The 54,842-nt window shown below is 66.3% G+C and carries 58 protein-coding genes, 1 tRNA gene and 1 pseudogene (1 of these 60 running past the window's edge); 32 read left to right on the top strand and 28 right to left on the bottom strand.

Annotated elements, in window-relative coordinates; translation table 11 throughout:
• From N0B15_RS05585 to N0B15_RS05575, 3 genes are all read right to left on the bottom strand, one after another.
• A protein-coding gene (locus N0B15_RS05585) for a cation:proton antiporter domain-containing protein (RefSeq protein WP_263018538.1) crosses the window boundary here: on the bottom strand, positions 1–268 show its beginning. Its footprint begins 1,586 nt before the window's first position; the window shows 268 of its 1,854 coding nt (coding positions 1–268); it begins with the start codon at positions 266–268; its stop codon lies beyond the left edge, outside the window.
• Between the two features lie 70 nt (positions 269–338).
• A complete protein-coding gene (locus tag N0B15_RS05580) occupies positions 339–1,364 on the bottom strand; it encodes a sulfite exporter TauE/SafE family protein (protein ID WP_263018536.1) in 1,026 nt (341 codons plus the stop codon).
• 3 nt (positions 1,365–1,367) lie between these two features.
• On the bottom strand, positions 1,368–1,514 hold the full coding sequence (locus N0B15_RS05575) for a DUF7512 family protein (protein ID WP_263018535.1): 147 nt from the start codon (positions 1,512–1,514) through the stop codon (positions 1,368–1,370).
• A 344-nt stretch (positions 1,515–1,858) separates the two neighbouring features.
• Here N0B15_RS05575 and N0B15_RS05570 point away from each other — a divergent pair, with 344 nt between their 5' ends.
• Entirely contained in the window at positions 1,859–2,692 is an 834-nt protein-coding gene (locus N0B15_RS05570; protein ID WP_263018534.1) for a universal stress protein, read from the top strand.
• Between the two features lie 17 nt (positions 2,693–2,709).
• On the opposite strand, the gene N0B15_RS05565 is transcribed toward N0B15_RS05570, so the two are convergent.
• Together N0B15_RS05565 and N0B15_RS05560 are read right to left on the bottom strand one after the other, a co-directional pair.
• Positions 2,710–3,237 (bottom strand): hypothetical protein, encoded by a 528-nt coding sequence (locus N0B15_RS05565; RefSeq protein WP_263018533.1) that lies wholly within the window; start codon positions 3,235–3,237, stop codon positions 2,710–2,712.
• 51 nt (positions 3,238–3,288) lie between these two features.
• Entirely contained in the window at positions 3,289–4,083 is a 795-nt protein-coding gene (locus tag N0B15_RS05560; protein ID WP_263018532.1) for a sugar phosphate isomerase/epimerase family protein, read from the bottom strand.
• 187 nt (positions 4,084–4,270) lie between these two features.
• On the opposite strand from N0B15_RS05560, the gene N0B15_RS05555 reads away from it, so the two are divergent.
• Entirely contained in the window at positions 4,271–4,861 is a 591-nt protein-coding gene (locus N0B15_RS05555) for a GNAT family N-acetyltransferase (RefSeq protein WP_263018531.1), read from the top strand.
• A gap of 1 nt (position 4,862) precedes the next feature.
• On the opposite strand, the gene N0B15_RS05550 is transcribed toward N0B15_RS05555, so the two are convergent.
• Entirely contained in the window at positions 4,863–5,300 is a 438-nt protein-coding gene (locus tag N0B15_RS05550) for a dCTP deaminase/dUTPase family protein (RefSeq protein WP_263018530.1), read from the bottom strand.
• Positions 5,301–5,407: 107 nt separating this feature from the next.
• Here N0B15_RS05550 and N0B15_RS05545 point away from each other — a divergent pair, with 107 nt between their 5' ends.
• The gene (locus N0B15_RS05545; RefSeq protein WP_263018528.1) at positions 5,408–6,097 is read left to right on the top strand and encodes an O-methyltransferase; all 690 of its coding nucleotides are present in this window, start codon (positions 5,408–5,410) and stop codon (positions 6,095–6,097) included.
• Between the two features lie 32 nt (positions 6,098–6,129).
• On the opposite strand, the gene N0B15_RS05540 is transcribed toward N0B15_RS05545, so the two are convergent.
• The gene (locus N0B15_RS05540) at positions 6,130–6,567 is read right to left on the bottom strand and encodes a hypothetical protein (protein WP_263018527.1); all 438 of its coding nucleotides are present in this window, start codon (positions 6,565–6,567) and stop codon (positions 6,130–6,132) included.
• A gap of 154 nt (positions 6,568–6,721) precedes the next feature.
• Positions 6,722–7,504, bottom strand: coding sequence for a creatininase family protein (locus N0B15_RS05535; RefSeq protein WP_263018526.1), 783 nt, complete (start codon positions 7,502–7,504; stop codon positions 6,722–6,724).
• 130 nt (positions 7,505–7,634) lie between these two features.
• Here N0B15_RS05535 and N0B15_RS05530 point away from each other — a divergent pair, with 130 nt between their 5' ends.
• The 4 genes from N0B15_RS05530 to N0B15_RS05515 all read left to right on the top strand — a co-directional run bounded on the left by N0B15_RS05530 (position 7,635) and on the right by N0B15_RS05515 (position 11,972).
• A complete protein-coding gene (locus N0B15_RS05530) occupies positions 7,635–8,063 on the top strand; it encodes a CopG family ribbon-helix-helix protein (RefSeq protein ID WP_263018525.1) in 429 nt (142 codons plus the stop codon).
• 75 nt (positions 8,064–8,138) lie between these two features.
• A complete protein-coding gene (locus tag N0B15_RS05525; RefSeq protein WP_263018523.1) occupies positions 8,139–8,522 on the top strand; it encodes a cupin domain-containing protein in 384 nt (127 codons plus the stop codon).
• Positions 8,523–8,656: 134 nt separating this feature from the next.
• The gene (locus N0B15_RS05520) at positions 8,657–9,808 is read left to right on the top strand and encodes an acyl-CoA dehydrogenase family protein (protein ID WP_263018522.1); all 1,152 of its coding nucleotides are present in this window, start codon (positions 8,657–8,659) and stop codon (positions 9,806–9,808) included.
• Between the two features lie 193 nt (positions 9,809–10,001).
• Positions 10,002–11,972 carry a PAS domain S-box protein gene (locus N0B15_RS05515; protein WP_263018521.1) on the top strand — a complete coding sequence of 657 codons (1,971 nt, stop codon included), beginning with the start codon at positions 10,002–10,004 and terminating at the stop codon, positions 11,970–11,972.
• A gap of 26 nt (positions 11,973–11,998) precedes the next feature.
• On the opposite strand, the gene N0B15_RS05510 is transcribed toward N0B15_RS05515, so the two are convergent.
• Both N0B15_RS05510 and N0B15_RS05505 read right to left on the bottom strand, forming a co-directional pair.
• Positions 11,999–12,571 carry a response regulator transcription factor gene (locus N0B15_RS05510; protein ID WP_263018520.1) on the bottom strand — a complete coding sequence of 191 codons (573 nt, stop codon included), beginning with the start codon at positions 12,569–12,571 and terminating at the stop codon, positions 11,999–12,001.
• A gap of 196 nt (positions 12,572–12,767) precedes the next feature.
• The gene (locus N0B15_RS05505) at positions 12,768–14,738 is read right to left on the bottom strand and encodes a 3-hydroxyacyl-CoA dehydrogenase/enoyl-CoA hydratase family protein (protein WP_263018518.1); all 1,971 of its coding nucleotides are present in this window, start codon (positions 14,736–14,738) and stop codon (positions 12,768–12,770) included.
• 113 nt (positions 14,739–14,851) lie between these two features.
• Here N0B15_RS05505 and N0B15_RS05500 point away from each other — a divergent pair, with 113 nt between their 5' ends.
• A complete protein-coding gene (locus tag N0B15_RS05500) occupies positions 14,852–16,003 on the top strand; it encodes an acyl-CoA dehydrogenase family protein (RefSeq protein ID WP_263018517.1) in 1,152 nt (383 codons plus the stop codon).
• Positions 16,004–16,032: 29 nt separating this feature from the next.
• Here N0B15_RS05500 and N0B15_RS05495 read toward each other — a convergent pair whose 3' ends face one another.
• From N0B15_RS05495 to N0B15_RS05475, 5 genes and pseudogenes are all read right to left on the bottom strand, one after another.
• Positions 16,033–16,959 carry an LLM class oxidoreductase gene (locus N0B15_RS05495; protein WP_263018516.1) on the bottom strand — a complete coding sequence of 309 codons (927 nt, stop codon included), beginning with the start codon at positions 16,957–16,959 and terminating at the stop codon, positions 16,033–16,035.
• 73 nt (positions 16,960–17,032) lie between these two features.
• The gene (locus tag N0B15_RS05490; RefSeq protein ID WP_263018515.1) at positions 17,033–19,723 is read right to left on the bottom strand and encodes a PAS domain S-box protein; all 2,691 of its coding nucleotides are present in this window, start codon (positions 19,721–19,723) and stop codon (positions 17,033–17,035) included.
• Positions 19,724–19,817: 94 nt separating this feature from the next.
• Positions 19,818–20,357 (bottom strand): hypothetical protein, encoded by a 540-nt coding sequence (locus N0B15_RS05485; RefSeq protein ID WP_263018514.1) that lies wholly within the window; start codon positions 20,355–20,357, stop codon positions 19,818–19,820.
• Positions 20,332–21,630, bottom strand: a pseudogene (locus N0B15_RS05480) (RNA-guided endonuclease InsQ/TnpB family protein). Before N0B15_RS05480 ends, N0B15_RS05485 begins: the two are co-directional and overlap by 26 nt.
• Before the next feature lie 42 nt (positions 21,631–21,672).
• Entirely contained in the window at positions 21,673–21,828 is a 156-nt protein-coding gene (locus tag N0B15_RS05475; protein ID WP_084777756.1) for a DUF2080 family transposase-associated protein, read from the bottom strand.
• A 53-nt stretch (positions 21,829–21,881) separates the two neighbouring features.
• Here N0B15_RS05475 and tnpA point away from each other — a divergent pair, with 53 nt between their 5' ends.
• The 3 genes from tnpA (at position 21,882) to N0B15_RS05460 (ending at position 25,937) form a co-directional block, all read left to right on the top strand.
• Entirely contained in the window at positions 21,882–22,388 is a 507-nt protein-coding gene (tnpA, locus tag N0B15_RS05470; RefSeq protein ID WP_263018510.1) for an IS200/IS605 family transposase, read from the top strand.
• 193 nt (positions 22,389–22,581) lie between these two features.
• Positions 22,582–23,322 carry a helix-turn-helix domain-containing protein gene (locus N0B15_RS05465; protein WP_263018509.1) on the top strand — a complete coding sequence of 247 codons (741 nt, stop codon included), beginning with the start codon at positions 22,582–22,584 and terminating at the stop codon, positions 23,320–23,322.
• Between the two features lie 113 nt (positions 23,323–23,435).
• Positions 23,436–25,937, top strand: a complete 2,502-nt coding sequence (locus N0B15_RS05460) for a heavy metal translocating P-type ATPase (protein ID WP_263018508.1) — start codon at positions 23,436–23,438, stop codon at positions 25,935–25,937.
• Here the strand turns inward: N0B15_RS05460 and N0B15_RS05455 are convergent.
• On the bottom strand, positions 25,934–26,449 hold the full coding sequence (locus N0B15_RS05455) for a metal-dependent hydrolase (RefSeq protein ID WP_263018507.1): 516 nt from the start codon (positions 26,447–26,449) through the stop codon (positions 25,934–25,936). The two genes, N0B15_RS05460 and N0B15_RS05455, sit on opposite strands and share 4 nt — an antisense overlap.
• A gap of 344 nt (positions 26,450–26,793) precedes the next feature.
• Between N0B15_RS05455 and N0B15_RS05450 the strand changes: the two genes are divergently transcribed.
• Together N0B15_RS05450 and N0B15_RS05445 are read left to right on the top strand one after the other, a co-directional pair.
• The gene (locus N0B15_RS05450) at positions 26,794–27,861 is read left to right on the top strand and encodes a M42 family metallopeptidase (protein WP_263018506.1); all 1,068 of its coding nucleotides are present in this window, start codon (positions 26,794–26,796) and stop codon (positions 27,859–27,861) included.
• A gap of 146 nt (positions 27,862–28,007) precedes the next feature.
• The gene (locus tag N0B15_RS05445; protein WP_263018505.1) at positions 28,008–28,589 is read left to right on the top strand and encodes a cupredoxin domain-containing protein; all 582 of its coding nucleotides are present in this window, start codon (positions 28,008–28,010) and stop codon (positions 28,587–28,589) included.
• Between the two features lie 55 nt (positions 28,590–28,644).
• On the opposite strand, the gene trkA is transcribed toward N0B15_RS05445, so the two are convergent.
• A complete protein-coding gene (trkA, locus tag N0B15_RS05440; protein WP_263018504.1) occupies positions 28,645–29,982 on the bottom strand; it encodes a Trk system potassium transporter TrkA in 1,338 nt (445 codons plus the stop codon).
• 86 nt (positions 29,983–30,068) lie between these two features.
• Positions 30,069–30,590: an SRPBCC family protein gene (locus N0B15_RS05435; RefSeq protein WP_263018503.1), complete on the bottom strand. Its 522-nt coding sequence runs from the start codon at positions 30,588–30,590 to the stop codon at positions 30,069–30,071.
• Between the two features lie 144 nt (positions 30,591–30,734).
• Between N0B15_RS05435 and N0B15_RS05430 the strand changes: the two genes are divergently transcribed.
• The 6 genes from N0B15_RS05430 (at position 30,735) to hpt (ending at position 36,305) form a co-directional block, all read left to right on the top strand.
• Entirely contained in the window at positions 30,735–32,297 is a 1,563-nt protein-coding gene (locus tag N0B15_RS05430; protein WP_263018501.1) for a serpin family protein, read from the top strand.
• A gap of 106 nt (positions 32,298–32,403) precedes the next feature.
• Positions 32,404–33,135 (top strand): NAD(P)/FAD-dependent oxidoreductase, encoded by a 732-nt coding sequence (locus N0B15_RS05425; protein WP_263018499.1) that lies wholly within the window; start codon positions 32,404–32,406, stop codon positions 33,133–33,135.
• A gap of 118 nt (positions 33,136–33,253) precedes the next feature.
• Entirely contained in the window at positions 33,254–33,625 is a 372-nt protein-coding gene (locus tag N0B15_RS05420) for a hypothetical protein (protein ID WP_263018498.1), read from the top strand.
• A 47-nt stretch (positions 33,626–33,672) separates the two neighbouring features.
• Complete coding sequence (gene coaBC, locus N0B15_RS05415) at positions 33,673–34,827, top strand: bifunctional phosphopantothenoylcysteine decarboxylase/phosphopantothenate--cysteine ligase CoaBC (RefSeq protein ID WP_263018496.1); 1,155 nt, start codon at positions 33,673–33,675, stop codon at positions 34,825–34,827.
• 246 nt (positions 34,828–35,073) lie between these two features.
• On the top strand, positions 35,074–35,643 hold the full coding sequence (locus N0B15_RS05410) for a DUF7344 domain-containing protein (protein WP_263018494.1): 570 nt from the start codon (positions 35,074–35,076) through the stop codon (positions 35,641–35,643).
• A gap of 92 nt (positions 35,644–35,735) precedes the next feature.
• The gene (hpt, locus tag N0B15_RS05405) at positions 35,736–36,305 is read left to right on the top strand and encodes a hypoxanthine/guanine phosphoribosyltransferase (protein ID WP_263018493.1); all 570 of its coding nucleotides are present in this window, start codon (positions 35,736–35,738) and stop codon (positions 36,303–36,305) included.
• A 119-nt stretch (positions 36,306–36,424) separates the two neighbouring features.
• On the opposite strand, the gene N0B15_RS05400 is transcribed toward hpt, so the two are convergent.
• The 7 genes from N0B15_RS05400 to N0B15_RS05370 all read right to left on the bottom strand — a co-directional run bounded on the left by N0B15_RS05400 (position 36,425) and on the right by N0B15_RS05370 (position 44,076).
• Positions 36,425–37,771: an ABC transporter ATP-binding protein gene (locus N0B15_RS05400; RefSeq protein ID WP_263018492.1), complete on the bottom strand. Its 1,347-nt coding sequence runs from the start codon at positions 37,769–37,771 to the stop codon at positions 36,425–36,427.
• Positions 37,768–38,838 (bottom strand): ABC transporter ATP-binding protein, encoded by a 1,071-nt coding sequence (locus N0B15_RS05395; protein WP_263018491.1) that lies wholly within the window; start codon positions 38,836–38,838, stop codon positions 37,768–37,770. Before N0B15_RS05395 ends, N0B15_RS05400 begins: the two co-directional genes overlap by 4 nt.
• Positions 38,835–40,028 carry an ABC transporter permease gene (locus N0B15_RS05390; RefSeq protein ID WP_263018490.1) on the bottom strand — a complete coding sequence of 398 codons (1,194 nt, stop codon included), beginning with the start codon at positions 40,026–40,028 and terminating at the stop codon, positions 38,835–38,837. The genes N0B15_RS05395 and N0B15_RS05390 overlap by 4 nt, the downstream gene beginning before the upstream one ends.
• Complete coding sequence (locus N0B15_RS05385; protein WP_263018489.1) at positions 40,025–40,999, bottom strand: ABC transporter permease; 975 nt, start codon at positions 40,997–40,999, stop codon at positions 40,025–40,027. Before N0B15_RS05385 ends, N0B15_RS05390 begins: the two co-directional genes overlap by 4 nt.
• A gap of 112 nt (positions 41,000–41,111) precedes the next feature.
• Positions 41,112–42,947, bottom strand: coding sequence for an ABC transporter substrate-binding protein (locus N0B15_RS05380; protein WP_263018487.1), 1,836 nt, complete (start codon positions 42,945–42,947; stop codon positions 41,112–41,114).
• Positions 42,948–43,514: 567 nt separating this feature from the next.
• Positions 43,515–43,589, bottom strand: a tRNA-Met gene (locus N0B15_RS05375).
• A 220-nt stretch (positions 43,590–43,809) separates the two neighbouring features.
• Positions 43,810–44,076, bottom strand: a complete 267-nt coding sequence (locus N0B15_RS05370; protein WP_263018486.1) for an HAH_0734 family protein — start codon at positions 44,074–44,076, stop codon at positions 43,810–43,812.
• A 146-nt stretch (positions 44,077–44,222) separates the two neighbouring features.
• Between N0B15_RS05370 and N0B15_RS05365 the strand changes: the two genes are divergently transcribed.
• From N0B15_RS05365 to N0B15_RS05340, 6 genes are all read left to right on the top strand, one after another.
• Positions 44,223–44,507 carry a 50S ribosomal protein L44e gene (locus N0B15_RS05365; RefSeq protein WP_263018484.1) on the top strand — a complete coding sequence of 95 codons (285 nt, stop codon included), beginning with the start codon at positions 44,223–44,225 and terminating at the stop codon, positions 44,505–44,507.
• A 4-nt stretch (positions 44,508–44,511) separates the two neighbouring features.
• Positions 44,512–44,685, top strand: a complete 174-nt coding sequence (locus tag N0B15_RS05360) for a 30S ribosomal protein S27e (protein ID WP_263018482.1) — start codon at positions 44,512–44,514, stop codon at positions 44,683–44,685.
• Positions 44,682–45,479: a translation initiation factor IF-2 subunit alpha gene (locus N0B15_RS05355; protein ID WP_263018481.1), complete on the top strand. Its 798-nt coding sequence runs from the start codon at positions 44,682–44,684 to the stop codon at positions 45,477–45,479. The genes N0B15_RS05360 and N0B15_RS05355 overlap by 4 nt, the downstream gene beginning before the upstream one ends.
• Positions 45,480–45,662: an RNA-protein complex protein Nop10 gene (locus N0B15_RS05350; protein WP_263018480.1), complete on the top strand. Its 183-nt coding sequence runs from the start codon at positions 45,480–45,482 to the stop codon at positions 45,660–45,662.
• Between the two features lie 3 nt (positions 45,663–45,665).
• Positions 45,666–46,439 (top strand): proteasome assembly chaperone family protein, encoded by a 774-nt coding sequence (locus N0B15_RS05345; RefSeq protein ID WP_263018479.1) that lies wholly within the window; start codon positions 45,666–45,668, stop codon positions 46,437–46,439.
• A 97-nt stretch (positions 46,440–46,536) separates the two neighbouring features.
• Entirely contained in the window at positions 46,537–47,133 is a 597-nt protein-coding gene (locus N0B15_RS05340; protein WP_263018478.1) for a J domain-containing protein, read from the top strand.
• A gap of 40 nt (positions 47,134–47,173) precedes the next feature.
• Here N0B15_RS05340 and N0B15_RS05335 read toward each other — a convergent pair whose 3' ends face one another.
• Positions 47,174–47,449, bottom strand: coding sequence for a HalOD1 output domain-containing protein (locus tag N0B15_RS05335; RefSeq protein ID WP_263018477.1), 276 nt, complete (start codon positions 47,447–47,449; stop codon positions 47,174–47,176).
• 80 nt (positions 47,450–47,529) lie between these two features.
• Complete coding sequence (locus N0B15_RS05330; RefSeq protein WP_263018476.1) at positions 47,530–48,309, bottom strand: DUF7839 domain-containing protein; 780 nt, start codon at positions 48,307–48,309, stop codon at positions 47,530–47,532.
• A 138-nt stretch (positions 48,310–48,447) separates the two neighbouring features.
• Here N0B15_RS05330 and artA point away from each other — a divergent pair, with 138 nt between their 5' ends.
• The 6 genes from artA (at position 48,448) to N0B15_RS05300 (ending at position 53,607) form a co-directional block, all read left to right on the top strand.
• Positions 48,448–49,500, top strand: a complete 1,053-nt coding sequence (gene artA, locus N0B15_RS05325) for an archaeosortase A (RefSeq protein WP_263018551.1) — start codon at positions 48,448–48,450, stop codon at positions 49,498–49,500.
• A complete protein-coding gene (locus N0B15_RS05320) occupies positions 49,497–50,213 on the top strand; it encodes a metallophosphoesterase (protein WP_263018475.1) in 717 nt (238 codons plus the stop codon). Before artA ends, N0B15_RS05320 begins: the two co-directional genes overlap by 4 nt.
• A gap of 95 nt (positions 50,214–50,308) precedes the next feature.
• Positions 50,309–51,160 carry a phosphatase PAP2 family protein gene (locus N0B15_RS05315; protein WP_263018474.1) on the top strand — a complete coding sequence of 284 codons (852 nt, stop codon included), beginning with the start codon at positions 50,309–50,311 and terminating at the stop codon, positions 51,158–51,160.
• 54 nt (positions 51,161–51,214) lie between these two features.
• On the top strand, positions 51,215–52,405 hold the full coding sequence (locus N0B15_RS05310; protein WP_263018473.1) for a threonine synthase: 1,191 nt from the start codon (positions 51,215–51,217) through the stop codon (positions 52,403–52,405).
• Between the two features lie 72 nt (positions 52,406–52,477).
• Positions 52,478–52,912 (top strand): hypothetical protein, encoded by a 435-nt coding sequence (locus N0B15_RS05305; protein WP_263018472.1) that lies wholly within the window; start codon positions 52,478–52,480, stop codon positions 52,910–52,912.
• A 260-nt stretch (positions 52,913–53,172) separates the two neighbouring features.
• Positions 53,173–53,607 carry a hypothetical protein gene (locus N0B15_RS05300; protein WP_263018471.1) on the top strand — a complete coding sequence of 145 codons (435 nt, stop codon included), beginning with the start codon at positions 53,173–53,175 and terminating at the stop codon, positions 53,605–53,607.
• Positions 53,608–53,836: 229 nt separating this feature from the next.
• Here the strand turns inward: N0B15_RS05300 and N0B15_RS05295 are convergent, their stop codons facing one another.
• A complete protein-coding gene (locus N0B15_RS05295) occupies positions 53,837–53,980 on the bottom strand; it encodes a hypothetical protein (protein WP_263018470.1) in 144 nt (47 codons plus the stop codon).
• 53 nt (positions 53,981–54,033) lie between these two features.
• On the opposite strand from N0B15_RS05295, the gene N0B15_RS05290 reads away from it, so the two are divergent.
• On the top strand, positions 54,034–54,842 hold an 809-nt coding region (locus N0B15_RS05290), incomplete at its 3' end, for a transposase (RefSeq protein WP_263018468.1).

The following is a 54,842-nucleotide window of genomic DNA, read 5'->3' as shown; positions in this document are numbered from 1 at the left end:
GGCGGGTCAGCGCGGTCGGACTCTCTCGGAGTTTCTCGAGGCGAAGGTGGTAGCCACCCTCGAAGAGGATGATCGCAACGCTGACGCCGACCATCACCGAGAGACCGTCTCCGAACGCCTCTCGAGGGACGATTCCGAGGACTTCGGGACCGATCGCGGTTCCGGCGACGATCAGAAAGAGGACGCTCGGGATCCGCACCCGGTCCGCGAGGACACGGGAGGCGACACCGAGGGCGAGTACGAGCGCGACGATTGCGAGGAGGTTCACGGTCGTGTACGGTTGGTCTGTGCCGTCTGGGTACCGGTCAGTTCGGCCGGGAACGGATATCCGGTGGAGTTCATCGGTCGCCCCCGTCGGTAGTCGGCCGCATTCTCGCGTCGTCGCGGCCGACCGCCGCGAGGGCCTGGTAGAGGATGAGCAACGCGACGGCGAACGACGAGCCGACGAGTAAGAAGACGCTCACCAGATCGAGCGCGCCCGTACCCAGCCAGTTCGCGAGTTCGGAGATCGCGATGCCGATACTCGCGAACACCATCATCAGCCCGAAGTAGACGATCACGTCGTCCTCGTCGACGATCGTGGTCGACGCCGAGCCGATCCGCGCACCGAGTGCACTGCCGACCAGTAGCAGGGAGACCACCGTCAGGTCGACGCTACCGGACATCCCGTAGGTGAACGTCCCGAACGCGCCCGAGAAGAGTCCGGCGAACAGGCTGGTCCCGACTGCAGCAGTCAACGGCGTTCCGATGAGGTAGTAGATCGCGGGCATACGGATGAAACCGCCGCCGACGCCGATCAGCCCCGAGACGAGACCGACGCTCCCACCGGCACCCGAAATCGTCCAGAGTGAGGCCCGGCCACCGGAGGTCAGCGAGATCATCGGCGGGATGGTGTACGACTGGATCTGCTGGCCGATCGCCGGAATGTCGTCGTCGACGTCCTCGGCGGTTCCCTCGGCGTCGTCGAGCGTGTACGCACGGTGCAAGAACAGTGCGCCGATCCCCGCCAGCAGGACGACGTAGGCGACACCCGTGACGAGGTTGGCGATGCCGAGTGCCTCGAGACCGAAGACGAGTCGGCTCCCGAGCTCGATCCCGACCGAGAGGACGACGAACAGAATCGCCCCGAGTTTGTAGTCTACCTGCCCGACGTCGTAGTGTTTCAGGACGGCGATCACCGAGGTTCCGAAGTAAAACGCCAGCCCGCTTCCGATCGCGACGGAGGCAGGGTAGTCGAGGATCAACAGGGTTGGCGTGATCAAAAAGGAGCCACCCATTCCGAAGAACCCGAACAGCACCCCCACCATGAAGCCAAAGCTCACGAACAGCACCAGCAGGGCCGGGGTGAGTCCCAGTATCTCCATCGATCAGGCGTCCGTGATCATCTCGATCAGTGGCGTTGCGACTCGTTCGACGACACCATACCCCGCGTAGAGGACGACCGCCTGCACGAGGATGACGGCCACGAGGAGCACCGCCTGTATCGGCGCGGGGAGCGCCACGGGTTCGATCATTCTTCCGACCCCCCGTCGGCAGCCGAGTGTGTACGGATCATAGATTGCTACTCACTCTCCTCTACCCGGAGAGGGCGTATAACGCTTTTGGGACTATTGTACAATATTACCGTAGCGTATGATATAGCTATCCAACGGAGATATTCAGATACGTTACGAGAATAGAGCCACGACACCAGTCGGTGAACAAGTCGGCCAGGCACGCGTTGACGAGCGTACCGACGAGTCAGTGACGGCCGACTGTCCGAACGGGTGGAGGGCTGCCACCTCAGCCAGTCGATCTCACCCCACCACCGGTATTGGGCCACCCAAACAATATTATGCTGTCGGAGCCTACGACAGGTATGAAAGCGGTACTCGCCACTGACCTCTCGGCTGCCAGCGAGGCAACCATCCAGAACGAGACCTGTCTCGAGTGTCTCGGCCGGATCGGCGTCGACGAGATGCACCTCGTGACGGTCGTCCCGTCGAACGTCCACGCGGGTATGCCCGGTATCGACTTCGAGCGACGACGGAAGAACTCGATCAGGAGCTACGAGCGCGTCATCGAGGACGCCGGCTTCGACGTCGAGGTACACGTCGTCCGCGGGACACCCCACCGACGGATCCGCGGCATCGCCGAGACAGTCGGGGCAGGTCTGACGGTCGTTGGCTCACGCGGGAAGAGCCCGCTCGAGAATCGCGTCATCGGGTCGACAGCGCGGAACCTCGCGCGGACGACCGAGACACCGCTGCTCGTCAACCGAATCGAGCGGGAGACCGAGACGCCGTCGGTCGTCAGACAGCACCTCTTCCAGCGGATGCTGTACGCGACCGACTTCTCGGAGAACGCCGAGCGCGCGTTCGACGCGTTCTCGTACCTCCACCGTGCGACGCGGGAGGCGACGATCGTTCACGTCGAGACGCCGAAGGACCCTGCGCCGGGCGACGACGACCCCCAAGCGCAACTGGACCAGCTAGCCGACCGGCTCGAGGGGTGGGGAATCGATACTCGAACCGAGGTTCGCAGCGGCGACCCGGCCGACGAACTGCTCGCCGTCGAAGGCGCCGTCGACCCGACCACGATTCTCGTCGGCTCACGTGGCCACAGCCGGTTGCGAAGACTCCTCCTCGGCAGCGTCTCCGAGGACCTCGTCGCTCGGGCGAACGGAAACGTACTGCTCGTTCCACCGGCCTGAGAGCGACCACATCCACCTCACTCGAGCCCCACCCCGTCTCCATCCTCACTCCATCCCGCCGTCTCACCGAGGCGCTGGCGCTCGGCCTCGTCGTAGGCTCCACCGAGGGCGATGAGGAAGCCGACGATGGCGGTGACGAGCGCGATCGCGCCGACGGCGACGACGGCGGTCGAGAGGAGCACCCCGGAGAGGACGCTCGCGGAGGTCAGCAGGGCGACCGCGGTGACGGCGGCGATGAGTGCGAGGAGACGGCCGAGACGGCCGGTGTCGAGACCGTCGGTGTCGGCCGCGTCGGCGTCGCTCGAGAACAGTTCGTTCACCACACCGTCGTAGTCGCCGCTCGCGTTGCCGAGTGAGTGGATGGAGTGGGCGACCCAGAGTCCGGCGGTGAAGTTGAGCAGGGCGACGAACGAGACGAGACCGAGTTGGCTCTCGAGGAGCAGGCCCGCGAGGATGGCGTTGACGAAGGCGAGCACCATGATGCCGTGGACGACGAGCGAGCGGGTGCCGAAGTCCTCGAGTGTGGAGACGTGTGCGAGCTTCATACTGGAACGTCGCCCGCTGTGGGTGTAGCGTTGGTCCCTAACGGGCGAGCGTCACTGTGAGTCGTCCGTCTCGAGCGTCGCCCGTGCGCGTCGGGCGCTGTCGGCGAGGAGTGCGTGGTCGTCGGTGAACACTTCGATGGCGACGGTGCCGTCGAAACCCGCGAGGTGGTCCGTGACGAGCGAGTAGTCGATCTCGCCGGCACCGATCGGGATGTGGGTGTCGCCGCGTCGGCGGGCATCGTGGACGTGGAGGTGTGAGATCAGGTCGCCGTCGCGTTTCAGAAAGCGCTCGACACCGTCGTCACCGTCTTCCATGTAGGCGTGGCCGACGTCGAAACAGACCGCGGTGTCGGTCTCTCGAGCGAGGTTGGCGAGGACCGACAGTTGCAGGCCGCGTTTCTGGTGGCCGACGTTCTCGACGACGACCTCGACGCCCGCGTCGCGGCCCGCGTCGGCGATGGCGGCGAGCTGCTCGGCGAAGACCGGGCGCTGGTCGGTGTCGTAGGGGTCGCGGGCGGTCGCGTGGAGGACGGCCTTCTGCGCACCGACGCCCCCTGCCCAGGAGAGCAAGCGGCGCTGGTAGGCGACGATACCCTCGTCGATCTCGGGGACTGTCGTCGCGAGCACCTGCTGGAAGGGGAGGTGGACGCAGAGGTCGGTCCCCGCGTGCTCGAGTGCGCGCTCGAGTCGTCGCTCGTCGATGCTGTCGGGGTCGACGCCCTCGCCGATGCCGAGTTCGACGAAGTCGACCGAGAGGTCGGGCGTCGCCTCCGCGCCGGTGTCGGCGTGCTCGCCGAGTGCGTCGATTCGCTCGAGGGAGTCGCCGACGGTCAGACCGAGTTGCATGCTCGAGTGCACTCGTTCCAGTGCGGAGTGGTTGTCGGTCCCGGCCTGGGGGGTGACCAGCCAGAGGGCCTGATGGGGGGGGGGGTGACCAGCCAGTCGGCCTGACGATCAGTGGCCCTGACGGTCGTTCCCGGTCCCCGAGAACGGGCGTGGGGAGGTATCCACCCGTAGCACCGACCTCCAGATAATGACCCTCACCGAGTCGAATCCCTCGAGCGGAGTGCGGACGCGACGCGAGCGAGCAGTGGGTCGCCCGTCGGCAGGCGGCCGAACCGTCGACGCGGCGGGGAGCGGGCTGTGCATTCGCCCCTACGAGGCGGCGGATCACGCGGGACTGTCCGAGATGTACGAGGCGTTCGAGGCGACCGACTGTGCGCAGGGGATTCCGCCGCTGACGCCGGTCCGGTTGCGCAACTGGCTCGAGACGCTGCTCGAAGACGGCTACCACGCCGTCGCCGAACTCGACGGGCGGGTGGTGGGCCACTGTCTGTACACGCCGCTCGAGCGGGCAGCCCCGGAGCTAGCGGTGTTCGTCCACCCGTCGGTACAGGGGCGTGGTATCGGCACCAAACTCTGCAGACACGTCGTCGGGGTGGCGGCCGCGAACGGCCGCGAGGCGCTCGTGCTCGACGTCGAGCGGCGCAACCGGGCGGCGCTCGCGCTCTACCGTGGGCTCGGGTTCGAACCCGTCGGCCGGGGCGGCCGAGACCAGCAGATGCGACTGACGCTCGCCGACGGGCCGACGGCGGGCACGAACGCGCACCCGGCAGATCCCTGAGTCAGTCGGTCAGTGAGACGAGCGTCGAAATCCGTGCGTTCTCTTTGATCCGTAGGCCCCCGTCGGCGACCGTCAGCGGGAACAGCGGCAGGTGGCCGAAGACGCGGACGGTCGGGTGTGAGCCGCCGCGGGCGAGCAGTTCGTTCCGCGGCTGGACGAGCAACGGCTCTGTGGTGTCGGTGAGAAACTCGTTGTGCTGGAAGACGTACTGGCCGGCCGAGAGGTCCCACCAGCCGTACTCGTCGTCGGGGTTTCTGAGCGTCGTCTCGCGTGGCTCGAGTCCGGCGTCCTCGAGTTCGTCACCGCCGAAGTCGAGCCGTCCAGGCTCGCTCACGTCGTAGACAGCGCTGACGGTGAGGTCGATGCCGTGGTCGTGGACCTGCGTCGGTTCGTAGAGGACGTTGTCGACGCACTCGAGCAGGGAGTCTTCTGGTGACATGGGGTGAGTGTACGGCGAGGGTGGCCTAAAAATTGTGGTGACAGACAGCCGAGTTGAGAGATCGTGGGCGGGGCAGACCTATCGCCCACCGGCGAGAACGAGGGTGTATGGCCACCGTCCTCACAGACGAGATCGCTCGCTTCGTCGCACAGACCGGTCCCGAACCCGACGAGACGCTCCGGGAGATGGACGCGTTCGCGCGTCGAGAGGGCTTTCCGCACGTCGGCCCGGAGGTCGGCGCGTTCTGTCGGCTGCTCGCGCGACTGGTCGGCCCGCAACGGATCTTCGAGTTCGGCTCCGGCTACGGCTACTCGGCGTACTGGCTGGCGGCGGCGCTGCCCGACGACGGCGAGATCGTCCTCACGGAGTTCGACGAGGACGAACTCGAGCGCGCACCCGACTTCCTGGCGGCGGGTGGCTACGACGGCCTGGCGCACTACGAACTCGGCGACGCGATGGAGACGATCGAGCGTTACGATGGGCCGTTCGACCTGGTGTTGATCGACCACCAGAAAGAGCGCTACGTCGACGCCTTCGAGGCGGTCCGGGAGAAAGTGCCGGTCGGCGGCGTGATCGTCGCGGACAATATGTTGCAGTCCGATTCACTCGAGTTCGACACGCTGCTCGAGATGGCCGAGGCGGGTGAGCTAGGTGCACTCGAGCGCGGCGAGCGGGAGGTAAGCGAGGTGACGCGGGGCGTGGGTCGGTTCCTCGAACGGGTGCGGAGCGATCCGGCGTTCGAGACGCTCGTGGTGCCCCTCGGTGAGGGGATTTCGGTGAGTTACCGCCTCGAGTGATCGGCTCAGGCGAGCGACGAGTCCGGTGTCGCTTAGAGGTCTAGGTCCTGCTCGAGGAGGCGGTCTTCGGGAGCGTCCGCACCCGCCTGTGCGCCGTACTCGCGCAGGCCGAGGAAGGCGCTCGAGGCGCTCGCGCCCATCAGCGTCGCCCACGTCGCCGCCGTCAGCACTGGGCTGGCGGTACTCACAGAGACCGAGAGCGCGCCAGCGATGGCAGCGACGCCGACGAGGTGGAAGGCGGCGACGGCGAGGAACGTGAGCCAGAGCCCGAGTGAGACGAGTGCGAGCGTCCGGCGGTCGACCGTACGGGCGTAGGTCGCGAGACCGTAGACGCCAGCGACGGCGACGGTGACGGCGACGAGTGTCTGGTAGCTGGCCGTGACGGTCGTGTTCGTAACGCCCGCGACGGCGAAGAACGCGAGCGAGAGGGCGAGCAGAGACCGGTCCGAGCGCGCGAGAGTCGAAATCACGGTTGGTCGGCTGTTGGTGAGCACGAGTCCGGGGGTACGTATATAGCTGTTGGCTGCAGGAATCGTTGCCGGTAGGTTCGGCTGAAACAATGTCGAGAAGGACGAGCGTGAACGGGCCAGACGGGACCCGTGTCCGCGCCTGCTGCGAGAGCCGTCACTCACAGGTGGAGACGACGGGGGCGGGCGGGCAAAGCGCCTCGAACGGCTGGCCGTCGAGCCACTCGAGGAGGGCGACGAGCTGGTCGGTCGCCGCCTCGAAGAGGTCGCGGCCGATGTCGGGGGTGGCCTCGGTCTGGTCGCCGAAGACGCCGTTGGCCGAGTTCTCGAGGGCGTCGTAGACGACGGTGGCGCCGTGGACGCGCAGCTCCTCGAGCGAGAAGTCGACGGCGCCGCCGTCGCGGGCGTCCTCGAGGCGGTCCTCGCGGACGAGGTCACGGGCGATGTGCATGATCATGGCCGTCTCCTTCGGGCCGCCGTGGGGACCGGGTGCGTCGAAGGCGGTCTCGATGTGGCCGGGAATCGACTCGTCCCACATCCACTCGCAGGCGAAGGCGACGCCGTCGTCGCGCAGGCGGCGGCCGACCTCGCGGAGGTGGACGACGTTGCCGCCGTGGGCGTTGACGTAGACGATGCGGTCGACGCCGTGGTAGGTGAGGTTGCGCGAGAGGCTCTCGACGTAGTCGCGAAAGACCGGCGCGTCGACCCAGGTCGTCCCGGGAAACTGGCGGTGGTGGGGGCTGACGCCGACGGTGATCGGCGGCGTACAGTAGTGGCCGGTTCGCTCCGTCGCTGCCCTCGCGAGTGCGCGGGCGATCAGGTAGTCCGTCCCCTCGGGGAGGTGTGGGCCGTGTTGTTCGGTCGAGCCGAGCGGCACCACCGCGAGCGACGGCGTCGGCGCTGCGGCGAGGTCGGGCCAGGTCTGGTGTGGCAGGTACATCGCGTCGTGAGCGAACCCACGCCAGGAGTGAAGGTGTATCTGGCGGCAGCGGCCGGAGGGGACTCGCTCGAGCCCGCCACGTGGCGTGGTGATGATAAACCTTAATAGTTCGAGACCGCTGGGTTATTACATGGCAGTCGTCAGCGTCTCGATGCCGGACGAACTCTTAGCACGGATCGACCAGTTCGCGGAGGAACACGGCTACACCGGCCGAAGCGAGGTCATCCGCGAGGCGAGTCGCAACCTGCTGGGGGAGTTCGAGGACGCCCGCCTCGAGGACCGCGACCTGATGGGCATCGTCACGGTCACCTTCGATTACGAGACGACGAGCGTCGAAGAGCGGATGATCCACCTGCGTCACGAACACGAAGAGCTCGTCGCGTCGAACTTCCACAGTCACGTCGGCGACCACTACTGTATGGAACTGTTCGTCCTCGAGGGGTCGCTCGAGGACATCTCGACGTTCGTCGGGAAGATCCGGGCGACGAGGGACGCGCTGACGGTCGACTACTCGGTGACGCCGGTCGACAGCTTCGATCCGATCGGCACCAGCGAGTAGTGTCGGGACGCTGCTGCTCACTCGGCGATCGAGGAGCGTAGTTTTACTATCGCGCCGGCGAAGGTACAGACAACCATGCCGTACACGAAGGTCAACTACGCGGACGTCGATCAGGTCTCGAACGCGATGCACTTTCTCAGAGAGCCACTCGAGACCGAACAGGTCGGCGTGACGGTCGTCCGGTGTGACGCCGAGTGGAAGAGCCAGCCCCACGATCACACGGACAACGGCCACGAGGAGGTGTACGTCCTGATCGAGGGAGCGGCGACCGTCGTCGTCGACGGTGAGGAAGTCGAGATGCAGACCGGCGACGCGCTCTCGATTCCCCCCGAGTCGACGCGCCAGATCAGAAACGGCGACGACGAGAGCGCGTTCGTCCTCGTCAGTTCGCCAAGTCTGAGTGAGGGCGGCGACGACGCGACCGACGGCGACTGGCTGCTCACCGGCTTCCCCGGCTGAACGCGCCGAAGTCACCGACGGCTAGCTGGCAGACGGCGACCCGGTTCGAAACCGCTCGAGCGTTCACCGGCGTTCAAATCGAGGAGCGGTTCCCTGGAGTATATCACGACTAATTACGTAGGAGTAGTATGCCTATGGACCTTCTCGACGACAGCATCGTCCCAGCCCACGCCCAGGACGTGAAAGCCGAGGCTCGAGCGTTCGCCGACGAGCACATAGAGCCGGTGGCGGCCGAGTACTACGAGTCCGGAGAGTACCCGTGGGAGGTGCTCGAGACCGGACAGGAGGCGGGGCTGGTCGCCCAGGACATCCCCGAGGAGTGGGGTGGCCGCGGACTCGAGTTGCCGGAGCTGCTGGCGCTCACCGAGGAGTTCTACCGGGCGGACGCGGGCATCGCGCTGACCTTACAGCTGGCGAGCTTCGGCTGCGAGATGACCTACAAGTACGGAAGCGACGAGCAGTGTGAACAGTACATCCGGCCGGTCGCGGAGGGTGAGCAGCTCTCGGGGCTCGCCGTCTCGGAGCCGGAGACCGGGAGCGATCTGGCGGGCATGACGACGCGCGCGGAACGCGACGGCGACGAGTGGGTACTCAACGGCGAGAAGTACTGGATCGGCAACGGCGTCGAAGCCGACTGGATCAGCGTCTACGCCCGGACCGGCGACGACGAGAACAACCGCTACGGCAACCACTCGGTGTTCATCGTCCCGACCGACACCGAGGGCTACCACGCAGAGCACATCCCCGAGAAGATCGCGATGCGCGCCTCGAAGCAGGCGCACGTGACCTTCGACGACTGCCGGATTCCCGCCGAGAACCTGGTCGGGTACGAGGGTGCGGGCTTCATGATGCTCGCGGAGTTTTTCAACCACGGCCGCGTGATCGTCGCGGGCCACAGCCTCGGGATCGCCGCCGCGGCGATCGAAGAGACCTGGGAGTTCGTCCACGGCCGGGAGGAGTTCGGCCGCACCATCAACGAGTTCCAGGCGGTCCAGCACGGACTCGCGGACATGCTCCTCGAGTTCGAGAGCGCTCGAGCGCTGGCCTGGCGCGCCTGCGAGAAGGTCGCCGCGAACGACGAGGCGGGCTACTGGGCGGCGCTGGCGAAGACGAGGGCGACCGAGGCGGCGACGAGCGTGGCAGAACAGGGGATGCAGTTCCACGGTGGCCGGTCGATTCTCGCCGAGCGGCGCATCTCGCAGCTCTTCCGTGACGCCAGGATTCCGGTCATCTACGAGGGTGCCAACGAGATTCAGCGGAACCTCATCTACCGGCAGGCGCCCTGACCGGGGGCGCTCACGCGGGGAGTCACGTTCCAGGAGATTATCTCACAGGGAGACCTCTTGTACAGAGAACACGACATTTATACCCGCTTCGGCTGAATAGGGAGACGATCGGACGCCGATCGGTGCACTCGCTGTACGATCGGTTCGGCGAGGACGGACGGGGGGAATGAGAGGGGGACACCATTCGAGTGATATGAGTCGGCCACGAGTACTCTGCGTTAGCAGCGCCCGCTCGACGAGAGCCGCGGTGACGCGCGCGCTCGCAGACGTATCGGTGAACGTCGTCGTCGCCCAGAGCACGTCCATCGCTCGCGAGCGACTCGCACACGAGACGGTGGACATCGTCGTCATCGACGCCTCGACCGTCGCGGACGTCGCCGGGCTGCTCGAGCGCATCGACGCGGCACACCCCGGGACGCCCGCGTTCGTCCACTGGAGCGACGACGAGGCGGAACTCGCCGCACTCGCCGAGGTCGTCGACGCACGGGGCGGGAGCGACGGAGCGACGCCAGCACGGTTCGGGCCGACCGAGACGCTCGCGAGCGCCATCGCGGCGAGTACCGAGCGCCGGGAGACGCCGCTCGAGCGGTTCGTCGGGGACGTCAAGCGTCGGCTGGCGGATGCGACCTCGCCGGGGACGATCGAACGGGAGATCCGCGAGGCGTTCACGGCCACACCCGGCTTCGCGTTCGCCTGGCTCGGCGAGTACGACCGCGGTGAGCGCGAAATCGTCCCCTGGCTGACCGACGCGGCGACGGTCGAGTGGCCCATCCACCGGACGTTCGCCATCGGCGACGGGAGCCAGCCACTGCTCGAGCGGACGCTCCACAGCCGGGAGTTACAGACGGTCGGCCGGCTCGCGGAGAACGCCGAGGCGGTCCCGCTCGGCGAGACCGCCCTCGAGCGTGGCGTCGAGGCGGTCGCTGCGGCACCGCTGGCGACGACCGACGAACTCTACGGCGTCCTCGTCGTCTACGCTCGCGACGGACTCACCGAGGCGAGCAGGGAGGCGATCCGGTCGATCGCCGCCACGGCGTCGTACGCCCTCGAGTCGGTCGCCGTTCGCGGCCAACTCGAGCAACAGGAGCGGACGCTACGCCGGTACGAGCGCCTGGTAGAGACCGCCGGCGACGGGATGTACGTCCTCAGCCACGAGGGGTACGTGACGACCGTCAACGACGCGCTGCTCGAGATGACCGGCTACACCCGCGAGGGCGTCCTCGGCGAGCACATCTCCCTGCTGTTCGGCGCGGAGAGCGTCGACGCCGGCACGGAGACGGTCGAGACGCTGCTCGCAGACGGCCGGACGACGGATACGATCGAGGTCACCCTCGAGACGAAAGCGGGGCAAACGATCCCGTGTGAGACCCAGATCGCCGTCCTCACCCACGACGAGGAGTACCGTGGCTCGGTTGGCGTCGTCCGCGACGTGACCGAACGGAAGCAACGCGAACGGACGCTCAGAGAGCAGAACGAACGCCTCGACGCGTTCGCGAGGATCGTCAGCCACGACCTCAGAAACCCACTCGGAGTCTCACAGGGCTACCTCGAGTTGCTCGAGCAGACCGAGTCGTTCGAGTACATCTCACAGATCGAGGAGGGTCTCGACCGCATGGAGGCGATCATCGCCGACGTGCTCGCCATCGCCCGCGAAGGCGAGGGTGCGGTCGAACCGACGCCGCTCGAACTGGGCGACCTCGTCACCGAGGCGTGGGAGAACGTCTCGACGGGCGATGCGACGCTCTCGATCGAAGCGGGTGAGTCGATGGTCGTCGACGCCGACCGCTCGCGCGTACTCAGACTCCTCGAGAACCTGTTTCGAAACTCGGTCGAACACGGTGGCCCGACGGTCACCGTCCGGGTCGGGACGCTCGAGTCGCCCACACAGACCGAGGTCGACATCGAGACGAACCCCGCCACCCCCCTCGGGTCGTCCGCGAGCGAGGGAGCGATCGGTTTCTACGTCGAAGACGACGGCCGAGGGATGCCCGAGGACATCCGTGAACACGTCTTCGAGTCGTCGTTTACGACCTCGACGTCGGGGCTCGGAATCGGTCTCTGGGTCGTCCGAGAGGTCGCGACCGGCCACGGCTGGTCGGCCGTCGCGACGGAGAGCGAGGACGGTGGTGCCCGCTTCGAGTTCGTCGTCCGCGAGAGCGCGTGAGTGAAGAGAAGCGACGAGTCCGGCGATCAGTTCTCCGTCTGGAGATCCTGGAACGCGCCGACGAAGTCGTCGTGGCTCGACATCTCCGAGATGGTGTCGTCGAGTCTCGAGCGGAGTTCGTCGACGCGGTCGGTGAGTTCCTGGTACTCCTCGTTGGTCGCGAGGTCGTGTTCTGCCTTCTCCGACTCGAGCAGCGCCTTCTTCGAGACCAGCGCGTAGTACTCCTGAATCTCGGATTCGTACGACGAGCGCTTCGAGACGGAGTCGATCATGGTGAGCAGTTCCTCCTTCGAGACGGGTTTGACGAGGTAGTCGTCGAAGCCCATCTCGATGATGTCGAAGTCCGGGTCGACTGCCGTCACCATGACGACGCGACAGTCGTAGCCCTCCTCTCTGATCGCCTGGAGTACTTCGTCACCCGACAGTCCCGGCATACGCCGGTCGAGTAAGACGACCGAGACGGACGAACACATCTTCTCGAGGGCAGACTCACCGTCGTAGGCGACCGCGACGGGACGTTGCTGACCGATCCACGCCGCAAAGAGGTCCGCGAGGCGGGCCTCGTCGTCGACGACGAGAACCTCGGGGTCGTCACTCATCGGTCGACCCTCCTTCTCTCTCGTCGAGTCCTGACACGGCCGATACATGGTGGGTATGGGTGATAAATCTCGCGCCCAAATGAAATTGCGCCAACAGGTGTGGACAGTGAGCGTGCCACTGCTCGAGCGGCCGGAACCAGCGGCCGCAGACGGGGTGTGAGCGAGCGGGCCGACGGGCGAACCGACGTCTGGTGGTTCACCTGCCCGAGAACTCCGGGTCGTCGTCGCTCATGAAGGCCGTGATCCCCGTCATCAGGTCCTCGGTCGCCATCAGGTGGCCGAACGCGGTCGCCTCGAGTTCGAGTCCGGCGTCGGTGTCGTCGCGGCCGGCGAGCATCGCGCGCTTGACGAAGCGCTGGGCGATGGGCGGGCCACCGGCGAGCTGAGCGGTGAGTTCGAGCGCGCGCGCATCGAGGTCCTCGGCCGGGACGACCTCGCTGAGGAAGCCGTAGTCGGCCATCGTCTCGGCGTCGTAGCGCTCGGCGGTGAGGATGATCTCCTTCGCCCGACTCTCGCCGACGAGGTGGGCGAGGCGCTGGGTGCCACCCCAGCCGGGAATGAGCCCGAGGTTCAGCTCCGGCTGGCCGAGCTGGGCGCGCTCGCTCGCGATGCGGATGTCCGCGCAGGTGGCGAGTTCCATCCCACCGCCGAGACAGTAGCCGTCGATGGCGGCGACCACCGGCAGGTCACAGGACTCGAGTTTGCCGAAGACGCGCTGACCCGTCCGCGAGAGTTCGATCCCCTCGATGGCGTCGCCGCCACCGGCAGCCATGCTCTGGACGTCGGCCCCCGCCGAGAAGGCGCGGTCGCCCTCGCCGGTGAGGAGGATTGCACGCACGTCGTCGTCGGTCTCGAGGTCGTCGATCGCCGCCGAGAGTTCCTCGAGCACCTCCGTGCTGATCGTGTTCATGCGGTGTGGGCGGTCGATGGCGAGTCTGGCGACGTACTCGGCCGGGTACTCGACGGTGATGGTCTCGAACGCGACCGTCTCGTCCTCGCCCACCTCGTAGAAGCCGCCCTCGCCCGCACGCGTCTCGAGGTAGGCGGCGGGGGCGTAGCGTTCGTGGCCGTGGTCGTCGTAGGCGCGCTCGAGCGTCTCGAGGAGGTCGCCGAGCCCGTAGGCGTCGGCCATCTTCACGGGGCCATCGGGGAAGCCGCCGCCGAGGGTGACCGCCTCGTCGATGGCCGCCGGCGAGGCGACGTCGCCGTCGATCAGTTTCGCAATCTCGTTGGCCATCGTGGCGAGCAGTCGCGCCTGGATCTCCTCGCTGCCCTGGTCGGACGGAATCTCCGCGCCGGGACCGTCCTCGTAGTCGTAGAAGCCGCGGCCGGTCTTCTTGCCGAGTTCCTCGTTCTCGACCTTCTCGACCAACAGCGGCGACGGCTCGTAAGCCTCGCCGAGCACCTCGTGCATGTACTCGAGGACGTGGTAGCTGACGTCGTTGCCGACCTGGTCGCCGAGTTCGAACGCGCCCATCGGCAGGCCCATGTCGAACTTGGTGGTCGAGTCGACCTCGGCGACGGTCGCCTCGCCCTCGTGGACGAGCCACGCCGCCTCGTTCATCAGCGGGACGAGAATCCGGTTGACGATGAAGCCGGGTTCGTCGCGGTGGACGCGTACCGGCGTCTTTCCGATGTCCTCGGCGAGCGCTTCGATCACCTCGAGCGTCTCTTCTGTGGTGTGTTCGCCGCTGATGACCTCGACGAGCGGCATCCGGATCGGCGGGTTGAAAAAGTGCATCCCACAGAAGCGCTCGGGGCGGTCGGTGACCTCGGAGAGTTCCGTCACCGACAGCGAGGAGGTGTTGGTCGCGAAGATGGTGTGGTCGGGTGCGTGCGACTCGACCTCCTCGTAGACCTCCTTCTTGACGTCCATCCGCTCGGGGACGGCCTCGATGACGACGTCCGCGTTCGCGACGGTCTCCTCGACGTCGACCAGCGGCGTCACGCGCTCGAGGGCCGCGTCCGCCTCCGCCTCGCTCAGGCGGTCGTTCTCGACGAGTTTGCCGAGCGACCACTCGATCGACTCGTAGCCGTCCTGGACGAACTCCTCGGTGATGTCGCGCATCGACACGTCGTAGCCCGCGAGCGCCACGACCTCGGCGATGCCGTGGCCCATGTTCCCCGCACCGAGAACTGCGACGGTGTTGATATCCTCGAGTTCCATACGGTCCATCCACCGGGAACCCGTTTCAACGTTTCCCCCGCTCAGGAAATAAACCTGGAGAACGTTTACTGCCAGGCACAACTATTGTGATCGTTCAGGTAGAATAGGCAGCCATGGAGTTCGGACTCAGCGAGGAACAACGACAGATTCGCGAGGAGGTTCGGCGCTTCGCCGAAGCCGAGATCGAACCGCACGCACAGGCGTACGACGTCGCCGAGGAGTTTCCCCACGAGATCGTCGAACGGGCCGCAGAGATGGGGCTGACGGGGTCGTACATCCCGATGGAGTACGGCGGAGCGGGCTACTCGATTCTCGATACGACGCTGATCGTCGAGGAACTGTTCGCCGTCGATCCGGGTATCGCGCTCTCGATCGTCGCCTCCTCGTTCGGCTGTGAGGCGATCCTCGAGTTCGGCACCGACGAGCAGAAAGCGCGCTTTCTCGAGCCGGTCGCACTCGGAGAGATGATTTCCGGGGCGGCGATCTCGGAGCCGGACACCGGCTCCGACGTCTCCTCGGTGTCGACGACCGCCGAGAGAGATGGGGACGAGTGGGTCGTCAACGGCACCAAGATGTGGATCACGAACGGGACCGTCGGCGACTTCTTCGTCGTGCTCTGTAAGACCGACCCCGACGCTGAGGGGCGGTACAACGGCTTCTCACAGCTGATCGTCGAGGCAGACCGCGACGGCTTCAGCGCCGAGAAGATCACCGGAAAGCTCGGTATCCGGGCGTCCGACACCGCCGAACTCGTCTTCGACGACGTTCGCGTCCCCGAGGAGAACCTCGTCGGCACCGAGAACGCCGCGTTCCTCCAGCAGATGCACTTCTTCGACCAGACGCGGACCGCCGTCGCCGCACAGGGCGTCGGCATCGCCCGGGGCGCGAGCGAGGCCGCACTCGCCTACGCCGAAGAGCGCGAACAGTTCGGCCGTCCCATCGGCGACTTCCAGGCGATCCAGCACAAACTCGCCGACATGCACACGAAGACCGAAGCGGCCCGCCTGCTGACGTACAAGTCCGCCTGGAAGGTCGACCAGGGCGAGGACATCACCCGGCTGGCGTCGATGGCCAAGGAGTACGCCTCTCGCGTCGCCGTCGAGGTCGCGAACGAAGCCGTCCAGATCCACGGCGGGGCGGGCTACGTCAACGACTTCCCGGTCGAGCGCTTCTACCGCGACGCGAAGATTACCCAGATCTACGAGGGAACCAGCGAGATTCAGAAGAACATCATCGCTCGAGAGTTACTCGGCAAGGGGCTGTAATCGCTCCCCAAGAGACGCCACAGTGACGCTCACACCGCCTCGAGTACCTCGCTCGCGAACCGCTCGAGGACGTCCCGCGGGCCGCGGCCGTCGGCCGTCCGCCGGATGTTGATCACGACGTGGTCGACACCGCAGTCGGCCAGTGAGCGGAGGTGTTCTGCGAACCACTCGCTCCCGGCGGCGTAGCCCTGGTGGACCGGCTCCGGACCGGCGGTCGGGTCGTCCTCGAGTCCGACGTGGAGCACCTGCACGTAGGGTTTCTCCCCACCAGAGACCTCGCGCCACTCGGCGAGCTGGTCCTCGAGGTCCGCGATATCGCGCTGGTAGTAGACCCAGCCGTCGGCGTGGTCACCGATCCACTCGAGCGACTGCTGGGCGTGGCCGGTGACGAGCAGGGGGAGCGTCTCGGCCGTCGGCTTCGGCAGCAGGTCCATCGAGCCGTCGAGGTCGACGAGCGAGGTCTCGAGTTCCGGGTACGGCTCGGCCCAGACGGTCCGGAGGACGTCGATGCTCTCGCGAAACAGCTCACCGCGCGCAGCCTCCTCGACGCCGAAGGCGGGGAACTCCGGCGGGCGGTCGCCGCTGGCGACGCCGAGGACGAGCCGCCCATCGGAGAGGCGGTCGACCGATGCGGCGGCCTTCGCGACGTGTAGCGGGTGTCTGAGCGGGAGGACGATCGATCCGGTGACGAGCGCGACCTCCTCGGTGTGGGCAGCGATGTGCGAGAGGAAGACCCAGGGGTCGTACACCTGGCCCGCGTCGCCGAAGGGCGGCCAGAACAGCGGCACGTCGCGAAACCAGAGCGCGTCGAAGCCGAGGTCGCAGGCGTAGCGCGCGAGCTCGAGCTGGTCCTCGAGCGGCGGAACGGGCTCAGAAGTGGTCGTGATCGGGAAGAACAGGCCGACGGAGAACTCCTCGAAGAGGCGACGGTAGCCAGCGTTCGCGTGGTCGGTCATGGGCGGCTCTTGGGAAGGCCGCCTCGAGAACGTATGGGTCGCGGCGACGCGAGCGGCGGTCCCCGCGTCGGTCTCACTGGTCGTCGTCGACGGCCGGGAGGGTGAAGGAGAAGGTCGCCCCCTCGCCGGGTGCGGAGTCGACCCAGATCTCGCCGCCGTGGCGCTCGACGATCCGTTTACACAGCGCCAGCCCGATACCCGAGCCGTCGAACTCGTCGCGGCTGTGGAGGCGCTGGAAGATCTCGAAGACCTGGTCTTCGTCGGCCGGGTCGATGCCGATTCCGTCGTCCTGAACGGAGAGGAGCCACTCGGAGCGGTGTCGCTCCGCAGAGACGTGAATTCGTGGCGGCTCGTCTCCGGCGTAGGTGATCGCGTTACTGAGCAGGTTCTGAAAGACCTGCCGAAGCTGGTTCGCATCGCCGTAGACACAGGGCAGCGATTCGGACGTCACCACGGCACCGGATTCGTCGATACCGACCGCGAGGTCGCCGACCACCGCGTCGAAGACGGATTCGAGGTCGACCGGCTCGAGCGGGTCGCCACGCGTGTCGACGCGGGCGTACTCGAGCAGGCCGTCGACCATCTCGCGCATCCGGTCGGCACCGTCGATGGCGAACGCGAGGAACTCCCGACCCTCCTCGTCGAGGTCCGAACGGTACCGGCTGTCGACGAGCTGGAGGTAACTCGAGACCATCCGGAGCGGCTCCTGGAGGTCGTGGCTGGCGGCGTAGGCGAACTGCTCGAGGCGTTCGTTCGACGCCTCGAGTTTCGAGACGGCTGTCTCGAGGCGGCGGCGATACTCGCGGCGTTCGGTGATGTCTGAGAGGGTGACGACCCCGAGCTGGACGTCGCCATCGTCGTCTCGAACCGGCATGCCGTGTTCCATGATGATCTTTCGCGTCCCGTCGACCGCCTCGATTTCGTAGACGTTCGGCTCGGTGACCTCCTCGCCGCGTAAGACCTGCGCCATCGTCCACTCGTCCGGCTGGACGCGGTCGCCGCTCTCGGGCCACCAGGCGGTGTACCGGTCGTACTCCGAGACGGCTTCCGCGTCGAAGACGTCGCCACCCCAGATCTCTGTGGCTGTCTCGTTCGCCTCGACGAGGTAGCCGTCCGCTCTCGCGACGACGGCACCGACGGGCAACACCTCGAACAGCGTCTCGAGCTGGCGTTTGTGGTGCTTCAGTTCCTCTTCGGCGTTCTTCCGGTCGGTGATGTCGACGAGCGCACCGGGGAACGTCTGCGGGTCGCCCGCGTCGTCGTACGTGACGGAACTGCGCGCGACCACCCAGCGGAGGTCGCCGTCGGCGTCACGGACGCGATACTCCTCTTCGTACGCCCCACCGGTTTCGACCGCTCGCTCGACGCTCGCGACGACCCGCTCGCGGTCGGCGGGGTGAATCGAGGCGATGAACTGCTCGAGTGGGACGCCGGTCTCGGCCGCGTCAGGGTCGACGCCGAAGGTGTCGGCGAACGACGTGCCGACGACCATCCGGTCCGCCTCGATGTCCCACTCCCAGGTGCCGATCGCACCCGCCTCGGTCGCCGCCTCGAGTTTCGCCTTCGCGTCCCGGAGGTAGCGCTCGCGGTCTTTCTGGACGGTGATATCCTGGGCCATCGTCATCCCGGCGAACGTGTCGCCTCGCTCGTCGGTGATCGGAACGGCACGGACGACCCACTCACGGCCCGCGTACTCGAGTTCGACCGAGCGCTCCGTCCCTGCGAGCGCCGCGAGGAAGATCGGCTCGAGTTCGTCGGCGGTTTCGGGCGGCCAAACATCTCTGAAGTGGCGCCCCTCGAGATCGGCCGCTTCGACCGGGATCTTCGCGAAGCCCTGTCCACTGGCGAGCGTGTAGCGCAGGTCGTGGTCGAACAGCGTGACGATTCCGTTCGGGAAGTACTCCGCGAGCGTGCGGTAGCGCTGTTCTGACTCCTCGAGCGTCCGCTCGCGTGCTTTCCGTCCCGAGATGTCCCTGACGACGCCGATGCGCTCGCCCTCGAGCGGTCCAGACGTGAGAACCGTCGAGCGGTTCTCGACGACGAGTTCCTCGCCGTCGCCGCGGTGGATCGTCCCCTCGAACGGTGCGGCCGACGACTCCTCACCGGTGGCGTGCGCACGCTCGAGCGCGTCGAACTCCGTACCGAAGACGGTCGAAACGTGGCGGCCGACGAGGTCCGACCGATCGACGCGAGCCAGGCTGGCGAAGCCGTCGTTGACCATCGTAAAGCGGCGGTCGGCGTCGAGGACGTAGACCCCGTCGTCGATCGTCTCGAGGATCGCCTCACACCGTTCTCGACGGCGAACCTGCTCGGTGCGTCGCTCCCACTGCTCACGGACCCGGTCGCGGCCGGACCGGTCGGTGATCTCGCGAACGACGCCAGCCGTCCCCCGAAACGTCCCGTCGTCGACTAGGAGGCTGATCGTCAGTTCGCAGGCGACCACCTCGCCGGTCGCTGCCTCGAGGACGAATTCGATACGGTCGGTCTCGCGCTCGCCCGTCAGGCGGCGCTGGATTTCGGTCTCGATCCGGTCGATCGTGGCTGGCTCGAGGAGTACCGACACGTGTTCACCGATGAGTTCCGACCGGGCGTAGCCACTGCGTTCGACGATCGCGTCGTTCACCGTGACGAAGTAGCCGTCGGCGTCGAGCTGGTAGAGTCCGTCGTCGACCGCGTCGACGAGCGTGTGATAGTCCCGGCCTGCGCCCCCCTCGCATACCTCACTCTGAGCACGGCCGTCGGCGTTTCTCACCCGGTCACTCATGAACGAACCAGTTCACCAGGACGGATAAGGTCAGTGCAGGATTCTCCCAAGGTCAGCGAAACGGACAGGTTCGAACCGGCCGACCGCGGTCCCGTCAGTGCTCGTCCCGTCGGTCCCGACGAAGGCTCGCCTGCCCGCCGGTTCCGCTGTCGGTATCGCCGTCCGTATCCGTGTCCCCGTCGGTATCCGTGTCCGTGTCCCCGTCGGTATCCGTGTCCGTGTCCCCGTCGGTATCCGTGTCCGTGTCCCCGTCGGTATCCGTGTCCCCGTCGGTATCCGTGTCCCCGTCGGTATCCGTGTCCCCGTCGGTGTCCGTATCGCCGTCTGCCGACCCGTACCCGTCGGTCCCGCCCGGTTCATCCGGGCGGTCAGATGCGGCCGGTGGGGAGTCCGGTTCGCGTCCCCCCGGCCGGCGTGGTCGCTCCTCGAGCGTGTACAGCACGAGCGGTGGGAGGAGGTACGCGCCGATGGCGACGACGGCGAACCACGGGTCGACGACGACCAGCAGACCGAAGATGGCGAGCGCCGCCGACGCGGCGGTGTGAACCGGCCGGTGTGTGTACTCGAGGTGAACTGCCTCGGGGTCAAGCCCCGAGGCTTCCCGTGGTTTAGTCGGACACTCCCATCCGACCATCGGCCTGATAGCCTCGAACGGTCGGGCGGGTCACGGTCGGGGCGTCCACAGCCCCCGATGCCTGCCGTCGTCGTCCGAAAATCGAAGATTTTCGTGATCACGAAAGACTCCGTCTTTCGAACGACACCTTCCGAACAACGGGAAGACTGTTGAGAGCAGGCACATTCCAATCGAGTTTCTTCACGCCTTTCACGGCGATGTTAACGCTTGCACCACGGTCGCTGTGGTCTTGATGACCACAGTCTTTGCACTTGAACCGCTTCTTGTGACGGTTCGCACGTTCCGTATGTCCGCACATCGGACACCGCTGGCTCGTGTACGCAGGGTCAATCCACGAGGTCGGGATGCCCTTGAACGACGCCTTGTACGACGTATAGAACTGTAGGGCGCGGAACGGGAGGCGGTGCAAGCGTCGGTTCATTCGCGTGCCGTAGTCGATACTGTCGCGCATCTCTTTGAGGTCTTCAAAGACGATGCACGGCTTCTCGAACTGTTGGCCCCACTCCACGATGTGCCGAGATACCTTGTGGAGTCGGTCGCGGACAAACCGTTCTTCGCGCCCTTCCAACGTGTCGTGGATGCTGTCTTTCCCGGCGTTCTGCACGCGCTTCCGCATCGTGAAGTAGCGGTGGCGCTCGAACTTGATTTCGGGGAAGTCGATGACCAACGAGTCCTCGACGCCACCCTCGGAGAGTGCGGTGAGAGCCACGTTGTCCTCATTCACGTCCACGCCGACAACCGTCCGTGAGTCCTGCTTGTCCCGAACTGTTTGTCCGGTGTTGGTGACGTTGACGTGCAACTCAGGAGTGTCGTTGTGGAACAGGGCCTCCGCCGTCCCAATCTTCCACTCGTCACTTTCGAGTGCGGTCTGGAGAATATCGAGGTGAGCGTCACTCCCTTCGAGGACGCCCTTGACGTGGTTGTACGGTTTCGCGCTGATTCGGAACGCCACGTTGCCATCGTCGGTGAGCGACAAATTGTACCCCTCCTCGTAGTTCGCACGAAGCGGGTACGCACCGTCCTTGGTGTGGCTCGGGAGCCCGAAGTCGTCGTACTCGTAGTAGTTCTCCATCGCTCCGAGAGCCTTGGCGACAACGCGCTGAGTCGTGTTCTTCACGAGGTTGGCGTCGTCTGCCACGCGGTCGGGAATCGTATTCCAGTCCACACCTTCTTTGGCGAGACGGATGGTTTCGTTGTACACCGAGCGGGCTTCGAGCGTGGCGTCGTACAACAGGCTCTTGTTGTCACTCTGGATGTTGAGTTGGAAGTCCAGAGTCTTGACGAGAGCCTGTGAGCCTGTGAGCCTGTGAGCCTGTCATTCTTCGTCTTGTTTGGCGGGTTCTGAGGTTCGGACGACTTTCACGTCGGCCCCACGCCAGCGTTTAGGAACGGTGACGTGGGCACTGTTCCCGAACGGTTTGACCTCACCGTCGAGAACTTCCTCGCCGTCGATTTCAAAGCGATTCACCATACCTATGTATATATTTTGGATATACTTAACTGTGTTGGTGGAGTGGGTTCGATATGGGCGAGAAGCGGTCGAATCACACGGTGTACAACGTCAACTACCACTTCGTGTGGTGTCCGAAATACCGCCACTCGATTCTCGAACCCATCGAGGATTCGCTGGAAGCGAGTTTTCGCAACGTGTGCGACGAGTACGATTACGGGATACTGTCGTCGTCCGAAAATCGTAGATTTTCGGGATCACGAGAGACTGTGTCTCTCGAACGACTCCACATCTCACCCGACCACGTACACCTGTTCTTGTCAGCCCATCCGAAGTGGTTCGAAAGACGAAGTCTTTCGTCATCACGAGAATCAGAGATTCTCGAACGACACGCCCCGAGCGAGATTGTACGAACTGTCAAGAGCATCACGGCGCGGGAGATGTGGGAACAGCACGAGTCGTTCTTGGAGGAGTATCTGTGGGGTGGTGGATTCTGGGAACAGTGGTACTACATCGGAACGGCAGGAACAGTCTCAACAGAAACGATTGAGCGGTACATCGAGCGGACAGAACACGTCTAAGTGTCGGCTTCACCCTCGGGGTCAAGCCCCGAGGCACTCGCCTTGTTTTCTCTGTAGAACGCCCACAGACCGCCCAGCCACGAGGTCACGGCGTACATCGCGTCGGTGGCGAACGGACGTGCTCGAGCGAGAAAGAACCCGCTTCCGTGCGCCGAGCGGGAACCCTTTGCCTCTCGAGACCCTCTCGAGAGCCATGCGAGAGTTCGTCTTCGCCCTCGAGTACGAACCCGGGACCGACTCGGTCGCCGACGTCCTCGAGGCGTATCCGGCTGCGACGATCCGCTCCCTGTCGTGTCACGTCACCCCCGAGAGCCTCTGGCGGGTCGACCACGCGACCGGGTCGCAGGAGGCGCTCGAGGCGCTCGAGCGGGCCTACGAGACGCCCGCCTACTGTGCCGACTGTCTCGTCAAAGACGACTGTGGGGCCGACTGCGAGACGGAGGTGCTCGACCGCTCGGCGGATACGCTCGTCGTCTACACCTACTGGGAGCGCACCGACGCCTGTACGTCGGTCCCTCACGTCGCCCTCGAGCACCTCGGTGAGGGCCTGCTCTTCGAGACCGACCGCGAGCGCCGTCGCTACCGCTGGCGGATCGTCCTCCCGAGCGAGACGCCAGTCTACACCTTCTTCGACGCACTCGGCGAGGAGGTCGGCGAGTGTGCGGGCATGGAGATGCTCAGGCTGACCGAACTCGATCCGGAACGGACGAGCGACGAGCGAGAGGACCTTCCAGAGGAGCAGCGCCGGGCACTCCACGCCGCCGTCGAGCACGGCTACTACGAGACACCGCGTCGGACCGACCTCTCGGAACTCGCCGACACGCTCGCGGTGCCCCGCTCGACGCTCTCCTACCGGCTGCGCCGTGCAGAAGCCGCGCTCGCGACGGCGTTCGTCGAAGCCGACGCACTCGAGTCACTCGCCGCGACGCGGTGACGGCCGGCGGGGACCGCCGCGCCAGCGACCGCTCGTGGCCGGTGACGAACTGTGAGTTGGCGTGCGCCAAATAACCTGTATCCGGCCGCGGCTGCTAGATCGCACAGAGACAGATGGTGCGGCGAACGGATTCGACGGATGGCGGGGCGCGGACGCTCGAGTTTCGCGTCCCCGAGATGGACTGTGCTTCCTGTGCCGGGAAAGTGACGAAGGGCGTCGAGACACTCGACGGCGTCGACGACGCCGAGGCACACGTCGCCAGCGCGAGGCTCGTGGTGTACACCGACGCGAGCGTCTCGAGCGGGATGGTACGCGAACGCGTCGAGGCTGCGGGCTACGCCGTCGAGATGCCCGCCTCGCGAGTCGACCTCTCGGTACCCGAGATGGACTGTGCGTCGTGTGCGAGGAACGTCGAGCGAGCGCTCGAGGGCGTGCCGGGCGTCGAAGGAGTCGAGACACACCCGGCGACCGGGCGCGTCGAGGTCACGCTCGGAGAGCCGGTCGACGAGCGCACGCTCTGTGAGGCGGTGGGGTCGGCCGGCTACGAGGCGTCGGTACTCGAGGAGCGAACGGAGACCCGACTCGCTCCGTCGGCACCGATTCTGCGGAGCAGACGCGCGATTGCGACGCTCCTCGGTGGGATCGCGCTCGCCGTCGGCATGGCCGTACACTTCCTCGTCCCGTCGGCAAACGCGGTCGCGTTCACGCTCGCGCCCGCCGGGGCGGTGTCCGTCTCCGACCTGTGCTTTCTCGTGGCAATCGCCCTCGCCGGCACGCCGATCCTGCGCAACGGTCTCTACTCGGCGCGGAACCTGAGCCTCGACATCGACTTCCTGATGAGCGCGGGTATCGTCGGCTCCGTGCTCACCGGCCACCCCTTCGAGGGCGCGATGCTCGCCGTGCTCTTCAGCGTCGCCCAGTTGCTCGAGCGCTACTCGATGGACCGGGCGCGAGACTCGCTGCGCGAGTTACTGGCGCTCTCACCGGAGACGGCGACGGTTCGGCGGGCCGACGGCGACGAGGCGCACGTCCCCGTCTCGGCGCTCGAGGTCGGCGACCTCGTCGTCGTCCGCCCCGGCGAGAAACTCCCGGCCGACGGTGTGGTTCGGTCGGGGGCGAGTTCGGTCGACCAGGCCCCGATCACCGGCGAGAGCGTCCCCGTCGACGTTTCCGAAGGCAGTGAGGTCTACGCCGGAACGATCGCCGAGTCGGGCTACCTCGAGATCGAGGTGACGAGCGATTCGCGCGAGTCGACGGTCGCCCGGATCGTGCGCACCGTCGAGGAGGCGACACGCGAGCGGACCGAGCGCGAACAGTTCGTCGACCGGTTCGCGCGCGTCTACACGCCCGTCGTGGTCCTCGCTGCACTCACCCTGGCCGTGGTGCCGCCGCTCGCCGGCGGCGGAGACTGGAACACCTGGTTCCTGCGTGGACTCGCGCTGCTCGTCGTCGCCTGTCCCTGTGCGCTCGTCATCTCGACACCGGTGAGCGTCGTCTCGGGGCTGACGAGCGCCGCGCGAAACGGCGTACTGATCAGAGGTGGTCGCCACCTCGAGACCGCCGGTGAGAGCCGCGTCCTCGCCATCGACAAGACCGGCACGCTGACCACCGGCGAGTTGCGCGTGACGGACGTCGTCGCCCTCGACGGGACCGACGAGGAGACGGTACTCGCCCGCGCGGCGGCGATCGAACGCCGGAGCGAGCACCCGATCGGTGAGGCGGTCGTCGCCGCGGCAGACGACCGCGGCATCGGCGAGGAGATCAGCGTCGACGGGTTCGAGGCGCTGACGGGACGGGGCGTGCGCGCAGACCTCGACGGCGTCACCCACTACGTCGGCAAGCCGGGGCTGTTCGCCAACCTCGAGGGTCCCGACCTCTCGCACGTTCACGCGACCGACGGCGGGCAGGTGCTGGCGGGAGCGCACACCACGGACGAGCGCTGCTCGCGGGGGGCGTGTCTCGACCTGCTCTCGTCGGTCGTCCCGGCGCTCGAGGACGAGGGGAAGACGGTCGTCCTCGTCGGCACCGAAGCGCGCCCGCTCGGCCTGCTCGCCGTCGCCGACCAGGTCCGCCCGGAGGCGGCGTGGACGGTCGCGAAACTCGAGGCGGCGGGCATCGAGACCGTCATGCTCACCGGCGACAACGAGGGGACCGCGCGGGCCATCGCCTCGGCCGTCGGTATCGAGGCGTACCACGCCGGACTGCTCCCCGAGGAGAAACTCGAGTGGATCGAACGCCTCGAGCGCGAACACGGCCCGGTCGCGATGGTCGGCGACGGCATCAACGACGCGCCCGCACTGGCGAGCGCGAGCGTCGGCATCGCGATGGGGGCCGCGGGGACCGACACCGCCCTCGAGACCGCGGACGTCGCGCTGATGGGCGACGACCTGACGCGCCTGCCGTACCTGTTCGACCTCTCGCGGCAGGCGGGGCGTGTCATCCGCCAGAACATCGGCTCGAGTCTCGCCGTCAAGGCTGTCCTCGCGGCGGGGACGCCGTTCGGTCTCGTCACCATCGTCCACGCGGTCGTCGTCGGCGACATGGGGATGAGCCTCGGCGTGACCGGCAACGCGATGCGCCTCTCCGCGGTCGAACCGGAGACGCCGGACGACTAGCGCCAGAACCGGGCGAGTCCGGGCCGTCCATCGTGCCACCAGAGCGCGACGCCCGCGAGGAAGATCACCGCCTCGAGCCAGAGCGTCGTCACCTCGAGTCCGGCGACGCTGGCGAGTGGCTTGACGCCGGTGTAGGCGGGCATGTGCGTGACCGGCCAGAGCAGGAAGCCGAGTTCGTCGTAGTCACCCGAGAGGAGGTGCCAGGGGACGTCGCTCGCGAGGTGAGAGAGGTAGCCGACGGCGAACGCGAGGGCGAGTGTCTCGCGCTCGCTCGCTCGAGCGAGGAGCCAGACGGCAGCGAGCAGGGGAATCGCGAACAGCAGCGAGTGGCCGACCGTCCGCCCGACGGGGACGACGCCGAGGGCGGCCAGCGGTTTGTCGAGCAGGTCGGGGAGGGCTGCGCCGACGATGGCGACGGCTGCCGGGGCGTCCCGCGGGACGCGCTCGTAGCGCCAGCGCGCGACGGCGGCGTAACAGAGGTAGCCGACAGCGAGGTGAACGATCGGCTGCATCGGGGATTGCTCCGACGGGACAGTCGGTGTAACCGGGTGGGCAGAATCGAAAAGGGGGACGGCGGACCGGCCGGGCCGGACGCTCGGACGTTGGTACTGGGACGTCTCACCCCCGCACAGAAGCGTTGGTTTCCCCGACTGATACCGATGGTCCCCAAACAGTTTGGTAGACTCGAATCGGTCCTCAGCTCGCACCGGTGCTGTCGTCCCTCAAACAACACCGAGGCTGTCAGCCCCCGCACCGTACCGACGCTGCCACCCCCGGGCCGTACCGACGCTGCCAGCCGTCGACGTGAACCGCACGATTCCGCGTGTTTATCACGGTCGACTACACACGGGCGGGTATGTCACAGCTTCCGTTCGACCTCTCACGACTGGTCGAACTCACGGAGACGAGCGGCGTTCCCGGCTACGAGGACCGCATCCGCGAGCTCGTCGTCGAGGACCTCGAGGCGTCGGTCGACCGCGTCGAGACCGACGCGATGGGCAACGTCGTCGGCACGCTCGAGGGGACCTCCGAGTACGCCGTCGTCGTCGGCGCACACATGGACGAGATCGGCTTCATGGTCCGCCACGTCCGTGGGAACGACGACGGCTTCGGCTTCCTCGAGCTCGACGCCCTCGGCGGGTGGGACGCCCGCGTGTTGAAAGCCCAGCGGGTGACGGTCCACACCGACGAGGGCGACCTCCCCGGCGTGATCGGCTCACCGCCGCCACACACCCTCGACGACGACGAACGCGAGAAGAAAGCCAGAGTCGAAGACGTTTACGTCGACCTCGGTCTCCCCACCGACGAGGCCGAAGCGCGCGTCTCACCCGGCGACCTCGTGACGCTCGAGCAGCGGACCACGCGCGTCGGCGAGACCGTGACCGGCAAGGCGCTCGACGACCGCGTCTGTCTCTTCGCGATGCTCGAGACCGCCCGCCGGATCGACGATCCCGACGTGACGATCCACTTCGCGGCGACCGTCCAGGAGGAGGTCGGCCTGCGCGGCGCGCGAGCGCTCGGCGTCGACGTCGACCCGGACCTCGCGATCGCCCTCGACGTGACCGTCGCCAACGACGTCCCCGGCTTCGACGCGGGTGAGTACGTGACCAGGCTGGGCGAGGGCGCGGCGATCAAGCTGAAAGACTCGAGCGTCATCACCAACCCGAAGGTCCACCGGCGGCTGCGTGCCGTCGCCGAGACCGAGGAGATCGACTACCAGCTCGAGATCCTCCCCGCTGGCGGCACCGACACCGCGGGCTTCCAGCAGGCCCACGGCGCGAAGCCCGTCGGAGCCATCTCCGTCCCGACGCGCTACCTACACACCCCGACCGAGGTCGCCCACGTCGACGACATCGTCGCGGTGATCGAGTTACTCGAGGCATTCCTCGAGAGCGAAGACGGCGAGCACGACTACACGCTGTAGGTGCGCAACGGCTCGAGAGCCCAGTGTGAGCTGGCCGGCCGAGACCGGAGACGGCGCTCGAGGAGGTTTCGCGGGCCGAGACTCGAGAGTCGGATCCGAACGACGGAACCGAAGATTTCAGTAGCGGGCGTTTCTAACGACCAGCCATGAACCCACTCGAGGACGACGAATCACTCTCGCGACGTGGCTTTCTGGTCGGCAGCGCCGGTGTCGCCGCGGCGGCCGGTGCGAGCCAGGGTGCGCTCGCAGAGGAGGACGACGAAAACGGTGACGACGGTGACGACGATGACGGCGAGGAGGAGGAAGGCGGCCAGACCGAGACGGTCATCGTCGGCGACAACTACTTCGAGCCGGACTCACTGACGATCGAACCCGGAACCACCGTCGAGTGGGTCTGGGAGGGAGAAATTCAACACGACGTGACTCCGGATCAAGGTGCACAGCCCGAAGGCGCAGACTGGGAAGGCCACCCTGAACTCGCTGGACAGGGCAACACCTACGAACATACCTTCGAGGTCGAGGGTACGTACCCGTACATCTGTACGCCCCATCCAGAGATGACGGCCGAAATTATCGTCGACCCGGACGCGGCCCAGATGGCGACCGGCCCGGTCGACCTCGTTCCCGACGCGGCGTGGACGCTCGTCATCGCGAGCATCGCGGGCATGATCTCGACGCTCTCGCTCGTCTACGTCTTCATGCGCTACGGCGGCTCGCCGCCGGAGTAGAACGGCCACTCGAGCGGCAGGAACTGGCCTCGAGCCACGCCACGCCGACCTCGGCTCACAGCGCGTCGGCCGCCGCCTCGAGCACCTCGGTGTCGACGAAGACGACGACGTGATCGCCGAGTTCGACGACGGTTTCGCCGCGCGGGGTGATCAGCTCACCGTCGCGGGTGATCGCGCCGATGACGATGGCGTCGGGGAGGTCGGCCATCGCGTCCATGATGCGGTTGCCGAAGAGGACGCTGTCGCGGTCGACTTCGATCTCGAGCACTTCGGCGCGGTCGGACTCGAGGATGGCGACGTTTTCGGTGTGTTCTTTCCGGGTGAAGCGGGTGATCTCTTCGGCGGTGACGACTCTGGGGTTGACGGCGACATCGACGCCGACGGTCTCGAAGAGGTCGACGTACTCGCCGAACTCGACGACGGCGACGGTGCGGTCGACGCCGATACGTTTGGCGAGTAAGCTCACCAGGAGGTTCTTCTCGTCGCTGTCGAGGGCGGCGACGACGATGTCGCTCTCGTCGACGTGTTCGCGGACGAGGAAGTCGATGTCGGTCGCGTCGCTCTCTAAGACGAGCGTGTTCGGGAGCGTCTCTGCGAGTTTTCGTGCGCGGTCGTGGTCGCGTTCGATCAGCCGTGGTGAGAGTCCCTCTTCTTCGAAGAGGCGGGCGGTCTGGTAGCCGATCTCGCCGCCGCCGACGATCACGATCTCGTTCGCCTGCTCGAGCGTCGGCTCCGGGGTGAGCGAGCCGGCGAAGCCGCGGACGCTCTCGGGGCTCCCGATGACGACGACGTTGTCTTCGGGCTGGATGATGGTGTCACCGCGTGGGATGACGATGTCGTCGGGTCGGATGAGTGCGGCGAACGTCAGCGACTCGAAGCGGTCGGCTTCGAAGACGGTATGGCCGGCGATCGGACTCTCCTCGTCGACTTCGAACTCGGCCATGTGGACCAGCCCGTTGGCGAAGGTGTCGACGTCGTGTGCGCCCGGCAAGCCGGTGATTCTGACCACCGCCTCGGCGGTGTGGAGGTCCGTACAGACCATGAAGTCGACGCCGAAGGCGGTGTTCGAGCGGGTCCACGTCTCGAGGAAGTCCGTCTTCTTCACCCGGGCGATGGTGAACGGATCGTCGACCGTCTTCGCCGTCCCGCAGACGACGATGTTGGTCTCGTCGCGGTCGGTACTCGCGATCACCATGTCGGCCTTTTCGACACCGGCCTCCTCGAGCGTCGAGAGCGAGGTGCCGTCACCCTCGAGTGCGAGCACGTCGAGCGAGTAGGTGATCGCCTCGACGCGTGCGGAGTCCTGGTCGACGACGACGACGTCGTGGTCGTCTGCGAGGCTGGCGGCGATGTTCGAGCCGACCTCCCCCGCACCGACGACGATCACGTACACGAGCGGGTCACCCGTTGCATAGCCGTCGTTCTCGGGCGAGCGCTAAGTGAGTTGCCATCAGGTGCCAGAGAGGAGATTCGAACGGGTCAGGGCGATTCGTGGACGACCAGTTCGACGTCCCGAGGCGTGCCTTCCACGTCGGCGACGAGGCGGCGGACGACGCGCTCGGCCTCGGCGAGCAGCCGCGGGCGGAGTTTCCGAATCGCCCAGTCGAGCGAGACGAACCGGGGGAGCGAGATGGCGTCCTCGTTCGCCGAGTGCGGGTCGTAACTCGCCGAGAAGTAGATCCGACTCGCCGTCTCCTCGTCCTCGGGGGCCGCCTCGGGTTCGGGTTCGATCCGCCACTCACCTTCGGCGTCGAGGTTCTTCCGTAACTCCCAGCGCAGCGAGGTCGGCTCCTCGATCGCCGTCACCCTCGAGTAGGCCGTGTAGTGGAGTTTCCACCAGGCCAGGCGCAGGTCGTACTCGGTGCCGGGACCCCCATCGCCGCGGGCGGTGACCGACTCGAGGTGCTCGGCGTAGTGAGGGTAGCGCTCGAACGCAGACAGGTAGGGAAAGGTCTCCTCGGGGGTGCGGTAGACGACCGTGCTGAGGACGATTCTATCCACGCGTTCGCTATGACTCGAGTCGACTGTAAGGATTGCTATCGGGGTCCACAGCCGTCCGTCGCTGGGTCGGGAACCGGGGAGTGATCATCCACCGAAACAGACAATCCCCGAACAGTTATGTGGGGTTAAAATCAACAACGAGTCATGGAATTAAACCGACGACGGGTACTGTCCGGATCGTCGGCCGCACTGGTCGGACTGTTCCTCTCGAGTTACGCGACGGCAACGGAGGGCTCGAGTGGCTCCGCTACGGTGGGCGAACTTGGCGCGTCCGTGAGCGCCTTCGGTCTCGATGTCCACCACGAACTGGTGGCCGAAGACCCCGGAGCGAACCTGCTGGTGTCGCCGTACAGCGCCTCGATCGCCCTCGCGATGACCTGGGCCGGTGCGCGCGGAGAGACCGAGATCGAACTCGCCGACGCGCTCCGATTCCCCTACGAGCAGGACGAACTCCACGCCGTCTACGGCCAGCTAGACGACCTCCTCGAGTCGGTGTCGACGGACGACGAAGAAAGCAGCGGCGAAGACTGGGACGACGAGGTAGCACCGCCGGGAGAACTCTCGCTCAGCACGGCGAACGCGCTCTGGGGCCAGGCGGGCTACCCGTTCTCGGAGGCGTTCCTCGAGCGCCTCTCGACACACTACGGTGCCGGGATGAACGAGGTCGACTACGGGGCGGACCCCGAAGCCGCCCGCGAGGAGATCAACGCCTGGGTCGAAGCGCAGACCGAAGAGCGAATCGAGGACCTCCTCCCGCAGGGGAGTCTCGACGAACTCACCCGACTCGTGCTGACGAACGCGGTCTACTTCGCAGCCGACTGGCAGCGGCCGTTCTTCGAGGAGTTGACCGCCGAGGCACCGTTCACGACGCTCACCGGCGAGACGGTGACGGCGAAGCTGATGCACCACGCCGAGACCGAACGCCTCCCCTACGCCGAGGTCGACGGCACACAGGTGGTCTCGTTGCCGTACGCGGGCGAAGAGGTCGACATGGTCTGTCTCCTCCCACCCGAAGGCGAGTTCGAGGCGGTCGAGGCGTCGCTCGACGGGGCGACGCTCGAGACGATGCTCGAGGCACTCGAGCCGACCTACGGGAGCGTCTCGCTCCCTCAGTTCTCCTTCGAATCGGACTTCTCGCTCGTCGAGACGCTCGAGGCGCTCGGCGTCGAAGCCGCCTTCGAACCGTCGACGGCGAACTTCTCGGGGATGGTCGACGAGGACGAGATGCCCGAAGACTTCGAGGGGGACGACCACACGCTCTACATCGACGACGTCTTCCAGCAGACGTTCATCGGCGTCGACGAGTTCGGAACGGAGGCCGCAGCGGCGACGGCCGTCATCGTCGGCGACGAGTCTGAGCCGCCAGCCCCGGCGTTCGAGTTCGTCGCCGACCGGCCGTTCCTGTTTCTCATCCGCCACCGCGAGACGAACACCGTGCTGTTTCTCGGACGGGTGGTCGAACTCGAGGATGCAGGAGAGAGCGAGGACGACGGCATCGAGGTCGGCGAGTACACCGCACGCGACGTCGACGGGGACGGTCTCTACCGTGACCTGAACGGCAACGGACGACTCGACAGCGACGACGTCGTCGTCTTCTTCGAACACCTCGACGAGCCAGCGGTCCAGGGGAACGTCGACGCCTTCGACTTCTCCGGGAGCGGCAGTGTCGGCTTCGGTGACGTCGTAGCGCTCTTCGAGAGCCTGTAAGCGCTCGAGCGGCCGGGTGACTCCCCCTCCATCTCGAGCGGGGACGCACCACGGTCCCGGTGGGAACCCACCACGTTTGAATACCACGCCCGCACAACGGGACACCATGAGAGACGTATGCATCGTCGGCGGTGGCGTCGCGGGTCTCGCGAGCGCCATCTTCACCGCCCGCGCCGGACTCGAGACGGTCGTCGTCGACGGCGGCGAGTCGATCCTCGCACGGAACGCCAGCCTCGAGAACTACCCCGGCTTTCCCGACGGCGTCGACGCCAGACGCTACCTCGAGTTGGTCCGCGAGCAGGCGGCGACGGCGGGGGCGACACTCGAGTTGGGACGGGTGAGCGAGGTGAGCGCGCTCGAGGCGGACGACCCCGAGGCGGGGTTCGCCGTCGAAACCGACGGTGGCGACCCGCTGACGGCCCGGCGTGTCGTCGCGGCCTCCTGGCCAGACAGCGAGTACCTCGTCGGTCTCGGCGTCGAACGCCGCCAGGCCGGGAGCAAGTACTTCCTCGAGGTCGACGAGACCGGGCGGACGGGCGTCGACGGGGTGTACGCCGCCGGACGGATCGCGGGCGAGCCACACCAGACGGTCGTCTCCGCGGGCCACGGCGCGAAGGTCGGTCTCGCGGTGATCCACGACTCGGGGACGCCCTTCTACCACGACTGGGTCGCCCCGGAGGGCTACTTCACCGGCCGCGGCCGGGAGGTGCCGCCGGCGATCGAAGAGATCGACGACGAGGAGCGTCGTTCCCGCGACGAGCGCGCCCGGGAGACGGTCCTCGAGCGCTTCGCCGACCCGCTCGAGGACGAACCCACGATGCACCCGAGCGTCGAGTAGTAACGGGGCGAGGTTCGGTGGACGCACTCGAGCGAGCGCGAGGCTCGTGTGAGGGTGTGAGAACAGCCGTCGAGAGCGAGCGAAAGCTATACTCGTCTGCTAGGTCAAGAGATGCGATATGAGCGACATCGACGACACGACGTACACCGCGGGGATCGCCATCGGTACCGCCCTGGTCGTACTCGGCGTGGTTGCCTACGCACTCTCTGACTTCGCGAGCGCGACGGCACTCATCCCGTCGATCTTCGGCGTGGCGTTCGTCGCGCTCGGACAGGTGGGACGGAACACCGACCGGCGCGCGGTCGCCGTCTACGGCCTGGGTGTGCTGGCGCTGCTCGGTCTCGTCGGCAGTTTCCAGGGCATTACCGACGTGATCTCGCTCGCAACTGGCGGCGACGTCGACCGGCCCGTTGCCGCGGTCTCGCAGGCGATCATGGCGCTCTTCTCGCTCGTCGTGCTCGTCCTCGTTGGCCGGTCGGCGGCCGAGTGAGTCCCAATCCATACCCCTAAACCGCTGACTCTCCTACCGAGAGGCGAATGCTCGAGGGAGTCAACGTCGCACTCGGCGTCACCGGGTCGATCGCCGCGGTGAAGACGGTCGAACTCGCACACGAACTGCGCCGACACGGAGCGTCGGTCAGAGCCATCACGACCGACAGTTCGCAGGGGATCATCAACCCCTGGGCGCTCGAGTTCGCGACCGGCGAGGCGGTCGTCACGGAGATTACGGGCCGGGTCGAACACGTCGAACTCTGTGGCTACGACGGCTGGGCGGACGCGCTCCTGGTCGCGCCCGCGACGGCGAACACCGTCGGCAAGATCGCGGCCGCGGTCGACGACACGCCGGTGACGACGACGGCGACGACGGCGCTCGGCGCGGGTCTCCCGGTGGTGATCGCCCCTGCGATGCACGAACCGATGTACGACCACCCGGGCGTGCTCGAGGCACTCGAGCGCGTCGAGTCCTGGGGCGTCGAGTTCGTCGAGCCACGGCTCGAGGAGGGGAAGGCGAAACTCGCGAGCGAGGAGGCGATCTGTTCCGGCGTCGCGCGCGCCGTGGGTGAACGGCCGCTCGAGGGACGACACGTCGTCGTCACCTCGGGGGCGACCAGCGAGGCGGTCGATCCGGTTCGGGTGCTGACCAACCGCTCGTCGGGCAAGACCGGGCGGGCGGTCGCACGGGCGTGTTACGTCCTCGGCGCGGACGTGACGCTCGTCCACGACGGCGGCGAGGTGCCCTACGCCGACGTCCGCCGCGTCGAGAGCGAGGCGGAGATGCGGGAGGCGACGGTCGAGGTCTGTGCCGCCGCCGACGCGCTGGTCTCGGTCGCCGCCATCAGCGACTACACACTCGAGGCGCACGAGGAGAAGATCCGCTCGGGTGAGGAGCTGACGCTCGAACTCGAGCCGACGCCGAAACTGCTCGATGCGGTGCGCGAGCGCCACCCCAACCTGGCGATCGTCGGCTTCAAAGCCGAGACCGGCGCCGACGAGGCGGCGATGATCGAAGCGGCGCGCGGGGTGCTCGAGCGCGTCGGCTGTGCGTTCGTCGTCGCCAACGACGCGAGCGTGATGGGCGAGGACCGGACGCGGGCGCTGTTGGTCCACGCGAACGACGCGGCGCGCTACGAGGGGACGAAGGCGGGACTGGCGCGCGAGGTCGCGGCGTCGGTGGCGGTCGTCCTCGAGTAGTCGAAGAGCTGTCAGCTATGCGTGCGGTCGTCGCGACCGACGCCATCGGTTGGCTATCAGGTGACGTGTATTCGGCCAGCCATCGTGGCGCCGTCTCCCGGTAGCGATAAATTATTACCAACAGAGTAATGATTTACAAATCGGCTGATGAGTTGGTCACGAGAATTATATAGAAGGCGTTCCTGACACGAATTAATGGGTTGGACCTGCGGCTCGTTCGGACGCAGATCGAGGTGAACAGAGGTGATGAAGAGTCCCACACAGACGGAACCGCTCTCGAAAGGAGACATCTTCGAGGTACTTCGCAATCAGCGCCGTCGGTACGTCCTCCAGTACCTGAAACAGGACGACAGCGCGGTCGAGCTGGGTGATCTCGCCCAGCAGGTCGCCGCCTGGGAGTACGAGACGACGCTCGAGGAGGTGACCCCCGAACAGCGAAAGCGCGTCTACACCACGCTCCAGCAGACGCACCTCCCGAAGATGGATCAGTCCGGTATTCTCGTCTTCGACGCCGACCGCGGTCTCATCGAGGCGACCGACCGCGCCGCCGATCTCAGCATCTACCTCGAGATCGTTCCCGGCCGGGAGTTCGCCTGGCGAGAGCTGTACCTCTCGCTGGGTGCGGTGAGCTGTGCGCTGGTCGCGGCGCTCTGGATGGGAATCTATCCGCTGACCGTCCTCTCGGATCTGGTGTGGGCGACGGTCATCGCCTTCACGTTCACCGTGACCGCCGCGGCACACATCTACCACGAGCGAAACATGCGGCTGGGCCACGGCGACCACCCGCCGGAGTTGAGCTACGGCACGGACGACTGAACCCACGACCGGCAGTTGCGGCAACCGACGCGTACAGTCGGCGACGCGACGGCGACCGTCAGCTTTTACTCGCTCACCGAACCACCCACGGCATGGATCAGCTGAAGCGCTCGTTACTCGACGCGCCGATCATCGAGAAGAACGGCTATCACTACTTCGTCCACCCGATCAGTGACGGCGTTCCCAAACTCGAGCCGACGCTGCTTCGCGAGATCGTCATCCGCATCACCCGAAAGGCGAACCTCGAGGAAGTCGACCGGATCGTCACGCCCGCAGCGATGGGCATCCACATCTCGACGGCCGTCTCGTTGATGACGGACATTCCGCTGACGGTGATTCGAAAGCGCGAGTACGGACTCGAGGGCGAGGTCGCCATCTCCCAGCGGACGGGCTACTCCGAGAACGAGATGTACATCAACGACGTCCGCGAGGGCGAGCGCGTGCTCGTCTTAGACGACGTGCTCTCGACCGGCGGGACGCTCGCCGCGGTGCTCGAAGCGCTCGACGAGATCGGTGCCGTCGTCGTCGATACGGTCGCCGTCATCAAGAAGACCGGCGGCGAGAACAGAGTCGAAGACGCGGGCTACCACGTCAAGACGCTGATCAACGTCGACGTCGTCGACGGCGAGGTCGTGATCGTCGACGAGTTCGGCGACGATTGAACGCGGCCTGGATACACTCACTGGTTCTCCACTCGGCGTCGCCTCGATGCAGCCCGCCGGTGGCGCTCGATCCGATGGCTGTCCCGTCTGTCCACGCCTGTTCTCGAGTGGAACGCCTCTCAGCGCCGCGGCCGTGGCTCACTCTCGGCTGGCGCTCCACCGGCAGGTGACGCCCGGTCGGCATCCTCGAGCAGGTGACAGGCGACGCGGTGGCCTGTGCGCCCGTCGCGGTGCTCGAGTGTCGGGCGCTCACACAGACAGACGCTCTCGAGCGCGGTGGCGAGGTGGTCGGCCGCCCCGTCGAGGTCGCCGTCGTAGAGGGCGCTGGCGGTGTGCTCGAGTGCTCGGTCGGCGTGGGCATCAGCGAGCGACGGCGGCAGGTCGAACTCAGCGCGCAGTCGGGTCGTGAACGCCTCCCGGTCGACGGCCGCCGGATCGCTCACGGTCGGGTCGTTGACGATGACGGCGTCGCGGATCGCTTCGGGATCGACCTCACGCGTACGTAGCCGGTGGAGCACGTCGACGAGTCGACGCCAGTGGCGCCCCTCGAGGTCGACAGCCTCGGGCTGGATGACGTCCGGACACCGCGTGTGGAAGCGACAGCCAGGCGGCGGGTTCGCGGGACTCGGCAGGTCGCCGGTGAGGCGCACGCGGCCGCTATCGCGCTGGGTCGGGTCCGGGACGGGAATCGAGGAGACCAGCGCACGCGTGTAGGGGTGGCAGAGGTCTGCGAACAGGCGCTCGGCGGGTCCACACTCGACGAGTTCGCCCAGGTACATCACGCCGATCGAATCACAGAGCGAGCGGACGACCCCGAGGTTGTGACTGATGAACAGCACGCTCAGGCCGAAGCGCTCGGTGAGCGTCCGCAACAGCGAGAGGATGTCCGCCTGTACCGAGACGTCGAGCGAGGAGACCGGTTCGTCGGCGATCAGCAGGTCCGGGTCGGTGACGAGCGCACGGGCGAGCGCGAGACGCTGTTTCTGGCCGCCGCTGAACTCGTGTGGGTAGCGGTCGGCGTCGCTCGCACGCAGTCCGACGCGCTCGAGGACGCCCTCGACGCGCGCTCGGCGTCGCTCGCGGTCGGCGAGTCCGTTGACGACGAGCGGTTCGGCGACCGACTCGCCGACGGTCATCCGGGGGTCGAAACTCGAGTCCGGATCCTGGAAGACCGCCCCGGTCCGGCGCCGGAAACGCTGTCTCTCTCGCCCGGTCAGGTCGTCGAGCGCCCGTCCGTCGAAGCGAACCGTCCCCCCAGTCGGTTCCTCGAGACCGAGGACCATGGCCGCAGTCGTCGACTTCCCACAGCCGGACTCGCCGACGAGACCGAACGTCTCGCCGTGATCGATCGAGAAGTCGACGCCGTCGACGGCCCTGATGCGGCCGACCTCGCGGTTCAACAGCCCCTTCCGGATCGGGTAGTGTTTCTCGAGACCGGTAACCTCGAGAATCGGGCCGTCGGTCACCGCGGCCCACCTCCGTCGATGCCAGCGTCCGGGCGGTCGCTGACACGCTGTGTCTCCTCGGCTGTGGGGTGGCGCTCGAGGTCGATCGCCCCCCGATACTCGCGGTGATAGCCCAGACAGGAGGCGACGTGGTCGTCGCCGACGGTGGAAGGCGGTGGCCGCCCACCAGCGTGGCACTCTTCGATCGCGTGTGGACAGCGCGGGGCGAAGCGACAGCCGTCGGGCGGGTCGATCGGACTCGGTAAGGTGCCGCCGATCGGTTCGACCTCCCCGTCGACGCCGGGGAGACACTCGAGGAGCGCGCGCGTGTACGGGTGTGCCGGACGCTCGAAGAGGTCGACGACGTCGGCGCGCTCGAGCACCGTCCCCGCGTAGAGGACGACGACGCGGTCTGCGAGTCGAGCGACGACGCCGAGGTCGTGGGTGACGAGGAGGATCGACATCCCGCGTTCGGCCTGCAGCGACGCGAGGAGGTCGAGGATGTCGGCCTGGACCGTCACGTCGAGGGCGGTCGTCGGTTCGTCGGCGATCAGGAGGTCGGGATCGCAGGCGAGCGCCATCGCGATGGCGACGCGCTGTTTCTGGCCGGTCGAGAACTCGTGTGGATAGTCGTCGACGCGGGCGGCCGGGTCGGGGATGCCGACGGACTCGAGGAGGTCGATCGCGCGCGCTCTGGCGTGGCGTCTCGAGACGCGCCGGTGGGCACGGATCGCCTCGCCGATCTGTGCGCCGACGCTGTAGACGGGGTTGAGCGAGCCTTGCGGGTTCTGGAAGACGTGGGCGATCCTCGAGCCACGGATCGTGCGTAACTCGTCTTCGGCCATCGAGGTCACGTCGGTGCCGTCGAAGCGGATCTCACCGCCGACGATCCGTCCTGGTGGGGTCGCGAGCAGGCGCGTGATCGACTCGGCGGTCACCGTCTTTCCGCTGCCGCTCTCGCCGACGAGACAGACGGTTTCGCCGCGGCCGACGTCGAAGCTGACGCCGTCGACGGCGCGGACGACGCCCTCGTCGGTGTGAAACTGCGCCCTGAGGTCGCGGATCGAGAGGAGTGAGTCGTCGGTCATCGCCCGCGGTTCACCTCGTGTCTCGGATCGAGAGCGTCTCTGAGGGCGTCACCCAGGAAGTTGAACGCGAGCACGGTCAGGAACAAGACCAGTCCGGGAATCGTCGACACCCACCAGGCGCTCGCGAGGCTCTCACGGCCGTCGGCGATGATCCGTCCCCACGACCAGACCGAGGGGTCGCCGAAGCCGAGGAAGGCGACGACCGCCTCGAAGAGGATCACGATGGGGATCAACAGCGTCGCCCCGGTGACGACCGTGTTCGAGACGTTCGGCACGACGTGGCGTCGGATGACGTACCACGGCCCGCCACCGGCCGCGCGGGCAGCGTCGATGTACGCCTCCTCGCGTCGCTGGAGGGCCTCGCTCCGGATCAGACGCGCCTGGCCGCCCCAGGTGGTGAACGCGAGAATGAGCACCAGCACGAACAGGTTGCCGCCGTAGATGTAGACGAGAAAGAGGATGAAAAACAGCGTCGGAAACGTCATCAACAGGTCGACGCCGCGCATGAGCAGGTCGTCGACCCGGCCGCCGACGAACGCGGCCGTCGTCCCCACCACGGTCGCGAGACCGATACTGATCGTCGTCGCGATCAGCCCGACCTGCATGCTCACGCGAGCGCCCGCGACGACGATCTCGAGGATCCCCTCACCGTTTCGAGTCGTCCCGAGCGGGTGGGCGAACGTACCCCCGAAGCCGACCGGCGGGGTGTGGCCGAGGTCCCACTGTGGTTCCGGATCGCCGAGCACCAGCGGTCCGATCAGACCGACGAGAAAGACGCCAGCCAGGAAGTACAGGCTGTAGACTCCGAGTCGGTTGCGTGCGATCCGCCGCCAGTAGTAGCGCGTCAGCCGCGGATTCTCCCACAGCGGGACCAGCGCGTAGCGGACGCCGACGAGCAGCGTCAACCCGAACAGCCAGTCGACGTGGCTCGGTGACGCCGTCAGGACCCCGTCCTCTCCGAGGAACGCGACACCCGTCGCGAGCGTGAGAAACGGCTCGTGGCTCGCCCGGGCGACGTGGTCGAACGCCCAGGCGGCGAGGAGACCGAGGAAACACGCGGCGGTCACCAGCGAGCGAGCGGTGACTCGGGCGCGATGGGCGTCCCGCTCGCTCGCCACCACCTCCCAGTCGATCGGCTCGAGTGTCGGCGCTCGCTCCCGGTCGGCAGTGGTGTCGGTGCTCGCCGTCACGGTGATCGCCCCTCGTAGTCGATTCGCGGGTCGAGGACGGTGTAGGCGAGGTCCTGGCACAGGTTCGCGACGATGGTGACGAACACCGGAATGAGCGTCGTCGCGAGGACGAGCGGGGTGTCCATGCGCACCAGCGCCTGGTAGCTCACGTAGCCGAGACCCGGGATGCCGAAGATCACCTCGACGACGTACGCCGTCGCGAAGATGATGCCGACGAGGTCCGCGACCAGAATCGTCACGAGCGGCACCGTCGCCGGCCGGAAGACGTGCCGGATCGTCACGGCGGTCTCGCTCAGCCCCTTCGCCCGCGCCGTCTTCGTCCACGTCGCCGAGACGTACTCGAGCGCCTCCGCGCGGGCGTAGCGCATCTCGGAGGCGACCGCGGCCGTCGCCAGCACCGTGATCGGTAAGACCAGATACGAGAGGTGCTCGAGCGACCAGAACGGGACCTCGCTGTCGTAACTGATCGGCGTGAGTCCGAGCAGCTCCCCGAAGACGAGCATGAGGACGATGGCGAACCAGAAGTTCGGAATACTGACGCCGAAGAAGGCGACGAGCGTCGCCGCGTAGTCCGCGGTGGTGTACTGGTGGGTCGCCGAGTAGAGACCGATGCCGAAGCCGACGACGACGGCGATGATCGTCGCGGGGATGACGGTGATCGCCGAGTAGACCCAGGCGTTCGCGATCACCGACGTCACGTCTTCGTTGTACGTCGTCGACTGTCCCCAGTCGAGGGAGAACATCGAGACCATGTAGGAGACGTACTGCGTCGTGAGCGAGTCACCTGCGCCGTGTTGCTGATCGACCAGTGCGCGCGCCTCTTCCGGATCGCTTCCGTCCTGGGCGGCCTGCCAGGCCGCCTGACTCGTCTCCGGGTTCGGTGAGGCCGCCAGCAGGGCGAAGGTGAGCGTCACGACCAGGAAGGTCGCGAACAGCGCCCACACCAGCCGTCGGCCGACGAACCACGCCATACTCACGGCGACCCACCTCGATATCGCTGTGGGCGAGGGGACGAACACCTGTTCAGTCGCCGAACGGGACCGAGACCGCCGTTCGAGCCGTTGTGGAGGGACACGGCTCGAGTTATCCGTGTGGGTCCTCGCTCGCCCAGTAGGTGTGGCGTTTGTACCCCCACGACGGGGAGACCGGTTCGGTCAGGACGACGTTTCGGTGGTAGCCGTGGATCGTATTGTCGAAGATCATGAAATTCGCCGGCTGCTCCTCGCTCAACAGACCGAACACCTCGCCGAAGCGCTCGCGTCGACGCTCGATGTCCGGTGCCGTCGCCGCCTCCTCGAGCAACCCCTCGAGATCCCCCGCGGGGACGTAGCCCATGAAGTTCGCCGTCCCCGCCTCCGTGAAGAACGCGCCGATGTTCTCCGGCGAGCGCGGGAACGTGTTGAGACTGAGCGACCACATGATGTCCCACTCGACGTCACTCGTGTAGCGGTCACGGCTGCCCGCGTTCAGCGTCGGGATGCCGCTGTCGCTCTCCTGGTAGGCGTAGCGCTCGAGGAGGACGTCACCGGGAACCGCCCGCTGTTCGACCGCGACGCCCAAATCCTCGATGGCGGCGGCGATGTACCGGCCGGAGTCGCGATAGACGCGCTCGCCAGTCTGGTAGACGAGCGTGAGCGCGACCTGCGAGCCCTCGGCATCGAGCAGCACGTCGCCGTCGTAGCCGTAGGCCGACGGCAGTTCGCGCTCGAGGATCGAACGGGCCGCCTCGGGGTCGTAGCTCTCACCCTCACCGAACTCACGAACGTGCGAGTCGTCGTAAAACTCGGAGTAGGTGGGCTGGAACGTGTGAGCGACGTCAGCGTTTCCGTCGAAGATGTTCTCGACGATCGATGTCTTCTCGACCGCCATGCTGAACGCCTGCCTGACCGACTGGTTTCGAAACGGTTCCCAGCCGTTCTCACGCTGGTTGTACGCCGCGAGGCGCAGAAACGGCGTCGGCGTCGTGACGGTCTCGACTGCGGATTCGTTCTCGAGTGCGTGTGCTTCGTCGGCGGGCAGTTCCGTGTACGTGATGCCGCCGGTTCTGAGCTCGGCGAGGCGCGTGCTCTGTTCCGGGAGGATGCGCATCACGTACCGTTCGAAGTACGGTGCGTCCTCCCAGTCGTCCGCGTCCGGTTCCGTCCCGCGGCGGTAGTAGTCGTCGTTTCGCTGGACGACGAACCGGTCTTCGATCTCGCGGCGGTCGAACGTGTACGGTCCCAGATTTCCTGCGTACTGAAACTCGAGGACTTCGTCTGCGGTGTTCAGCTCGTGGCCGGCGTCGCCGTCGCCGTCGACCCAGCGCTCGTAGTAGGGTTTGGTCAGTTCGCTCGGGAGGATCTGCGTCCCCCACATCGTCGGCCGCCGGACGAACAACGGATCGGGTTTCTCGAGGTCGACGACGAACGTCAACTCGGACTCGCGCTCGACGGAGACGACGTTCGACCAGTCGTCGCGGGTTGGATGGCCCACCCAGTTCTCCTCGGGCGTGACGACGTGGTTGTAGAACCACACCCAGTCGTCGGCCGTCTGCTGGCCGTAGTCGTTTCCCCACTCGAGGTTGTCACGGAGCGTGAAGGCGTAGGACTCCTCCCCGCGGTTCTCGTAGGACTCGACCCAGAAGCTGTAGAACTCGTCGTCCTCGTCGAGCGTGTAGGCACCGTCGAGGAGGAGCGTCGTCCGCAGGCCGGAGGCGTAATCGGTCGCTCGGTATGGACTCAACTCGCTCGCCTCGGCGGAGACCGCGTGGACCCACTCGGGGTGAATCTCCCGCTGGTCGAGCGTCACCCCGTCGGACCCGTTCTCGAGGCTTCGTCCACCGTCTGCGTCGAAACAACCGGCGAGACCGGCGAGACCGGCGACACCTGCGGCCTTGACAAGCGCCCGACGAGAAACGCCAGCAAACCGATTGTGGGACATAGTCCGGTAATGAAACCAAATGAGTATATAGATTGTGATCCGACGCTGAAACCCGTAGACACAGCCGCGACAGGTGTCGCAATTACCGGAGCGAACAGCGGTAGCTGGCGAACAGCGGGGTTACGACTCGGGTGTACACGGTGTACGAGCACATAATAATATAGCATATGATAGGTAAGGATCTGATTAAATCGTCGGAGTTCGACCGACCGTTCGTTCGGGAAGGGCGGTGTACTCGAGTGGGCGACGCCGTGGCCACGGTTTCGCTGTTGCTCACCTCGAAACGTATCGGGAGGTAGATTTGAACCACGCCGAAACGTGCTCGCGTCGCTGCGCGCGTCTCGTCTTATTCAAATCTAGTGCGCTTTCTGAGGCTCACGGCACTCGTCACTTCGTTCCTCGGTTGTGTTCGCCTCGAAACGTAGCGGGAGGTAGATTTGAACAACGCGAAGACCGCTCGCTTCGCTCACGGTCTTCTCTCGTTCGAACAACCACATACCATTTTCACGAATTCGGAGGGACTCACACCTCGCCCTGCTCGGTGTTCGTCGTTGAATTCGTGAAAAGTAGCGGGAGGTAGATTTGAACTACCGATCTGCGGGTTATGAGCCCGCCGGAATCTCCTGGCTATCCCATCCCGCTGGTTCCTTCTAACCCAGACCACTAGTTAAGGGTTGTGATTCGACCGCCGTATGCGTGTTTCTACCGCGAGGGGCGCTCCCCCGGGGCGTGGTACTCGAGCGGACGCGGCTCGACGACGGCAACTCGAGCGGTGACGAGGACGTCGCTCGAAGGGAGTCGAACCGAGACGGCGGGTCCACAGCGACCCGCGAGAGAAGCGAAAACGGACGTGAGAGTGCGTTCAGATCGCGAGCGGGCCTTTCGCCTGGATGACCGTGATCTCTTCGGCGTCGGCGTGGTCGACCTCGAGGAAGTGCGGGACGAAGTTTCGGAAGTCGTAATCTTCGCGCTCGCTCTCGTCACCGACCGTACACCACAGCTGGACGCGTTCGGGTCCGTGCCACTCTCCATTGCGGCTGATCCCGAAGCACGTCAGCTCCTCCCCTTCGTACTCGATGACGGCGTCCTTTCGGATGCCGGGGTCGCCGTTGATGATGAGCCGTCTCATGGGCGGGGGTTCGACCGACGGGGAATTAAGCGCTTCGAAGGAAGGGGCGAGCCGACCACCGGGCGTGTGACCCCTTCGCAGACGTGGCGGGAGAAAAACCAAACGGGTTTTAAGCGGGGGTGTCCAAGCGCACACCAAGAGATACCATGCAGATGCCACGCCGGTTCAACACGTATTGCCCACACTGTAAGGCACACCACGAACACGAAGTCGAGAAGGTCCGAACGGGCCGCCAGACGGGGATGAAACAGGTCGCAGACCGCCAACGACGACGGCAGGTTTCGACGATCGGGAACTCCGGGAAGTTCTCGAAGGTCCCGAGTGGTGACAAACCAACGAAGAAGGCCGACCTGAAGTACCGCTGCGGTGAGTGCGGCAAGGCTCACCTCCGCAAGGGATGGCGCGCAGGCCGACTCGAGTTCCAGGAGTAAACACATGGCAGGAAATTTCTACCTCGTCCGGTGCGGTGATTGTGAGAACGAACAGATCGTCTTCGGGAAAGCCTCGACCGAAGTCGCCTGCGCCGTCTGTGGGACGACGCTCGCGCGTCCGACCGGCGGTAAGGCGGACATCGACCACGAGGTCGTCGAGACCGTCGAAGCACGATGAAGTACGGCGGCTGGCCGAACCCCGGCGACCTCGTCGTCGGCAAGATCGACGAGATCGAAGACTTCGGTGTCTTCGTCGACTTAGAGGAGTACCAGGACAAACGCGGTCTGATCCACATCTCCGAGGTCGCGAGTGGCTGGATCAAGAACGTCCGCGATCACGTCCGCGAGGGCCAGATCGTCGTCTGTAAGGTCCTCGAGGTCGACGAGTCCCACGAACAGATCGACCTCTCGCTCAAGGACGTCAACGACCACCAACACTCCGATAAGATCCAGGAGTGGAAGAACGAGCAGAAGGCCGACAACTGGATGGGTCTCGCCTTCGGCGAAGAGGTCGACGACCACTACGTGAGCGTCGCCGACGAACTCCTCGGCTCGTTCGGCAGCCTCTACGACGCCTTCAAACAGGCGGCCATCCACGGCGAAGAGGCGCTCGAGCGCATCGACATCGCCGAGGAGGACGCCGCCGCGATCATCGAGACCGCACGCGAGAACGTCTCCGTTCCCTACGTCAACGTCACCGGCTACGTCGACCTAGAGAACGCCTCCGAGACCGGTGTCGAGGGCATCCGCGAGGCGCTGAAGGCCGCGGAAGGAAACGGCGACCTCCCCGACGGCGTCGACCTCGAGGTAACCTACGTCGGCGCACCCGAGTACCGGATCAAGGTCCGCGCGCCGAACTACAAGGTCGCCGAGGCCGAACTCGAGGAGAGTGCAGACCGGGCAGTCACCGCCATCGCAGCGGAAGGCGGGACGGGCGAGTTCCACCGCGAGCGACACAGCGACGACGAGTAGATGAAGTCGGACATCCGGGTGTGCAGCGCGTGGCGATCCGCCCACGATCGGCCGGTGTACACGCTCTCTGCGACCTGCCCCGTGTGTGGCGAACGGGCGGCCAACAGCGCTCCGGCACCGTTCGACCCGGCGGACCGCCACGGCGAGTACCGACGCGCTCTTAAGCGTCGCAATCGCGAGTAGCGTATGGACGAACTCGAGATCGACGACGTCTCGTCAGTGACACTCGACGACCCGGTGTTCGTCGAGGGGCTTCCGGGAGTCGGCCACGTCGGTAAACTCGCCGCAGACCACATTTTAGAGGAGTACGAAGACGAGACGACGCTCGTTCGCCGGATTTACTCACAGGAGTTTCCCCCACAGGTCACCGTCGAAGGCGGTGTGTCGTCGTTGACCTGCGCGAACGTACACGCGGTCGAACCCGGAGACGGCGGCCGGGACCTCCTCGTCCTCACGGGCGACCACCAGGCGCAGACGACACAGGGTCACTACGTGCTGACCGACGCCTTTCTCGACGTCGCCGCCGAGTTCGACTCGAGCGAGGTGTTCGCGCTGGGCGGCGTCCCGACGGGCGAACTCATCGACGAGTACGCCGTCATCGGGGCGGTCAACGACGAGTCGCTCGTCGAGGACCTCGAGACCGTCGGCGTCGAGTTCCGCGAGAACGAACCCGCCGGCGGTATCGTCGGTGTCAGCGGACTGCTGCTCGGTCTCGGTTCGCGCCGCGGCTTCGACGCGACGTGTCTGATGGGGGAGACGAGCGGCTACCTCGTCGACCCGAAGAGCGCCCGTGCCGTGCTCAACGTACTCGAGGAGGTACTCGCACTCGACTTCGAGTACGACTCGCTCGACGAGCGTGCCGACGAGATGGAAGACGTCATCGGCAAGATTCAGGAGATGGAGCGCAAGCAGCAGGCGATGGAGATGCCGAGCGACGACGACCTTCGGTACATCGGCTGACGCCGGCGTCTGCGATAGCTGCTGAACACGCCGACTGTGCCCCGGCGGCGCCGGGACGAGCGAGCGATTCTTTAGCCGAGATTGCGTAGACGTACCCGTGCCCGCGAACGTCGTGGAGTCGATTCCGCCGTCTGTCCTCGCCGGACTGGTACTCGGCGGTCTCTTCAGCGTCTTCGCTGCCGGATTGTTCCTCGTCGGCGAGCGGCTGTTCCCGAGTCGACAGCCGGCCGAGACGGCCTACTCGAGCGACGCCCGACGACGCGCGGAGATTCGCACGTATCTCGAACGGATCGGCGAGCGGTACGTCGAGGACGCCGAGGTCGCCGGCCAACGGGTCGCCTTTTACTTACCAACGCGTGACGTCGCAGTCACCTTCGACGCCCAGGCGTACTTCAGAATCGGCAACGCGACCGGGACGTACGCAATCCTCGTCGAACACGAGATGCCGGGCCACCACCTCGGGGGCAGGCTTCCGTTCGACGTTCCCGAACTCGAGCGCGAACTGCGTGACGCTCGCGACCCGGTCGCGGTCGCCTACGAGGCGCTCGGGTTACCGGCGACGGCCGATCAAGCGCAGGTCAGAGCGGCCTACCGCGACCGGGTCAAGGACGTGCATCCGGACCACGGCGGCGACGAAGCGTCGTTTCGCCGTATTCAGGAGGCGTACGTGACCGCGAAAGAGCACGCGAAGTGACGCGGCCACCGGGGCGGAGGGCGAGGACCGACAGCGGCTCTCAGTCGCTGGCGAGACCGTCGTTCACCGTGGAGGCGGCGGGGTGAGCGGGCGTCACCCGCACGTCACCGTCACCGGAGACGGAGACGACGTGGCCGCGGTAGACGAACTCGAGCGACGGCGCACCGGAACGTCCCGATGCGTCACGAAACAGTGCGTCGAGGGCACTCGTCTCGATCACGTCGTACAGCGGCGGCTCGAGCGCAGCCGGTTCGACGCCTTCGGTCTCGGCGACCGCTTCGATGACGGTGATGCTCACGGGGGTGTCGGGGTCCATATCTCGCGTGGCCACGAACGGAAATATAAATACAGCGGATTGTCTCCGAGCGGTGACGGACGCCAGACCACCAGGGCCACTCAGCCTTCGCGCACTTCGTATGCGACACCAGCGTCGCGCAGGACGTCGGTCACACGGCCGACGGCGTCGGTGGTCGCGAGCGCACACACCAGCAGTCCACGCTCTGCGGCGTCGGCAGCCACGTCGCCGACGGCGAACGTGACGGCAGGGTCGATTCCCCGCTCGCGGAGCGTGACGACCGCCTCGACGCCGGTCGCGACGACGAGGTCGGCATCGGCACAGGCGGCGGCGACCGCCTCCCCGTCGACGCGTCGGCTCCCACCGGTGCGGACAGTCGGCACCTGAAAGACGGTGACAGAGCCTGGATCGAGGTCGATGACGCCCTCGAAGTCGGTGACTCCGACGTCGGTTCCGGCTGTCGCAGCCGTCGTCGCGACGCCGGTTGCTGGTCCCTCGTCGCCGGCCGTCGCGTGGAGTAACCCGTCGCTGACGGTCAGGGAGACGGTGTCGCCCTCGCCGATCTCGTCGGTGGCGATGGCGGCGTCTTCGTTCATCGCCTCGAGCACGTCCTCGGTGACGTGGTCGGCGAACCGGCGGACGTCGCTCGCGGCCTGAAACAGCCAGTCGACGCCCTCTTTGGTCACTCGGTAGCGCGAGCGTCCCTCCTTCTCGACGAGTCCGTCCTCGACGAGTTCACGGATGTACTCGCTGACGGCCTGGCTCGTGACGCCGACGTGCCCGGCGATCTCTCCCTGACTCACTGCAGGCTGGCGCTCGGCGATCTGGACGAGGATCCGAAACCGCGTCGCGGCCCGCTTGTTGTCGAGGACGTCGACCATGCCCCGACTTCGGCCGAGCGGTTCAAAAAGGTACGCAGTCGTCGGGGTCGCTCTTCGAGCGGCGCTGTCCGGCCCGACCGTATCCAGCGACGAGCGTCAGGTTGATAGCACTCGCCTCCCTCACCTCGGATAGTGAGTATGTCGTCCACCGCGGCACTCGAGGTGTCGCCGGTTCCCACCGCCCTCGCCCTCCCCGACGCCGCGCAACTCGAGCCGGTGGTGACGCCGCTGGCGCTCCCCGAGTCCTACACGCTCGCCGTCTCGGACGCCCTCGGCTGGATCGTCATCGGCCTGTTCGTCTTCGCCGCGCTGCTCGAGTACCGCGGCCAGCTCGAGGTCGCGACCTACGTCGCCGCAGGGGGGAGCGTCCTCTTCGGGTTCTTCTGGCTGTGGGTCGCCCCGCACTTCTTCTACGAGGCACAGAGCCCGCTCCAGACGATCCTGAGCCTCGCCGCGCTGCCGCTGTTCGTCTACGTCGGCCTGCTGTTGGTTCGCGGGCGCACCTCCCTGCTCGTGCTCACCCGTGCCATCGCCATCATGGGTATCATCTACTTCCCCGCCGAGACGGTGCCGGTCTTCCGCCAGTGGCTGATCGAGACCACGGCAGCCCAGACCCACTACGGGATGGAACTGCTCGGCTCGAGCCCCGGTCTCAACGAGGGAGCCAACGGCTACCTGAGCCGGTTCAACTTCGACCCCGACGAGACCGCGACCGGACGGACGACCTACATCGTCCTCGCGTGTACGGGCATCGGCAGCATCTCCATCTTCGGCGGCCTGATCGCCTCCGTGAGCGCGCCGCTGCGGCGAAAACTGGCGGCGTTCGCGCTGGCCGTCGGCGTCATCTGGATTCTCAACCTCGCGCGGAACGTCTTCGTCGGTCTCGCGACCCCGCACGGCTGGTTCCAGTACGAGCCGCTGATCTACGTCACGACCGAGTGGATGGGGTCGGTCCCGGAGCGGACCTCGTTTCTCGTCGCCCACAACTTCATCGCCCAGACCCTCTCGGTCGTCGCCTTACTCGCGATCACCTACCTCGTGATCAAGGTGCTCCCCGAGGTGTTCGGACCGCTCGAGGAGGCGCTGTTCGTCCTCACCGGTACCGAGTACGACCTCGAAGCGGCCCTCGGTGCGGGTGAGGCGGACACCGACGCGCCCGCAGTGGACGGACACGCCGACAGCGCCGAATGACCGCCGGAACGGCGGTCGACCTGCCGTTTACCCCGCTCGAGCGTGCCGTCTCCGTCCCGGGGGCCGACGCGCTCGTCCTCGCCGACATCCACTTCGGCCGGGGGGCGGTCTCGCGCGTCGAGGCTCCGCTCGACGACGATTCCGACGTGCTCGAGCGACTCGCCGACGCACTCACACGGGTCGAACCCGCCACCGTCGTCGTCGCGGGCGACCTGCTCCACTCGTTCTCGTGGCTCCCGCCGGGTGTCGAGCGCTCGCTCTCGAGACTCGAGGCGACGGTCGCGGCGGCGGGTGCGCGCCTGCAGGTGACGCCGGGAAACCACGACACCATGCTCGAGGGGTGTTACGACGGCGAACAGTCTGCGGCCTACCGTCTCGCAGACGGCGAGACAGTGGTCTGTCACGGCCACGAACGGCCGTCGCTCGAGGGAGTGCGCTACATCGTCGGCCACGACCACCCGGCGCTGTCGGTCGACGGACGCAAGCGGCCGTGTTTCCTCTACGGGCCGGACGCCTACCGCGGTGCGGACGTGCTGGTACTGCCCGCGTTCACCAGACTCGCGGCGGGTGCGACGGTCAACGGGATGTACGGCCGGGACTTTCAGTCGCCGCTCGTGACCGATCCGGACGCGTTCTACCCCGGTGTCTGGGACGAGGCGGCCGAGTCCGTCCGCTGGTTTCCACCGCTCGGGCGCTGTCGCGGGCTGTTGTGACCGCACGGGACCGAGGCTAACGCAGCCGGTGCAGGCACGGGGCCGAGTCCGCCGGGGAAAACCAGAAGAGGGGCTACGGAGTACTCTCCAGGAGTATGCGTGACGTCGGAGAGATCGAGACCGCACAGTCGCTCGTCCCGGAGTGGGCGCTGCCGGTCGTCGAACTCCTCACGGTGCTGGGCGACGTCTGGTTTCTGCTCCTCGTCGGTGCGCTCGCCTACTGGTTCGGCGGGCGCGAGCGCGGCGCGTACACCTTCGCGCTGGTACTCGGCGGCTTAGCGCTCGTCGCGGCGACGAAAGCCATCTTCGCCGTTCCGCGCCCGCCGGCGGACCTCCACCTGATCGCGACCCAGACGACGAGCTTTCCGAGCGGCCACGCCACGGGAACCGCCATCGTCTACGGTGCGCTCGCGCTCACGTTCGACCGGGTCGGAACACGCAGACAGCGGCTCGTGCTCGCAGGCGTGATCGTGGTCGTCGTCGGTCTCACCCGGATCGTCCTCGGCGTCCACTACGCCGTCGACGTAATCGCCGGCGTCGCCCTCGGCGTCGCCTACCTCGTCGCAGTGACGCGAGTCGCCCGTGGTGATCCACGCCTCGCGTTCGGCGTCGGCGCAGCGGTGGCCGTCGTCGGGACGGCACTCGGCGCGTTCTCGAGTGCGACCCCACAGGCGTCCTGTCTCGCAGCGGGCATCTGTCTGGACCGCGACGCGCTCGCGGCGGTCGTCGGGACGGCGAGCGCACTCGCCGTCTGGACCGTACTCGAGGACGCACGCGCCCCACGAGCGCGGTGGTACTCCGTCGGCATCCTCGCGTTCGCAGGACTCGTGGTGATCCCGGCCGTTCTGGCGGTCGGGGCGTTCGATCCGATGGCGGGCACGCGTGCGCTTGGTGCTGGCGTCGCCGTCGCGGCGATCATGTTCGTCCCGCTCGCCATCCGTGGGTAACGGACGCGAGCACGCGATGAGAGGCGTTTTGTCCTGCGGGTCGAAACCCCCGGTATGGAGACTACCGACGCGTTCGTCGGCCTCGAGTGTGTCGACTGTGAGACGGCCGTCGCCGCCGACACCGGGGTTCAGCGCTGTCCCGACTGCGGTGGCGCGCTCGACGCGCGCTACGATTACGACGCGATCACGCTCGAGCGGGAGACCCTCGAGTCGCGCCCGGTCGCGACGATGTGGCGCTACGAGGAACTGCTGCCGTTCGCGAAAGAGACGGCGGTGACGACCTACGAGGGCGCGACGCCGCTGGTGCCGTGTCCGAAACTCGCCGCCGAGCTGGGTGTCGCCCGCGTGTTCGTCAAAGACGAGGGGCGAAACCCGACGGGGACGGTCGCAGACCGGGACCAGGCGGTCGCGGTGACCGCCGCGCGCGCACTCGGTGCGAGCGACGTTGGACTCGCCACAGCGGGCGACGCCGGGCAGTCGGCCGCCGCCTACGCTGGCCGGGCCGGCCTCGAGTCACACGTGTTCGTCCCCGCACGGTCGGGCTTCTCGAGCAAGGCGATGATCAACGTCCACGGCGGCGACATGACCGTCGTCGGCGGCCGGATCGACGAGGCGACCGCCGCCTACGAGGAGGCGCTCGCCGAGGAGGGCTGGCACGACCTGCGCGCCTTCGAGACGCCGTACCGCCACGAAGGTCGCAAGACGCTGCTCTACGAGATCGTCGAACAGCTCGAGTGGACGGTCCCCGACGCCATCGTCACTCCGACGGGCCACGGCACCGGCGTCGTCGGAATGGCCAAGGGAGCGCGCGAACTCGAGCGTCTGGGGTGGATCGACGAGCGCCCGGCGCTGTACGCCGCCCAGGCGGCCGACTGCGCGCCGATCGCCGAGGCGTTCGAGAGTGGGGCGACGAGGCACGACCCCGTGGAGTATCCGGATACGATCTGCGGTGAGATCGAGATTCCAGACCCCACAGAGAGCGCGCTCGTCCTCGAGGCGCTGCGCGAGAGCGGTGGCGGCGCGGTCGCGACGGACGATCCGGCAATTCTCGAGGCCGCCGTCGCGGTGGCGAAGGGCGAGGGACTCGAGTCGACACCGAGTGCAGCGGCGGCCGCCAGCGGCGCGTGGGAACTCGGCGAGCAGGGCGTCTTCGACGGCGACGAGACGGTCGTCATCGTCAACACCGCCGCGGGGACCAAGGAGGCCGACGTGTTGCGCAGCCACCTGATGGGCCAGGGCGTCTGAGACGGTCTGTTGGGTTCTGACGGAATTTGTAAATTGAAAAACTAATCAATTGGAGGGGCGTACCCCTCCCACATGTCTGATGTCCCCGAGCGCCCACTCCCACGTCGAGCCTTCCTCGCCGCGACTGCCGTACCGGCACTTGCGGGCTGTATCATCGATTACGGGTCGTGCACCATCGGTGGACCGCCGTTCGAGACGGACGCCGTCGACTCGTTCATCACCAGTACCACGACCGGGGCCGCCGCAGACGGCGGGCCGTGTGACGACGACACAGAAACCTGTCTCCACGTCCACCTCGAGGTCGATCCGGACGAAATCGGGCTGATCGAGGTGCAAACGCCCGACGGCGAGGTAGTCCGGACGCAAGACGTCGACGAGCGGAACGTCACGAACTTCGAGGTCTCCGCAGGTGACAGAACCGACAGACAGGAGCGAACCATCGTCCTGCGCGACGAGGACGGTGGCGCCGTCGACACCACCGACGTCCACACCCGGTGTCGGCTGTAACACCCAGACGACGAATCGAGTGCGCACCTCTGCCGATCGGATTTAATTCGCACACATAATAAATATAATAATTAGATATTAAGTATTCTTTCCTCCAAAACAGCCGGTGCATCACCGTATTCTCCTCGCCGCGGCCGCCATACCGGCGCTCGCCGGTTGTATTCTCTGTCTCAGCTCGTGTACGGGAAAGCACCTGCTTAGCTTTGACGGTATTCACAAATTAGAAAAGGTAATTAGTTGGTGGGCCGCACCCCTCCCATATGTCTGATGTCCCCGAGCGCCCACTCCCACGTCGAGCCTTCCTCGCCGCGACTGCCGTCCCGGCGCTTGCGGGCTGTATCGTCGATTACGGGTCGTGCACGACCGGCGGACTGCCGTTCGAGACGGACGCCGTTGAGTCGTTCGTCATCAGCAGCGCGACCGGGGCCGCCGCGGACGGAGGGCCGTGTGACGACGACACGGGGCGCTGTCTCCACGTCCACCTCGAGGTCGATCCGGACGAAATCGGGCTGATCGAGGTGCAAACGCCCGACGGCGAGGTAGTCCGGACGCAGGACGTCGACGAGCGGAACGTCACGAACTTCGAGGTCTCCGCAGGCGACAGAACCGACAGACAGGAGCGAACCATCGTCCTGCGCGACGAGGACGGTGGCGCCGTCGACACCACCGACGTCCACACCCGGTGTCGGGTGTGACACCCAGATTGTGATTCGTCAGCCGGTGATCGCCCGAACGGGAGACCGTGATCGGACGGGTGAGCCGTCTCGACGCTCGAGTGAATTCCCCGATGATTTCGGAGGGGGCGGGCGTTTCCGCAGGGCTTTTGCTGCGGTCGGAGAAACGGGGCGGTATGACACAGAATAAAGCGCATGCCCCCGTCTTCAGGCGGGGGTCGAGCGGTAGGCACTGCCGAACAACCACCGACTACTGGCCGTCTGGGGTCTCCTCGCGGACACGCTTCTCGCCTTCGAGGAGCAACCCCTTCCACGTTAGCCCGCGATGTTTTTTCAGTTCTTTCAGGCGTTCATACTGTTCCTCGTCACCGAACTCGATTCGGATAGCGACCATACAGTATCACATGAACGGAACATTTATGTGCATTTCGGTCCAACACGTAGTTGATGAAGCGGACCAATCAGTTCGTCGTTCGCCCTCGATCCGAACAGGACCGGGAGCTACTGCACGAACTGTTGGACGCTTCAGCCAGCCTCTGGAACGAACTCACCTACGAACGACGCCAACAGTACTTCGACGGCGAAAGCATTTGGGACACCGCCGACTACCGCAAACAGTACGTCGGTGTTCTCGGGAGCGCCACCGCCCAACAGCTCATTCGCAAGAGCAAGAGTGCGTGGAAGTCGTTCTTCTCACTGAAAGAAGACGGCGAGAAGTGTTCCCCACCCGGCTACTGGGGCAACGAGGACGACGGTCGAACGTTGCGGACATACGTTCGCAACGACCAGTACACGCTCGAAATGGGCGAACGGTCGCGGCTCGAGATTCCGGTCGGCAAGGAACTCAAGGAGAAGTACGACCTTGGGTACCAAGAACGGCTNCCACCACTGGCGGACGAAACCGCCGCTCTGGATATCGGTGCGAACAACATCGTCGCCTGTACAACGACGACCGGCGAACAGTACCTCTACGAAGGGCGCGACCTGTTCGAGCGATTCCGCGAAACAACACGAGAAATCGCTCGGCTACAGTCGAAGCTCCGAGAGGGCCGGTACTCGTCGAACCGGATTCGGCGTCTGTACCGACGCCGGACGCGACGGCGCGACCATGCGATGGACGCACTCGCCCGCGGCCTGATCGAACGGTTGTACGACGAGGGTATTTCGACGGTGTACGTCGGCGATCTCACCGACGTACTGGAAACGCACTGGTCGGTGCAAGCGAACGCGAAGACGCACAACTTCTGGGCGTTCCG

The organism is Natronobiforma cellulositropha (assembly GCF_025629245.1).
Lineage (GTDB): Archaea > Halobacteriota > Halobacteria > Halobacteriales > Natrialbaceae > Natronobiforma > Natronobiforma cellulositropha.
The sequence above is the reverse complement of the archived record's forward strand: the minus strand, read 5'-3'. Positions and strand labels throughout refer to the sequence as shown.

What these genes read in the sequence shown, in the direction of transcription:
- N0B15_RS05580 (WP_263018536.1), bottom strand. Translation starts at nt 1,364, where the DNA reads ATGGAGATACTGGGACTCACCCCGGCCCTGCTGGTGCTGTTCGTGAGC.
- N0B15_RS05575 (WP_263018535.1), bottom strand. Translation starts at nt 1,514, where the DNA reads ATGATCGAACCCGTGGCGCTCCCCGCGCCGATACAGGCGGTGCTCCTC.
- N0B15_RS05570 (WP_263018534.1), top strand. Translation starts at nt 1,859, where the DNA reads ATGAAAGCGGTACTCGCCACTGACCTCTCGGCTGCCAGCGAGGCAACC.
- N0B15_RS05565 (WP_263018533.1), bottom strand. Translation starts at nt 3,237, where the DNA reads ATGAAGCTCGCACACGTCTCCACACTCGAGGACTTCGGCACCCGCTCG.
- N0B15_RS05560 (WP_263018532.1), bottom strand. Translation starts at nt 4,083, where the DNA reads ATGCAACTCGGTCTGACCGTCGGCGACTCCCTCGAGCGAATCGACGCA.
- N0B15_RS05555 (WP_263018531.1), top strand. Translation starts at nt 4,271, where the DNA reads ATGACCCTCACCGAGTCGAATCCCTCGAGCGGAGTGCGGACGCGACGC.
- N0B15_RS05550 (WP_263018530.1), bottom strand. Translation starts at nt 5,300, where the DNA reads ATGTCACCAGAAGACTCCCTGCTCGAGTGCGTCGACAACGTCCTCTAC.
- N0B15_RS05545 (WP_263018528.1), top strand. Translation starts at nt 5,408, where the DNA reads ATGGCCACCGTCCTCACAGACGAGATCGCTCGCTTCGTCGCACAGACC.
- N0B15_RS05535 (WP_263018526.1), bottom strand. Translation starts at nt 7,504, where the DNA reads ATGTACCTGCCACACCAGACCTGGCCCGACCTCGCCGCAGCGCCGACG.
- N0B15_RS05530 (WP_263018525.1), top strand. Translation starts at nt 7,635, where the DNA reads ATGGCAGTCGTCAGCGTCTCGATGCCGGACGAACTCTTAGCACGGATC.
- N0B15_RS05525 (WP_263018523.1), top strand. Translation starts at nt 8,139, where the DNA reads ATGCCGTACACGAAGGTCAACTACGCGGACGTCGATCAGGTCTCGAAC.
- N0B15_RS05520 (WP_263018522.1), top strand. Translation starts at nt 8,657, where the DNA reads ATGGACCTTCTCGACGACAGCATCGTCCCAGCCCACGCCCAGGACGTG.
- N0B15_RS05515 (WP_263018521.1), top strand. Translation starts at nt 10,002, where the DNA reads ATGAGTCGGCCACGAGTACTCTGCGTTAGCAGCGCCCGCTCGACGAGA.
- N0B15_RS05510 (WP_263018520.1), bottom strand. Translation starts at nt 12,571, where the DNA reads ATGAGTGACGACCCCGAGGTTCTCGTCGTCGACGACGAGGCCCGCCTC.
- N0B15_RS05505 (WP_263018518.1), bottom strand. Translation starts at nt 14,738, where the DNA reads ATGGAACTCGAGGATATCAACACCGTCGCAGTTCTCGGTGCGGGGAAC.
- N0B15_RS05500 (WP_263018517.1), top strand. Translation starts at nt 14,852, where the DNA reads ATGGAGTTCGGACTCAGCGAGGAACAACGACAGATTCGCGAGGAGGTT.
- N0B15_RS05495 (WP_263018516.1), bottom strand. Translation starts at nt 16,959, where the DNA reads ATGACCGACCACGCGAACGCTGGCTACCGTCGCCTCTTCGAGGAGTTC.
- N0B15_RS05490 (WP_263018515.1), bottom strand. Translation starts at nt 19,723, where the DNA reads ATGAGTGACCGGGTGAGAAACGCCGACGGCCGTGCTCAGAGTGAGGTA.
- N0B15_RS05485 (WP_263018514.1), bottom strand. Translation starts at nt 20,357, where the DNA reads ATGGTCGGATGGGAGTGTCCGACTAAACCACGGGAAGCCTCGGGGCTT.
- N0B15_RS05475 (WP_084777756.1), bottom strand. Translation starts at nt 21,828, where the DNA reads ATGGTGAATCGCTTTGAAATCGACGGCGAGGAAGTTCTCGACGGTGAG.
- tnpA (WP_263018510.1), top strand. Translation starts at nt 21,882, where the DNA reads ATGGGCGAGAAGCGGTCGAATCACACGGTGTACAACGTCAACTACCAC.
- N0B15_RS05465 (WP_263018509.1), top strand. Translation starts at nt 22,582, where the DNA reads ATGCGAGAGTTCGTCTTCGCCCTCGAGTACGAACCCGGGACCGACTCG.
- N0B15_RS05460 (WP_263018508.1), top strand. Translation starts at nt 23,436, where the DNA reads ATGGTGCGGCGAACGGATTCGACGGATGGCGGGGCGCGGACGCTCGAG.
- N0B15_RS05455 (WP_263018507.1), bottom strand. Translation starts at nt 26,449, where the DNA reads ATGCAGCCGATCGTTCACCTCGCTGTCGGCTACCTCTGTTACGCCGCC.
- N0B15_RS05450 (WP_263018506.1), top strand. Translation starts at nt 26,794, where the DNA reads ATGTCACAGCTTCCGTTCGACCTCTCACGACTGGTCGAACTCACGGAG.
- N0B15_RS05445 (WP_263018505.1), top strand. Translation starts at nt 28,008, where the DNA reads ATGAACCCACTCGAGGACGACGAATCACTCTCGCGACGTGGCTTTCTG.
- N0B15_RS05430 (WP_263018501.1), top strand. Translation starts at nt 30,735, where the DNA reads ATGGAATTAAACCGACGACGGGTACTGTCCGGATCGTCGGCCGCACTG.
- N0B15_RS05425 (WP_263018499.1), top strand. Translation starts at nt 32,404, where the DNA reads ATGAGAGACGTATGCATCGTCGGCGGTGGCGTCGCGGGTCTCGCGAGC.
- N0B15_RS05420 (WP_263018498.1), top strand. Translation starts at nt 33,254, where the DNA reads ATGAGCGACATCGACGACACGACGTACACCGCGGGGATCGCCATCGGT.
- coaBC (WP_263018496.1), top strand. Translation starts at nt 33,673, where the DNA reads ATGCTCGAGGGAGTCAACGTCGCACTCGGCGTCACCGGGTCGATCGCC.
- N0B15_RS05410 (WP_263018494.1), top strand. Translation starts at nt 35,074, where the DNA reads ATGAAGAGTCCCACACAGACGGAACCGCTCTCGAAAGGAGACATCTTC.
- hpt (WP_263018493.1), top strand. Translation starts at nt 35,736, where the DNA reads ATGGATCAGCTGAAGCGCTCGTTACTCGACGCGCCGATCATCGAGAAG.
- N0B15_RS05395 (WP_263018491.1), bottom strand. Translation starts at nt 38,838, where the DNA reads ATGACCGACGACTCACTCCTCTCGATCCGCGACCTCAGGGCGCAGTTT.
- N0B15_RS05385 (WP_263018489.1), bottom strand. Translation starts at nt 40,999, where the DNA reads ATGGCGTGGTTCGTCGGCCGACGGCTGGTGTGGGCGCTGTTCGCGACC.
- N0B15_RS05380 (WP_263018487.1), bottom strand. Translation starts at nt 42,947, where the DNA reads ATGTCCCACAATCGGTTTGCTGGCGTTTCTCGTCGGGCGCTTGTCAAG.
- N0B15_RS05370 (WP_263018486.1), bottom strand. Translation starts at nt 44,076, where the DNA reads ATGAGACGGCTCATCATCAACGGCGACCCCGGCATCCGAAAGGACGCC.
- N0B15_RS05365 (WP_263018484.1), top strand. Translation starts at nt 44,223, where the DNA reads ATGCAGATGCCACGCCGGTTCAACACGTATTGCCCACACTGTAAGGCA.
- N0B15_RS05360 (WP_263018482.1), top strand. Translation starts at nt 44,512, where the DNA reads ATGGCAGGAAATTTCTACCTCGTCCGGTGCGGTGATTGTGAGAACGAA.
- N0B15_RS05355 (WP_263018481.1), top strand. Translation starts at nt 44,682, where the DNA reads ATGAAGTACGGCGGCTGGCCGAACCCCGGCGACCTCGTCGTCGGCAAG.
- N0B15_RS05350 (WP_263018480.1), top strand. Translation starts at nt 45,480, where the DNA reads ATGAAGTCGGACATCCGGGTGTGCAGCGCGTGGCGATCCGCCCACGAT.
- N0B15_RS05345 (WP_263018479.1), top strand. Translation starts at nt 45,666, where the DNA reads ATGGACGAACTCGAGATCGACGACGTCTCGTCAGTGACACTCGACGAC.
- N0B15_RS05335 (WP_263018477.1), bottom strand. Translation starts at nt 47,449, where the DNA reads ATGGACCCCGACACCCCCGTGAGCATCACCGTCATCGAAGCGGTCGCC.
- N0B15_RS05330 (WP_263018476.1), bottom strand. Translation starts at nt 48,309, where the DNA reads ATGGTCGACGTCCTCGACAACAAGCGGGCCGCGACGCGGTTTCGGATC.
- artA (WP_263018551.1), top strand. Translation starts at nt 48,448, where the DNA reads ATGTCGTCCACCGCGGCACTCGAGGTGTCGCCGGTTCCCACCGCCCTC.
- N0B15_RS05320 (WP_263018475.1), top strand. Translation starts at nt 49,497, where the DNA reads ATGACCGCCGGAACGGCGGTCGACCTGCCGTTTACCCCGCTCGAGCGT.
- N0B15_RS05315 (WP_263018474.1), top strand. Translation starts at nt 50,309, where the DNA reads ATGCGTGACGTCGGAGAGATCGAGACCGCACAGTCGCTCGTCCCGGAG.
- N0B15_RS05310 (WP_263018473.1), top strand. Translation starts at nt 51,215, where the DNA reads ATGGAGACTACCGACGCGTTCGTCGGCCTCGAGTGTGTCGACTGTGAG.
- N0B15_RS05305 (WP_263018472.1), top strand. Translation starts at nt 52,478, where the DNA reads ATGTCTGATGTCCCCGAGCGCCCACTCCCACGTCGAGCCTTCCTCGCC.
- N0B15_RS05300 (WP_263018471.1), top strand. Translation starts at nt 53,173, where the DNA reads ATGTCTGATGTCCCCGAGCGCCCACTCCCACGTCGAGCCTTCCTCGCC.
- N0B15_RS05295 (WP_263018470.1), bottom strand. Translation starts at nt 53,980, where the DNA reads ATGGTCGCTATCCGAATCGAGTTCGGTGACGAGGAACAGTATGAACGC.